Genomic DNA, 57,671 nt, shown 5'->3' with positions numbered 1-57,671 from the left:
GGGACTGGAGGTGTATAAGTCCCCCCAGGCCGATGTGGACGAAGGCTCCATTGGCGGCACTATAGTAGTGAAAACCCGTAAGCCGCTGGATTTGGACGCCAATTCGATATTTGGCTCGGCGATGGCGCAGCACAGCCAGGTATCGGGCGAGACTGATCCAGTGCTATCGGGTTTATATAGCTGGAAAAACACCGATGAGACTTTTGGTGTGTTGTTCTCTGTGATCCGGCAGCAGCGTAACTTGCAGCGCCACGGTATCGAAGCCTGGAGTTGGGATCACCGCGATATCACTCTGGAAGACGGCACGGTATATGAAAACCTGTATAGTTCCGGTGGCGGCGGTTCAGCACGCTTTAGTCAGGAGCGGATCAGAACCGGTCTGAACGCGGTGTTGCAATGGCGCCCGCAGGACAATCTGGAAACCAGCCTGAATATTCTGGACTCCACTTTGGAGGCGGATAACGAAAACCAGAACTTTCTGTGGTTGCCGGAGTATAACGGTTCAAAGTATCAGGATGTGACGATTGTCAGCCACGATGTGGTGGGTAACTTCCTGGCTGCCGGTACATTAGGCCTGGCACCCGAGGGGCAGGACAATATTCTGGATGAAACCAAGGTACGTAATTCCAAATTAAAGACCAAGGTGTATGACTTTACGCTTAAGCATGAGGGTGATGTCTGGGAAAGCCGTCTGCAGGCAGGTTATACCGAGGGCAGTGGTGGCTCACAGGCGGATCGAAGTGTCGGTTGGGGCGGTAACTATGTGCATAGTTATGACGCCTCCAAGGTCGAAAGCATTGAGACCCGCTATGATGCTGACCCAAAAGATGGCGAACAATGGGACCTGAGCTTTTTACGTTACGATAATAACCTGGCCGACGATGAGGAAACCTACCTGCAAACAGACTTTTCCCGGCCGTTGGAATTATCGGTTTTTGACAAGCTGAAATTTGGCGTTAAGTATCGCGACCATTCGCGTTTTAACACCAAAAACACCACCGATGCACGTACCGATCTGAACTGGCGTCTGGCTGATTACTCCCTGGAGATGCCCGGCGGCTTCCTGTCCGGGCAGGGCACAGCGGGCACCCTGCGCGACTATGCTATTACCGACTCAGATAAAGTGCGGGCTGAAGGGGATGCGCTTAACTGGGATTATAGGGTGCTTAAGGCCAGTACCTTTGAAGTAGAAGAGAAGATCCTGGCTGGCTACGTTATGGCCGATATTGACGTGGAGGGGATGCGCGGCAACCTTGGGGTGCGTGTGGTGCAAACCAGACAGACATCCAGTGCCTATGAAGGCGAAGTGTGGGTCAGCAAAGAAAAGGATTATCTGGATGTGCTGCCCAGTCTGAATCTGGCCATTGATTTGGATACAGATCTGATCATGCGATTTGGCGCGGCCAGGGTGATGTCCCGCCCCGACTATAATGCCATGACCGCGTCTACCTCTTATAACACCGAAACCCGCACTGGCACCGGCGGTAATCCCGATATCGACCCTTACTATGCTAACCAGTTTGACCTTAGCCTGGAATGGTATTTCAGTGAGGCGGGTATCTTCTCGGCGGCGTATTTTCATAAAGATGTGCAGTCTTTCCTCGACAGTGTGACGTCCTTTGAACGCTTTGAGGGCGAAGATATTCGTATCAGTCGCCCCAGCAATGGTAAAGGCGGCACTATTCAGGGGCTGGAGCTGGGATATCAGCAAGAGCTGTATCAAGGCTTGGGGCTGATGGCTAACTACACATACGTAGATGGTGAAGCCAAAGACGGGCAAGGGAACGATATCACGATTCCTGGTAATTCTGAGCATACCGTCAATGTTAGTGCTTACTATGAAAATGACGTGTTAAGCGGCAGGATTTCCTATAACTATCGTACCGGTTACGACTCGGGCTTTGACTGGCCGGGCTATATCGATGATTACGGTCAGTTGGATGCCAACGTTTCCTATAAGGTCAATGACAACCTGACCCTGGTACTGGAAGGCATCAACCTGACCGATGAACTGATTTTCAGCTACCAGGAAAAAGGTGTGGAAAATGCCCTGACCGGCTTATATCGCGACGGTCGCCGATATGTGGCAGGGGTTAGATTTAATTTTTAATGGGTTTTGACAACAACTAGGAGTGCCCTCTCATAGTGCTGTCGGCAAGGCCTCTTACCTTTTGGTTGGAGGCCTTTTTTGCTCGCTGCTAAGGGCAATCTGGTCTGTTGGGGCTATCCAGGCTTATTAAATTTTTATTTTGAATCAAGTATATAGCAGACAATGGCGATTATTTGAGTAAAATGGACCTTTGCGCAGATGCTAACGGACCATTAAAACGGGAAGCTATTGTTGAGATCAGTTCTGTTCGGCTTGTTCGCCTCGATAGCCATACTGTCTGTCAGTCTGGCGGCGAAGGCAGATCTGTTGACAGCCACCATTGCTTACCAGCAGCAACATTTCGAACAGGCCAGGCAGGAGTTTTTGCAACTGGCCAGGCTGGGAAATGTGGATGCCTTGTATAATCTTGGCGTCATGAATCTGCATGGCCAGGGGCAGGACAAAGACCATGCCAGAGCCTTTGCCTGGTTTTCCATTGCCGCCGATTTTGGCCTGTCTGAAGCGGCGTCAGCCGCCAGTCTGGTGTATCAACAGGTTGACGATAAAGACCCGCTCAGTGCATTAAAACAAAGTCTGGAACAGGACTTTGGCTATCAGCATTATCAACGCACCTTACAGCCGCATTTTGTCTCTAGTGTCAGCCAGGAGGAAGATCTGGCGCCACAGCGTAGCCACTTTCTTGAGCCTGTGTATCCTCCGGAAGCCTACAAGAAAGGTCTGGAAGGCTGGGTATGGCTGGAGTTTGATATCGACCCCAGTGGCGCTGTGAAAGATCTGGAAATAATCGACGCTTACCCGCCACAGGAATTTGAGCGGGCCATTTATAATGCCGTCAGCCGCTGGCGTTACCAGCCATTGCTAAAGGGACAAGAAGTGCAAACCTATCACAGCCGTTCGTTGCTCTATCATTTCAGTACCCACAAGGGGCGTCGTTACCGGGAGAGCTTTTCGCGGCAAAGCAATGCCTATCAACAACGTATCAGTGAATTGATTGAACGCGCCGAACAGGGCGATGCGCTGGTGCAGTATTATATTTCCAACTGGCTGATGACCGAACAAAGCAATGCTGCCATGTTGTTACGTCGCCATTATCAGCAGGAAAATGCCCAGGGGGAAGTACTGCTGGGCGCGGCCAAAAACGGTTATGCCCTGGCCCAGTATCGACTGGGCAGCAGTTTATTACGCGGACAACTGGCACAGTCAGACCGGCAAAAAGGCCTGAATTGGGTGTTACAGGCTGCCCAGTCTGGTTTGGCCGTGGCACAATATCGCCTGGCCAGGGAAATACTCGACAGCAGCGATATTCAACAAGACAAGGAAAAGGCCGCAAACTGGCTTAGTCAGGCGGCAAAGCAGGGACATTTTCGTGCCATTCGCGATCTGGCTGAATTGCATTTGCAACAGCAAAACTGGCAGGCAGTGACCGCACTTGTGGCGCAGGGGCTGCAGCAGGACGATGACCACCCACAGTTATTGTTTATTCAGGCCAGATTATTGGCCGGTCAAAATGAGTTTCAGGCCGCGCGTAAAAAGGCCAGCCAAGCCATAGACGAAGCGCAAAGCCGCGGTTGGTATCAACAGGATATACAGGCCTGGCTGGTGCAGCAGAGTAAAAACCAGCTATCCGACTAAGCACCAACCAGATTGATTTGCATAGCTGCATTCAACGTTGCCTGAGCATCAGGTTATTTTGCTGGGATTCCAGTAAGCTGATAACCAATTGCTGCTGCTCTGGATTGACTGCCAGACTAAGCGGCAGGCCACGATTGTCTGGGCAGCGATTCAGCTGATGCAGCAGTTGCACTTCACCGCTTTGTCTGTTCAGTACCAATATATCCAGTTGATTCAGGCCGGGCAGGGCAAAATACAGTTCAGTGGATGTCAGGGCCGGGCGCATATAATCGAAGGCCTGCTCAAGTCGCTCTTGGGAAACTTCGGGCAAAGCTTGTTGCATCATGGTCAGTATTTGCTCGCGATAGGTAGCAAAACTGGGATTCGGTATGGCCGGATTTTCCTTATCATCTATCAGGTCAATCTGTTGCTTGGTCAGGTCTAATCGCCCGCGGATCGCTTTATCCTGTTGCAAGGCACTGAAATACAGTTGTTGCTCATCATCCTGCCAGTAAAGGGTGGAAACCTCAGTAAAATCTGTCAGCAGTGGTTGATAACTGCGCGCGTAAAGGTTAAGCAGATACACGCGCTGACGTTTGTCCTGCAAGAGTAAAAATGTGCCCTGTGGCGACCAGCTCAGAAAATCGGGCTGAATATCTTCGGGCAGCGAGCTGATTAAAGTCGCGATAGGCTTGTGGCTATGTTTTACCCAGACTTCCTGATGAACCTGCTGATCCACATAGTCGAAATATTGTGAGATATAAGCAGTCTGCAAACCATCGGCAGAAATGGCCGGTAAATATTCCATATTGGGAGAGGAGGTCAGGGCTTGTAACTTTGCTGGCGATGACAATGCCAGCGTAAACAGGTTAGCCTGCAGGTTGCCGCTGGAAAGGAATAACTCGTCAACCTTATCGTTATGAATCTGTGCCACGTCCTGGATAAAACCTGGAGGCACCCGCAGAGATTGGACATTACTGTGTATATCTGCCAGCAGCAGCTGTTGACCGGTTAACCAAAAACGTTGTCCAGCTTCCTGCCATTTCAACGTGGCGACCGGCGGTATCACCCTGAGCAGTTCAGCTGTCTGTTGTTTGTCCTGCCAAAAATAACTCAGTCTGAGATGTTTATGGTGCTGGTTAAGCAGCAGCAGATGCTGGCCGCTGTTGTCCACGTCAAAGTCTCTAACCTGCTGCCAGCTTGTTTGTTCCGACATACTGTTGATGTCAAACCTGAGCAGACGAGAGGTGAGGGGATCCAGATAATACAAGCCGCCTTCAGTCCAGCGTAGTTTTTTATGTCCGCTATCGGGCTGACAATCTGTGGCGACTTTGTCTTTGGCTAAACGCCAGGTTTCCACCGGGCCGCTCAAATCCAGTATACGAATCTGGCAGCTAAAGGCGTTTTGGCGGATATACGCCAGGGCATTACCCTCTGGTGACCAGGCGGGAGACAGCTCGTCATAGCCACTTTGTCTGATGCCATGAATATTGCCACTTTGCCTGTCGTACACCATGATATCGCGCAGGCCGCTTTGTTCGTCCTGCTGGGTAAACAGCAGATAGCGATGGTTGTGAGAAAGAGTAAGAAAGGCCTCATCACCCGGACTGGCAGTCAGTTGCGCCTTATGTTGATAAGGTTTGGGGGGACGCGGCCACAGCGCCCAGGCCAAAAAAGCACACAATAAGATGCCTGACAGGGTGCTAAGCACGGCGTTTTGCAGGGATATCCGCAGCGGTTCGGTTTGCATGGCATCCAGATACTGGATATCTGCCACCAACTGATAACCTTTGCGTGGTACGGTGCGAATAAAGGTTGGACTGTCTTTGGGCTCCTGCAGTGACTTACGCAACTGGGTAATGGCCTGGCTGACCGAATTGTCGCTGACCACCACATCCGGCCAGATGGCATCCATAATTTGCTGGCGCGAGACGGCCTGCCCTGGGTGGTTTATCAGCAACCTGAGTAGTGCCAGTTGTCTGGCCTCAATATCGTACCAGATACCGTCAATCTGCAACTTCAGGGCGGCGAAATCCACCAGGACCTGGTTCAGTCGAATCCGGTTAATGCTACCCAGTTCTGTCAACGGCTTTTCAGCTTCCCTGTAAGTTTGTGAAAATATTGGTAAATCACTGCTGTGCAATGTTATTTTATGGTTCCAGACGCGCTAAGGCAACGGCCAATCCTGGCCTGAATGATAGATAATGGCGCACAGCAATGGATCTAGGCTGGTGGTATCAGCATCTTCGAGGGCAATATGTAATGCAACGGCAGCTATTGATTTTGACAGCGTTGTCAATGGTGGGCGCCACGGCAGCGGCCCAACAGAGTGATGATGCCCTGGAGCATATCAAAATCCGCGGCATACGCAGTAGTTTGCTTGAAGCCATTAACAGCAAAAAAGAAACCAGCAATTTCATTGATGCCATTTCGGCCGAAAATATTGGTAAATTTCCGGATAAGAATGTGGCTGAGTCGTTACAGCGTCTTACCGGTGTCTCTCTTTACCGGGTGATGGGCGAAGGCGAGCGCATTGGCGTGCGTGGTACTGCTCCCAGCCAAAACCTGACGCTGCTTAATGGCCAGAGCATCGCCTCTTCTGATTGGTGGATCTCATCCCAGCCGAGTCGCGGATTTAATTACACCATGATCCCCTCTGAGCTGGTGGAATCGCTGGAGGTGAATAAGTCACCCCAGGCTGATCTGGATGAAGGCTCGCTGGGCGGAGCCGTGGTACTGAATACGCCCAAGCCTTTGGATACCGAGCCAGGTAAAATGATGCTTAAGGCACAGTTACAGTATACGGATTTGGCTGATAAGTGGGCCCCACAGTTTTCTGCACTATATAACTGGCGGGATGATGGTGGCGATCTGGGCTTACTGATGGCGCTGGTGAAGCACAGACGTAATTTACGTCGCGACGGTCTGGAAGCCTGGGGTTGGGCGGAGCGCAACTTCAGCACCCAAGCGGATGGCAGTTTGCGCCAGGTAGAAGCTGAGAATGCAGATATTCAGGGCTTGTGGACGCCAGGGGGCGGTGGCTCGGCATTGTTTCAACAAGCCAGGGATTTAACCAGTTCACTGTTATCCGGCCAGTGGCGAGTGAGTAAAGACACGGAGTTAACGCTGAACCTGCTTTATTCTGTGCTGGATGCGGATAACTCCAACCAGAATTTTCTGTGGCTTCCCAGCAACAGCTATCAGGCCAATGGTTTAATCTCGGATGTGCAGATCCAGGACCAGAGTTTACTGGCTGCTACTTATCACGCCTTGCCGGATGCGGCGTTTAACACCTCAATGGAAGCCATATGGCGTAATTCCCGTATTGATCAGAAAAGTGCACAACTGTACCTCAAGCATTACTTTGGCTATTGGCGGGCGGACCTGCAGGCCGGTATTACCGCCAGCGGCGGTGACACCAGCGCGGATTCCACCGCGCAGTGGTCGGCCAATAGCAGTTACCGTGTGGACACCAGCGCTGAGCGGGATATCCGCGTCAGCTATGATCTGTCTCCTCTCAATGGCGATAACTGGTTTATCAGCGAAGTGCGTCAGGACGCCAGTTATTCTCAGGATCAAGAGCGTTATCTGCAAATGGATCTGGCTCGTTCTATGGATCACCCGATACTGGCGGAGCTGAGTTTTGGCCTGAAATACAAAGACCATGGCCGGGAATTGCAGCGATTGCGTACCCGCAATGGCGGTTATGATGGCCTGGCTGGCGATCTGGACTGGCGCATCAGCGACTTCAGTGGCCATTTTCCTTCGGGTTATCTTGGCGGCGTGGGGTCACAGCACAGCCTGAAAGCCTTCGCCTTTGTGGATATCGACGCGCTATCTGCCGCATATCGTGCATTGCCCTTTGTTATCAGCGAAGAGCAACAAAGCCGTTTTATGATTGATGAGCAGGTAACTGCCGGATACCTCAAGCTCAATTTAAAGGGGCGTGATTACCGTGGTGATCTGGGTATGCGTCTGGTGCATACCAATCAACGCTCGGCTGGCTATCAGCAGCAGACAGATGACATGTCAGACGCTGTCTGGATTAGCCGCGAACGCAGTTACACTGACATTCTTCCCAGTCTCAATCTGGCCATCGATTTGCATGAGGACCTGGTGTTAAGAGCCGCCGCCGCCAAGGTGATGGCCCGTCCTGACTATGAACATATTATGCCGTCGGTTAATTACAACAAAACCCAGGCGCAAGGGGTGGCCGGTAACCCACAGTTAGATCCGTTCCGGGCCACGCAGTTTGATCTGGGGTTGGAATGGTATTGGCAGGAAGCCTCACTGGCCTCCGTCGCACTTTTTTATAAGAACGTGCGCTCTTTTGTGGATATCTCCCGCTTTCTGGAAGTGCATGAAGGCATAGAGATGAGTATTGACCGGCCGCTGAATGGCCCTGGCGGTACAATTAAAGGGCTGGAACTGGGGCTGCAGCACGAGTTTATTTACGGGTTGGGCCTGATTGCCAATTACACCCTGGTGGATGGCGAACGTGATTCCGGCGCGCCAGGGCAGACGTTATCGGAGATCCCCGGTAATTCCCGTCACACCTTTAATGTGTCTGGCTATTACGAAGATGAATTGCTCAGTGCCAGGTTGTCTTATAACTATCGCACCCGCTATGCTACCGGTCTTGGCGAGGCACGTGCCGACAACACCGGACAGTTGGATATGAACCTGACCCTGCATATCAGTAAAAACTGGGATTTACTGTTGGAAGCCATCAATCTGACCGACGAAGTGTTATTTTCCTATGACAGAGTACGCACTGCACCGATTGGCATTTATAAAAACGGTCGGCGATTTTATGTTGGCGCCAGCTATAGGTTTTAACCAGCCCCTAAAGGGACTCAAAACAGAGGGTAAAGGCTATGTTAAACATACCAAAATGGCTACGAAGTGCAGTGATGGGCACCTTGCTTGTTGGTCATTTCAGTTATTTTCTGCCTGCTCAGGCAGCGCCGCTGGAGTCAAAAACCATATTGGCGGTATTTGCCCATCCGGATGATGAGTCTTTTGTTGGCCCCGTGCTGGCAAGGTATGCGCGGGAAGGGCATAAGGTGTATCTGGTGGTGGTCACTGACGGACAACTTGGGGTAACGGCACATGCCGGTATCGCTGCCGGTGAGCCGTTAAAGCAGGCTCGTTTAGCTGAAACGCAATGTGCTACTAAGGCACTGGGGATAGAAGCGCCAATCATGCTGGATTTTGTAGACGGTAGCCTGGCCCAGTCAAAGACAATGCAACCCGTTGCAGCGCAGCTCGGTCAATTGTTCAGTGAGCTCAAAGCGGATCTGGTAATTACCTGGGGGCCGGAAGGGGGCTATGGTCATCCTGATCATCGTATGGTCAGTAATCTGGTGGCTGAGGTTTTTCAAAAAGGTGGGGATAACTGGCCACAAGCTTTGTATTTTGCGGCGGCGGCCGATATCGACCTGCACAACTATAACGACTATTCAGCTAATTTTGGCCAGTATATTAAAGCGCGCTGGCACACCAGTGCACAGCAATGGCTGACCCATAAGATTGCCTTTAATCAATCTGACAAACAGCAGGCCGCCGCCGCAGTGGCCTGCCATCAGTCGCAATTTACCGCCGCTGATATAGCGGATATTAACGCGTTTGTTGGTGCCAAACCCTGGCATGTATATCTGCGTCAGGCCTATACCCAAACAGCGCTAAGACAAAGTTTATTTGAATAAGCAGACCGGCTGGCAAAATCCGCGTCATCACAGGAAGCTGCTGTCCACAAACTGCTGTAAATGGGCTTTTTGATCAGCAGACAGCGTCTGATAGTAATGCTGGAAACGCTCGCGGATATAGCTGATACGCACTACCCTGGTGTAACTGGCATCTTGTGTGGCGGTGCTTCGGACCATCACCCCCAGCAATCGGCCTTTTTCGTCAAATACACTGCCGCCGCTCATACCAGCCTGAGCGGGAAAGTTGGCGATAAACTCCACTTGCGCGTTATAAGGAATATTGCCCTCTTCATCACCCTGGGCTTTGAGGGCCAAAATCGCTTGCTCGGCAGCCTGGTCAGTTAAAATGCTGCCCACTGAAGCACGGCCATAAGGATAGCTGACGGTATCTTGCGGATAACCCAGGGCCAGGACCTTTATGCCGCTCTGCGCCTGTGTCCAGGTTGTGTTTGTGCTGAGTACCTGGTCTGGATCGTACAGAGAGACTGGCGTCTGGGTATTAATATCCTCGGGATATTGGGCCAGGTTACTGACCGGAATAGTTTGACTGTCCACCAGGCCCAGATAGAAATCTTCGGCTGGAACAATCGTGGTGTTTTGCGCATCTGCACTGATATCCGCATGGTAGAGTGGGAAATTGGCGGTATTCATATCCCATAAATTTATCTCGCCGCTGTGTGCCACTATGTGCGACGTGGCATAAATCCCCTGGCCATAAAAATCCTCAATATGGCCTTCGGCAAAATCCAACCAGCTTGACAGCCCAAAGACGTGATTGGCCGACGCATAAAAACCCAGACCAGTTTCGCTGTTAGTGCCAATAATGCTGATACTACCGCTTCTGAAGGTACCTACCCGCCCTCTGACCCGCTCCAATAGCTTGGCCAGGTTGCTGTCGTCTGCTTCCAGTATCTTTTCCACGCTTTCGCTGTAACTGTCAGCCTGGCTGAGGGTTAAGGCCTTAAGGCCATCATCTGTTGGAGGGGGATGGCCTGGCGAGGGCCCGGAAGAGCTGTTGCACGCGGATAAAAACAGCAACGCAGTAAGGGAGAGGGCTCTAAGTAACATCTTTACATCCTTAGTTGGTTAAATAAGAGCGTGTTGACCTTTTGAGTATGGATTTTGCAGCAGTTTGTGGGCCCTTTATACAAGGCAGCGCGAACGTGGTGTAGTGATTCTACATGAGTGAGTAATAACGCCGTAGAAAGGGCCCACAAGCGCTGCCCGAAGGGTTCAACCCAGCCCCTCCTGCCTCGGTGTTGTCGGCCTTTGACTTAGGCCCACTAGGCCTGCAGCCCGGCGTCGTGACCAGAAGGGGCTGGATTTGAACAAAATTTATACTCAAAAGGTCAACACGCTCTTACTAGCCTAGTGATTTCTGCCTGCACAGACTTCCCGAAAAATGGCATAGTTTGTTATTTTTTGTACCGGCTTATTGGCGGGCACGGAACAATACCTGACTAAACTATGTGGCTATATACTTTACTAAATTAGTCGGGTATGGCATGCTCTGAACCCTTAAAATCAAAGGGTTTTGGTATGAAATTAACTTCCAAAGGCCGTTATGCAGTAACGGCGATGCTGGATGTCGCACTGCATTCCCAACGTGGCCCGGTGCCGCTGGCGGATATTTCTGAACGGCAGGAAATTTCACTTTCTTATCTTGAACAGCTTTTCGCCCGCCTGCGACGTCATAAGTTGGTGTCCAGCGTGCGCGGTCCGGGTGGTGGTTATAAACTGGGTCGTGACGCCGGCAGTATCTCTGTCGGGGAAGTGATCCATGCCGTAGATGAATCGGTGGATGCTACCCGCTGCAGCGGCAAGTCTGATTGTCAGGGCGGCGAGCGTTGCCTGACGCATAGCCTGTGGAGCGATTTAAGTGACCGCATCGCCCTGTTCCTGGATGGCATCAGTCTAGGTGAGTTAATGGATAAGCACGATGTTCAGCAGATTGCCCTGCGCCAGGACAAGCATAAATCTCACCCTGATTTGAAGATTACCCTGCAAGTGTAAAGCGACCTTATGAGAATACCCCTGTATCTGGATTATGCCGCCACGACGCCAGTCGACTCGCGTGTGGCGGAAGTGATGATGAAGTTTCTGACCCTGGATGGTGTGTTTGGTAACCCGGCTTCGCGCTCGCATAAATATGGTTGGCAGGCCGAAGAAGCGGTGGATTTTGCCCGCAACCAGATAGCCGAGCTGGTTAATGCTGACGCCCGGGAAATCATTTTCACCTCTGGTGCCACAGAATCCGATAACTTAGCCATTAAAGGTGTGGCCAGACAGCACAGTGATAAAGGCCGGCATATCGTGACGCTGGCCACTGAACACAAGGCCGTACTGGATACCTGCGCCGATCTTGAAGCCCAGGGCTTTGAAGTGACCTATCTTAAGCCGGGTAGCGATGGCATTGTCACGCCTGAACAATTTGCTGCGGCGCTGCGCAGCGACACCATTTTAGCCTCGGTGATGCAGGTTAATAACGAAATCGGGGTGATTCAGGATATTCAGACCCTGGGTGATATCTGCCGCGATAGAGGCATTCTTTTTCATGTGGATGCCGCTCAAAGCGCGGGCAAAATCAGTATCGACCTGCAGCAACTGCCGGTGGATTTGATGTCCTTTTCCGCGCATAAATGTTATGGGCCCAAAGGCATTGGCGCCTTGTATGTGAGACGCAAGCCCAAGGTTCATTTACATGCATTGAATCATGGTGGCGGTCATGAGCGTGGCATGCGCTCCGGTACGCTGGCTACCCATCAGATTGCTGGCATGGGAGAAGCCTTCGCTATTGCCGGTCAGGAAATGGCCGCAGAAAGTGCCAGGTTAGCAACTCTGCGGGAAAAACTATGGCAGGGTATTAAAGATATTGACGGCATTCAGCTCAACGGGCATCCAAGCCAGCGTGTGGCGGGAAATCTGAATATCAGTTTTGCCGGTGTGGACGGCGAAGCCCTGCTGATGGCGTTAAAAGATTTGGCCGTGTCCTCCGGCTCTGCCTGTAACTCAACCAGTATTGAACCTTCCTACGTATTAAAGGCCATTGGTCTGAGTGACGCATTGGCACATAGCGCTATTCGCATATCGCTGGGCCGTTTCACGACCGCAGAGGATATCGACTTCGCTATCACGCATATTCACGAAAACCTGCAAAAGCTGCGTACTATGCCGGTGGGCTGGTAGGCAGCAAGATTACACTGGCTGGACTGGCGTGCCTTAAATTCGAGGTGCGCCTTACTGACGGGGTTGGCTGGCCAGGTTTCTGATGGTTCCCACAATCGCGCGTAAACCATTGCCGCGGGTGGGGGAGATATGCCGTTCCAAATCCAGGGCCTGAAAGTAGCCGTCGATGTCAAACGCCAGGATCTGAGCCGGGCTTTTGTCCTGATAGGCTGCCATTACCAGTGCCAGCAGGCCATTAACGATAATCGCGTCGCTCTCTACATCAAAATGTAAATGCTCGCCCTGCACCGTGCTTTTTAACCACACACTGCTTTGGCAGCCCCGTACCAGACGTTCTTCGGTTTTATCTTCTGGTGTCATCGGGGACAGGGATTTACCCAAATCGATAATGTATTGGTAACGCTGTTCCCAATCGTCAAAAAACGACAGGTCTTCAATAATTTCGTCGCTGCCTGGTAAGGTCATCTGCTTCTCACATCCCGTACATCTTAAAAAAACAGGCCGGCTTCCAACAGAGCTTCTTCGCTCATTCTTTCCCTGGACCAGGGGGGATCAAACACTAAATCCACTTTAACCTGCTTAACATTCGGCACCATAGCCACCCGGTATTCCACATCGCTGACCAACACTGGCCCCATACCGCAGCCAGGGGCGGTAAGTGTCATCTGGATCGTCACTACATGACTGTGTTGATCGACACTGACTTCGTAGATTAAACCCAGCGCCACCAGATTAATCGGGATTTCTGGATCGAAAATGGTTTCCAGTGCCTGCCAGACCTGTGCTTCGATGATCTTATCGTCTGGCGGGGTGTCAAATGCCAGTACTTGGGGCTTACGACCCAAGGCGTCGGCGTCAGTACCGTCAATACGCAGCATATTACCCTGCCAGGTGACGGTGTAGTTGCCGCCCAAATCCTGGGTCAGATTGACAAATTCCCCTTCCGGAATCACCTGAATTTGCCCCGATGGCACGCGTCTGGCTTTACAGTCACGTTGGGTGACCACCATTCTTTGTTGCATCAGCCTGAGTCCTTAGCTGACGCTGAAGCTTTCGCCGCAGCCACACTCGTTAACGACGTTAGGATTGTGGTATTTGATTACACCATTGATGCCTTCTTTGACGTAATCTATTTCGGTATTGCGCACCAGTTCGACAGCGTCTGCCGCTACCGCCAATGTCAGTTTGTTGCTGATTGGAAGCAGCAGGTCATCTTCTTTTCCTGCATCCACTAAATTCAGCACATAAGCATAACCCGTGCAGCCGCTCACCTTCGTCGACAAGCGCACCAGTTTACCGGGCTGACTGGCCAGGCTGGCTTCAAAGTGGCGTACGGCAGCATCGGTCAGAGTGACCACTGACGTACTGGGAACAAACGTCTCAACCGTCATAACTAAACTCCTATGCCAGCATGGATTGGGCTTTTTTCAATGCCTTAAACAAGACATCCACTTCATCCAGGCTGTTGTAGATGGAAAACGACGCTCTGGCTGTACCTGGTACATTCAGGCGGCGCATTAAAGGCTGTGCACAATGATCGCCGGTGCGAATGGCCACGCCTTGCCTGTCGAGAATAAAACCGACATCGGCCGGGTGGCTACCGTCCAGAACGAAACTCAGCACGCCTATTTTATCTTTGGCCGTGCCAATAATTTTCAAGCCCTCGAATGCCTGAGCCTGCTCGGTGGCACTGGCCAGTAAGGCTTTTTCATGGGCTTGCACGGCAGCGACATCCAATGACATAAACCAACTGATAGCAGCAGCCATACCTATGGCACCGGCAATATTTGGGGTACCGGCTTCCAATCTGTTGGGCAGCGTTCCCCAGGTGGCGCATTCATAGCTCACCTTAGCAATCATTTCGCCACCGGTTTGCCATACCGGCCAATCTTCCAGTATCGTCTGACGTCCCCACAGCACACCAATACCTGTGGGGCCAAATAGTTTGTGGCCGGAAAATGCGTAGAAGTCACAACCTATCGCCTGCACATCCACCTGGCCATGGGCAATGCCCTGAGCACCGTCGATAAGCACCAATGCACCTACTGCCTTGGCGCTTGCCGCGAGTGACTGAATCGGATTAACGGTTCCCAATGCGTTGGAAACATGGGGCAGGGCCACAAAGCGGGTTTGCGGGCTAAGTAAGGCGTTGAAAGCGTCTACATCCAACTCACCGCTGTCTAAAATGGGGGCGACCTTTAGCTGTGCACCACTGCGCAGGCAGGCTTGCTGCCAGGTCACCAGATTGGCATGGTGTTCCATTTCGGTGACCAGTACCTCATCACCGGGTTGAAGGCGCTGTGCCATGCCATTGGCCACAATATTAATCGCCTCCGTGGTGCCACTGGTCCAGATCACTTCCTGCCGACTGCCGGCCCGAATAAAATCGGCAACAACATCCCGGGCCTGTTCGTAACGGCGTGTCGCTTCATCTGACAAGGCATGAGCACCACGATGCACATTGGCGTTGCACTGAGTGTAAAAGTTGACCAGTGCGTCAATAACGGCCTGCGGTTTTTGCGTAGTGGCCGCGTTGTCCAGATAGACTAACGGCTTACCGTCAACTTGCCTGGACAGGATAGGAAATTGTGCCCTTAACCCATTAAGATCCAGGCTCATTTGACCTCCATCTGGCTGAACTTGTCCTTAAGTTGTTCCTGCAGCCAATCAGCCAGTGCTGCATTGGGCATGTCGTTAATCAATTCCTGGATAAACCCAAAGTTCAGCATAATCAGTGCCTGTGAGCGGGAAATCCCACGGGAAAGCAGGTAGTACAGGGCTTTTTCTTCAATCTCAGCAACCGTAGCGCCATGGGCGCATTTTACGTCGTCGGCATAAATTTCCAGTTCGGGTTTGGTATTAATCTGGCCACGACGTGATAGTAACAAATTGCGATTATTCAGCTCTGCCAGGGTTTTCTGAGCGTGGCGATGAATATGAATGCGACCATTAAATACCGCCTTGGCACGATCGCCGACTATACCTCTGGCATTTTCTTCGGTGGTGCCATTGGGCACGGCGTGTTCTATACAGCTGTGCAAGTCAAAGGTTTCGCCACTGCCCAACAGGTAAATGGCATTAAACTTGGCATGGGCATGCTCGCCGGCATGCTCAATATCCACATCCAGGCGTGACAGATCGCTACCATAGGCGACCAGCGTGCTGTTAAGTTGCGCCTTTTCCTGCAGGCGGAAATGATTACCTCCCACCTGAATGGCTTTGTGCGTATGCATTGCCAGGCGGTAATGTTCAAGATGCGCCTGTACACCTAGGCTGTACTCGGCAAAGGCCGTGTTCAGGCTGGGATCCTGGCCTTCACCCTGCTCAATCACGCACAACCTGGCATTGTCACCCAGCCTTACCAATAAGCGCAGATGGGATTCCTGGCCCTGACTGGATAAATTAATAATGCGTAGTGGCTTATCAATCTGTACGCCCGGGGCAACATCAACTACCAGACCCTGCTCGGCCACCAGATCGTTCACCAGACCAAACAGATGATGTGCAGGTTTGATTTTGCCAAACAGGTCATCGGCAACGGCCTGACCCTGGGCATCCAGTTGGCTGAGCGACTGGAGCATTAAACCTTCGGGCAGGACAAGATTGTTGAGTGATTGCTGCAGCACCCCGTCGATAAACAACAGATCCAGGCTGTCCAATCCGGTAATGTCGGATGGCTGCGGCTGACTATCTTTTTGTCCACCGAGTTCAAGCTGTTCGATAGGGCTGACAGAGGTGTAGCGCCAGGCTTCCGTTTTGCGATTGGGCCAGCGCTGCTGCTTCAATGCTGCCAATGCCTGCTGTTTGATAGCATTCAACTGGCTGTGGCTGGCGCGCTCAACAATTTGCTCAAGCCATTGGCTCATGCGCCGGCCTCCTGGGCTTCACCAAGCCAGGCATACCCTTCTTTTTCCACTTCCAGAGCCAAAGAGGCATCGCCACTTTTGACGATTTTGCCGTCGGCCAGAATATGCACAAAATCCGGCTTAATGTAGTCCAGCAGGCGCTGGTAGTGGGTCACGACAATAAAGCTACGCTCTGGGCTACGTTGGCTGTTTACGCCATCGGCCACCACTTGCAGGGCATCGATATCCAACCCGGAATCCGACTCATCGAGAATGCACAGAGTCGGTTCAAGCAAGATCATCTGCATGATTTCGTTGCGCTTTTTTTCGCCGCCGGAAAAGCCTTCATTGACGCCGCGCTTCAGAAAATCGAGGGGTAAATGCACCTGCTTACAGGCTTCCTTGGCTTTTTTCAGAAATTCAGCGGCGCTGAGTGGCTCCTGACCGCGGGCTTCACGCATAGCGTTAACCGATTCTTTCATAAATTCCATATTGCTGACGCCAGGAATTTCCACCGGATACTGGAATGCCAGGAACAGACCGGCGCGGGCGCGTTCTTCGGTTTCCTGTTCGAGCAGATCCTGGCCATTCAGTTCAACCTGGCCATCGGTCACTTCATAACCGTCACGACCTGACAACACATAGCCCAGCGTACTCTTACCTGCACCGTTCGGACCCATAATGGCATGGACTTCGCCTGGCTTGATATCCAGGCTCAGGCCCTTGAGAATGGTTTTATCTTCTACCTTGGCATGCAGGTTTTGAATTTTTAGCATGAAATACCCCAATAACTTGTGTTGCTGCGCCGCTGGTCGTCGACTCTCTCGTCGATAGCTTCCAGCCGGGCGCTCTAAATCAGTTTAATTAGCCGACGGAACCTTCCAGGCTGATCTCAAGAAGCTTGCCGGCTTCCACAGCAAACTCCATGGGCAGCTCTTTAAACACTTCTTTGCAGAAACCGTTGACTATCATGGATACCGCTTTTTCTGGGTCCAGGCCACGTTGCTGACACAGGAACATTTGCTCATCACTGACCTTGGATGTGGTGGCCTCGTGTTCCACAATCGCTGACGGGTTGCGGCTTTCTATGTAAGGAAAGGTATGGGCACCGCATTGATCGCCAATCAGCAGCGAATCGCACTGTGTGAAGTTACGTGCCCCTTCGGCGTTGGGACCCATCTGTACCAACCCGCGATAGGCGTTGTTGGCATCACCGGCGCTGATCCCTTTAGAGATAATGGTGGATTTGGTATTTTTGCCCAAATGAATCATCTTGGTGCCAGTGTCGGCCTGCTGTTTGCCCCGTGCCAGTGCCACCGAATAAAACTCGCCGACACTGTTGTCGCCTTTAAGAATACAGCTTGGATATTTCCAGGTGATGGCGGAACCGGTTTCAACCTGAGTCCAACTGATATGCGCGTTGGTATGACAAATGCCGCGTTTGGTCACGAAGTTGTAGATACCGCCTTTGCCGTTTTCATCGCCTGGATACCAGTTTTGTACGGTAGAGTATTTAATCTTGGCATTGTCCAGCGCCACCAGTTCCACGACGGCAGCATGCAGCTGGTTTTCATCACGCTGTGGCGCTGTACAACCTTCCAGATAGCTGACATAGCTGCCTTCGTCGGCCACAATCAGCGTTCGTTCAAACTGGCCGGTGTTTTGTTCATTGATACGGAAGTAGGTGGACAATTCCATGGGGCTACGCACCCCTTTTGGAATATACACAAAGGAACCGTCGGTAAAGACAGCACTGTTCAGTGCGGCAAAATAATTGTCTGAGCGCGGTACAACACTGCCCAGATATTTTTTAACCAGATCCGGGAAGCGGTGCACCGCCTCTGAAATTGAGCAGAAAATCACTCCGGCTTCTTCCAGTTTTTCACGGAATGTCGTGACAACCGACACTGAGTCGAACACCGCGTCCACTGCTACACCTGCCAGCATTTGCTGTTCGTACAAAGGGATGCCCAATTTTTCATAGGTGCGCAATAGCTCAGGGTCCACTTCATCAAGTGACTTGGGTTTGTCCTTCATGCTTTTGGGCGCGGAGTAATACGAGATGGCCTGATAATCTATTTTTGCATAATGAAGATGCGCCCACTCAGGCTCTTCCATCTTCTGCCAGGATTCAAAGGCTTTCAGGCGCCATTCCAACAACCACTGTGGCTCGTTTTTCATGGCTGATATTTTGCGGATCACTTCCTCGTCCAGGCCTGCCGCGAAGGTCTCTGACTCGACATTGGAGACAAAACCCGCCTCATATTTGCGCGCTAGCGCCTGTTCGATTTGTTCACTCATAGAATCTGGTCTCTATCACTGGTTCAGGGTCAGTCGCTTGACTTAACGGCATCACTAAGCCGTTATTAACTAAAGAGTGCATGTTGTACGTGGTACAACGCCTGGATTACCTATGGATTATTATTGTCAGTTTGCCTGGCGGTTAGAGATAAATCCTGGTCACACTGAAATTCAGCTCTGATATAGGGCGGCATTTTATATTACTTGAGCAATTTACTCAAGTATTGGCTATGTGCAGACAACCCGGGCGAATCAGGGCGCGCACTATAGCACCTTGTGCTGCATATTGGTATCAGGGGGAGTTGGGCAAATCCAGACAGATCAGGCCTTTGGCATCGTTGCTCGGCCTTGTGCAATCGTCCAACAGATACGACTCCCCAGCATGACGATATAAGGTCTGCAGACGTCCTTTAATAAGCCTTGCCATCGCTTTGTCCCATTGTTTGGCTAAGCGGCGACCCTTATCTGTGTGTTTGAACGCTGGGTATAGTTTCATCAGGGCAAATGGTTGCACCGTCATCTGCGCTTTTACATCAGGGTGATTCTGCAAATAGGCTTCTATGCCCCAAATATCGTCAAGCACATAATGGATTCTGCCTGCCAGTAAAATCTTTATGGCAACATCAAGGTCTGGCACTTCGTAGTATTGCATTTGCAGTTGTGGTAGATATTTTTCAAAGCCGTATTCGCTGATCCAGGAAACGGGTTGGCCTGTTAAGCTGCTGATGCCCTGCCACGGGGTTTCTTTTAGGTGTACCGCGGCAATCAAATCTGCGTCGTGGGCATGCTTTGGATACAGAGCCCATGGCTCTTCAGCTGTGTACGACACCAGCCACAAGTCGGCCTTACCTGCGGACACCAGATGTTTGGAGCGGGCATAGGTGGTATAGACATATTGCAACGCATAGTTAGGATAAATTTCCCTGAGAATTTGCTGGTAGATGCCATCTCCGGCTTCATTGACAAAATTGGGTGGCCACAGCGCACTGGCGACCACCAAGGGCTCTGGTGTTTTAGCCCAGCAGAACGGAGTCAACAGGAGGAATACCAGTACAACCGCCTTTTTTGTTACTACCATCAGGGGTCTTCGCTATATGTCATATATAACAATATTAGGCGAAAGCGCGCAGAACTTCGTTGCTAAAGGTTATGATAAGTTTTCTGTGTGGCTGAATGGTCAAGCGGTATTATTTTGCATATAATCCGCGCTCAAAATTTTATCCTCTTTAACTTTGGAGACTTTTAACATGGCTCTGGAACGTACTTTTTCCATTATTAAGCCTGATGCCGTTGCGAAAAACGTAGTTGGCGCAATCTACAACCGTTTCGAGTCTGCTGGCCTGCGTATCGTAGCGTCCAAAATGCTGCATATGAGCAAAGAGCAGGCTGAAGGTTTCTACGCTGAACACAAAGAACGTCCTTTCTTTGGTGCTTTGGTTGCGTTCATGACGTCCGGTCCTGTAATGGTTCAGGTTCTGGAAGGTGAAGATGCTGTGCGTAAGAACCGTGAAATCATGGGTGCCACCAACCCGAAAGAAGCACTGGCCGGCACTTTGCGTGCTGACTACGCCGTGTCCATTGATGAAAATGCTGTGCACGGCTCTGATGCCCCTGAATCAGCTGCACGTGAGATTGCTTACTTCTTTGCTGACGAAGAAATCTGCCCTCGAACTCGTTAATTCATAGCGGGTGAGAAAAAGGGAGCTCAGGCTCCCTTTTTTGCCAGAAAAATCTCGATACCCAGTAATTTGGGTAGCCAGTTTTAAATTGCGTTTAAAAAATGTACAATTCCGCCCCCCGAAGTTTGAGGTGACTATTCATGGCTAATGCTAAAACCAACTTGTTGGATCTGAACCGTCAGGGACTGCGCGACTTCTTTGCCAGTATTGGTGAAAAGCCTTTTCGCGCTGACCAACTGATGAAATGGATCTATCAGGCCGGTGTCGATGACTTCGAGCAGATGACCAACCTCAACAAAAGCCTGCGTGCTAAATTGGCTGAATCCTGCGTGATTGAAGCGCCGGAGATTTCCCGTCAACAGAATGCCAGTGATGGCACGATTAAGTTTGCCCTGATTTTAAAAGGGGGACAGGAAGTTGAAGCGGTGTGGATCCCGGAAACAGACCGTGCCACCTTGTGTGTGTCTTCGCAGGTAGGCTGTGCATTGGAATGTACATTTTGCTCCACGGCTCAACAAGGGTTCAACCGCAATCTGTCCGTGGCGGAAATCATTGGTCAGGTATGGCGGGTGGCGAAAACCATTGGTTTGTCCAAAGATACGGCCAAGCGCCCCATTACCAATGTGGTCATGATGGGCATGGGAGAACCACTGCTTAACCTGAAAAACGTGGTACCGGCCATGGACATCATGTTAGATGATTTTGGTTTCGGTTTGTCTAAACGTCGCGTTACCCTGAGTACATCTGGCGTGGTACCGGCTTTGGATTTGCTGGGTGATCAGATTGACGTTGCGCTTGCCGTATCATTACATGCGCCCACAGATGAACTGCGCAATGAAATTGTGCCGATCAATAAAAAGTATCCTATTGAAGAACTGTTGGCTGGGGTGCGTCGCTATCTGGCTAAATCCAATGCCAATCAGGGCCGGGTCACTATTGAATATGTAATGCTCAATGGTATCAATGACAGCATGGATCAGGCACACCAACTGGCCAGAGTGCTGAAAGACACGCCAAGCAAAATTAACCTAATCCCCTTTAATCCGTATCCTGGGTCGCCTTACACTTGTTCGAGTAATTCCCGTATTGATCGCTTTTCCAAGGTGCTGATGGAATATGGGCTCACGGTGGTGGTTCGTAAGACCAGAGGGGATGATATTGATGCAGCATGTGGTCAATTAGTAGGCGATGTAGTAGACCGTACTAAACGTATGCTAAAAAAACAGATGAAGGGTGAGTCAATTTCAGTAAAAATGGCCTGATTCACCATAAATTTTGGGTTCAGATGCGCAAGTTACTCTTTTGCATAATATTCTTTATCAGCGCCTGTGCCAGTCAATCGCAGATTGACGGTGCGGGCCCCGCGGCCGACTTTAATGCACAAGATGCCGCCAGAACCAGGATCTCTCTGGGTCTCACCTACCTGAAAAACGGCAACTATAGTCAGGCAAAATACAATCTGGATAAAGCGCTTGAATACGCACCCAATATGGCCGATGCCCACTACGGTCTGGCTTATTATTACCAGTTGGTAGAAGAAAACCGACATGCCGAGGATGCATATCGTCAGGCCATGAAGTTGGATAACAGTAACCCTGACATTGTTAACAGCTATGGTGCGTTTCTGTGTCAGTTGGGCCGTTACGACGATGCAAAAAAATATTTCCAGCAAGCGCTGGACAATCAAGCTTACATCCGCAGTGCTGAAACTTATGAGAATATGGCGCTGTGTGCACAGAGTCAGAATCAGTTGGACGACGCAATAGGTTATCTGCAAGGTGCACTGAATCATCAGCCTTCCAGAACAAAAAGCCTGATGCTGTTGACCGAAGTGCTGGTTCAGCAAAGTAACTGGGCAGAGGCTAAAGCAGCATTGGCGAAGCTGGAACGGTTAGGTCGGGTCTCTCCGCAGATGCTGCTGTTAGGTTATCGCATTGAAGCAGGGCAGGGAAACCTGCAAAGTGCTAAGGGATACGGTAATATGCTCAGTGAACTGTATCCTCAGCATCAGGCGACTCAGCATTATCTTGAGTTAGCGGCGAGTCAGCAGGCTGAGCAGAAAGAGCTTGTACGCCCTGAAACCTCCGATTGGCAGGTGCAGGAACCAGCTTCTGCAGAGCCGGCAGAGGACGACAACCGATCTGAGCCTGAGTATCATGTCGTGGCTGAAGGGGAAAACCTCTACCGGATATCACTCAAGTACAATATAAAAATGAAAACCCTGATGGAATGGAACCAATTACAGGATCCATCGTCCATTTATGTTGGTAAGAAACTCAGAATAGCCCCGCCACAATGAGCAGGGATCAACATTCACTCAAACAGAGTAACAGCAGTATTATGACAGACGAACAGGTTGCCGAGCAGACACAAGCCACAGGACCGGGTACGATGCTCAAGGAGGCGCGCGTGGCCCGGGGGCTAAGTATTGAAGAGGTGGCAACCAGGCTGAACCTGAAACCGGCTAATATCCAGAGCCTGGAGACTGAAGTCTTCGATCAGCGCATTTCCATTACCTTTATTCGTGGCTACTATAAAAACTACGCCAAGCTTCTGGATGTTGCTCCGCAGCAGGTGCTCGAAGCATTCGATGCATTGAATGCTGCCAAGCAGGAGCCGGCGAAACTGCAGAGTTTCTCGCGCAAAGTGGCTAAGCAAGCCAGCGATGATCGATTGATGCTGGTGTCTTACGTAATCCTGGCAATTATTATTGCTATGGTAGTGGTATGGTGGTTACAGCAAAGCAACAGCAGTGAGCCCATCAGTACCAGTGCCATCGTTACCGCAGAGCCGGCAACATCACAGCCTCAGCAGGAACAGTCAGCGCTGACTGCCGCGTCAGAACCCAACATTCCCGAGCAAGTGCCACAGGATGAGCCTGAACTACCAGCACAAGTTATCGAACAACCGCAACAATCGTCAGTGGATGTGCAACGTCAGGCAGAGCCTGGGGCAACAGAAGTCACTGATTCAAGCCCGGATGACACTGTAGTCGAGGATGTATTGGCAGCCGCTACCCAAGATATATTGCCGACCGAGGCAGAGCTGGTATTTCAGTTCAGTGCTGATTGCTGGGTGAATATTGTCGATGCAACCGGTGAAGCCATTGCGTATGGCGTCAAAGTGGCGGGGCGTACTATGCCCGTGTCTGGTGTGCCGCCTTTTGAGGTGACCTTGGGGGCGCCAGAAGCCGTGCAGATTAATTTTGATGGTGAAGCGGTGGATATGTCCCAGTTTCCCAAAGGGCGTTCTGCCAAATTCACATTGCCGCTGCAATAACCTATTAAGAATCTAGTTGGATTAAAGTTAACATGTTTGCCGAATCACCTATTACACGTCGTAAGTCCACCCGTATTTATGTGGGCAAGGTACCGATTGGTGACGGTGCGCCCATCGCCGTGCAGTCTATGACCAATACCCCTACAACCGATGTGGATGCGACGGTGGCGCAAATTAAGCGTATACAGGCCGTTGGTGGCGAAATCGTGCGGGTCTCTATTCCTACTATGGATGCTGCTGAAGCCTTTAAGCGTATTCGTGCTCAGGTGGATATCCCATTGGTGGCGGATATTCATTTCGATTATCGCATTGCCCTGAAGGTGGCCGAATACGGGGTGGATTGTTTGCGCATTAACCCGGGCAACATTGGCAGTGAAGAGCGCATTCGCGCGGTGGTGGATTGTGCCAGAGATAAAAATATTCCCATTCGTATTGGTGTAAATGGTGGCTCGCTGGAAAAAGACTTACAGGAAAAGTACGGTGAGCCGACCCCGGAAGCGCTGGTGGAGTCAGCCATGCGTCATGTGGATATTCTGGACAGACTCAATTTCCACCAGTTCAAGGTCAGTGTTAAAGCGTCGGACGTGTTTCTGGCTGTTGGGGCTTATCGTTTGCTGGCGCAGAAGATTGATCAGCCCCTGCATTTAGGGATTACCGAAGCGGGCGGACAGCGCGCTGGTGCAGTAAAAAGTGCGGTGGGGCTGGGCATGTTATTGGCTGAAGGTATAGGCGATACCATTCGCATTTCTTTGGCCGCCGATCCGGTGGAAGAAATCAAAGTTGGTTTTGATATTCTCAAATCTCTGCGCATTCGCTCCAGAGGTATCAATTTTATTGCCTGCCCCAGTTGCTCCCGTCAGGAGTTTGATGTGATTGGCACGGTCAATGCGCTGGAGCAACGCCTGGAAGACATTCTGACGCCAATGGATGTGTCTATCATCGGCTGCGTGGTCAATGGGCCTGGCGAAGCTGAGGTGTCAGACCTGGGATTGACCGGGGCACGCAATATGAGTGGCTTTTATCTGGATGGCGTAAGGCAGAAAGAGCGACTGGCAAACGACGATCTGATTGAACAACTTGAGAAACGGATCCGCGCCAAAGCAGCTGTTTTGGATGAGAAGAACCGCATTCAGGTGAAAAATGCCTGACCTTTGCGCAGCCAGGCCCTATAATCGCCGCCTTTAGGTTAAAACCCGCATGCATAATGGCATCGCAGTACGGAATCGAGACAGACACAGGTGAGTAAGCAAATTCAGGCCATTCGCGGAATGAATGACTGCCTGCCGGAACAATCCGGTCTATGGCAGTGGGTAGAGCAGAACATACGTGACACCGTTAAGAGTTACGGCTACCAGGAAATCCGCACCCCCATAGTGGAAAGCACCGATCTTTTTAAACGTTCTATCGGCGAAGTGACTGATATCGTAGAAAAAGAAATGTACACCTTTGAGGATCGCAACGGCGACAGCCTGACTTTGCGCCCTGAAGGAACGGCCAGTACAGTGCGAGCTGGCAATGAACACGGCCTGCTGTATAACCAACAGCAGCGCTTGTGGTATATGGGGCCGATGTTCCGCCATGAACGTCCGCAAAAGGGGCGTTATCGTCAATTTCACCAATTCGGTGTGGAAACCTTTGGTTTGCCAGGGCCTGACATTGACGTGGAAGTGATTCTGCTGACCGCCAGGTTATGGCAGAAATTTGGTCTTTCCGACAAAGTGCATCTGGAAATTAATTCGCTGGGCTCCAGCGAGTCCCGGGCAGAGTATCGTGATGCACTGGTGGCTTATCTTAAGCAACACGAAGACAAGCTGGATGAAGACAGCAAACGTCGCATGTCGACCAACCCGCTACGGGTGCTGGACAGCAAAAACCCAGAAGTGCAGGCGTTATTGCCAGATGCACCGGACTTACTGGACTACATCGACGACGAGTCTCGCCAGCATTTTGATTTATTGTGTGAACGTTTAGCCCAGGCTGGTATCCAATACCGGGTTAATTCGCGCCTGGTGCGTGGACTGGATTATTACAATCGCACTGTTTTTGAATGGGTAACCGATGCGCTCGGTGCTCAGGGCACAGTGTGTGCAGGCGGTCGCTACGATGGCCTGGTAGAGCAGTTAGGAGGCAAGGCGACGCCCGCTGTGGGATTTGCCATGGGTCTTGAGCGTTTGGTTTTGCTGCTGGAATCCCTGCAGTTGGTCGAGTTGCCCGCGGAGGTAGATGTTTACCTGAGCCTGTTGGGTGATAGAGCCGAAGCTTATGGATTAACGCTGGCTGAATCACTACGCGACGCCTTACCTGGGTTACGAGTGCAAACGCATTGTGGTGGCGGCAATCTGAAAAAGCAGATGAAGCGCGCGGATAAAAGTGGCGCTGCTATTGCCCTGGTCATTGGCGAAGAAGAGGTAAATCAGGCTGTGGTTGGGGTTAAGTACCTGCGTGAAGACAAACCACAGACACAAGTTAGTATTGAGCAGTTGCCATCGCTTCTGGGCGGGGCACTTTCACAGAATCTATAAAAGGGGAACGGGATGGAAATCTACAGTACCGAAGAACAACAAGTCGAAGCCATTAAAAAATTCTGGAAAGAAAACGGTACCGCCATCATCCTCGGTGCGGTAATCGGTTTGGGGGGCCTGTGGGGCTGGCGTTATTACAATGAGCAGCGTATTGCCGGTATGGACGAAGCGTCCAATCAATATCAGCAAGCCATGCAAGGCCTGGAAACCGATGAACAGGGATTCAGCAAGGCGCTGGAGTATGTTAAGGCCAACCCGGACAATAATTATGCGCTGCTGGCGGCGATGCAGCTTGCCCATCAGGCCGTGAGCCGTGACGATTTAAATGAAGCAGCCAAACAACTGGAGTTTGCCGCCTCTAAAGCCAAGGTGCCGGCCATTGCCGCTGTCGCTAAGTTACGTCTTGCCCGCGTGCAATTGCAGCTTGAGCAATACACCGAAGCAATGAGTGCTCTGGATGGTATTGCCGAGGATAGTTTCAAAGCCCAGGTGCAGGAGCTGAAAGGTGACATTCATCTGAAGCAGGGTAATCTTGACAAAGCCAGAGCAGCCTACAGCGCAGCCTTGGAAGTGAGCAGCAACAATTTGCTGAAGATGAAACTGGATAATCTGCCAGCCGTTGCCAGCGTATGAGGAGTATCGGGGTGAAAAAGCCAATTCAGGCGCTGTGTTTGCTTTCGGTGTTGGGACTGTCTGGGTGCTCCATAGTGCCGCAATGGATGGATCCAACAACCTGGTTCGCTGATGAGGAAGAGCTGAAAATCAAACAGCTCAAACCTATTGATGCGCAATTTGTTCCTACCACCCTGTGGCAACAAGACGTCGGTGGTGGCGTTGGTGGGCATTTTTCCCGCCTTAAACCTGCGGTTGCATACGACAAAGTTTTTGCTGCTGATCGCCATGGTGAAGTCATTGCTTTTGATCAGGCAAGCGGCAAACAGCTGTGGCAACGTGATTTTGCCCGTTTCAGTGATGACGGCTGGTTTTCCGGTATTGCCAGATTATGGCGCTCTGGTGAAGCGGCGCGAATCGCTGGTGGCATGGCTGCATCTTACGAGAAGGTATACTTTGGCACCGAAAACGGCGATGTGATCGCGCTGGATATCAATACCGGTGAAACCCTTTGGCAGGCCAAGGTTAAGGGGGAAGTGCTGGCCAAGCCTGCAGTGGCGGATGGCCTGGTAATCGTTAATACCGGCGCTGGCATTATGTTTGCGCTGGATGCAGAGTCCGGTGAACAGCAATGGCTATATGAATCGGAAGTACCGCCGCTGTCGTTACGCGGTATTTCAGCTCCCACTGCGTCAGCGGGCGGTGCCATGGTCGGTACGGCATCGGGTAAGCTGGCCGTGGTGATTATGGAAAACGGTCAGATTGCCTGGGAACAAGCCATTACTGCACCAACCGGTGCCACAGAGCTGGATCGCTTAGTTGACATTGATATCGAGCCGCTGATTTTGGGTGGAGTTATCTATGTGGTGTCTTTCGATGGCACCTTGGCCGCTGTAGAGCTGCGTAGTGGACGGGTGATCTGGAAGCGTGATTATCGGTCTTACCGTCGTATTACCATGGACGCTAACAACCTGTATGTGGTGGACGCAGACAGTGTGGTTTACGGTCTGGACCGCCGCAACGGTGTAGAGTTGTGGAGCCAGAACAGCTTGCGAGGTCGCCTGCTGACGGCGGCAGAGCCTGTGGGCGATTACCTGGTTGCCGGTGATAAATATGGCTTCCTGCATTGGTTTAATCAGTCTGATGGCAAGCTGGTCGCGCGTTTGGATGTGGGTGGTGACGACGAAGACGAAGGTATTTTTGCCGCCCCTGTGGTGGATGGAAAAGTACTCTATACTCTGACTCGCGACGGCCAGTTACGGGCAGTGCAAACACCCTGAAGCATCTGGCCTGAAACCTGATAGAATAGCGGCCCGATTAAGGGCCGTTTTTGTGTTTAATGATCTTTTGCGCCGCAATAGCGGCTCGTATCGCCATATACCGCCGGGCGGTTTGGCAAGTAGGAAATCATCTTTATGTTACCTGTTGTAGCTTTGGTGGGACGACCCAACGTCGGTAAGTCCACCCTGTTTAACCGATTAACCCGCAGCCGGGACGCCCTGGTGGCGGACTTTCCTGGACTGACCCGTGACCGTAAATACGGCCAGGCTAAGTGCGAGGGGCTGCAGTTTATTGTGGTAGATACCGGCGGGATCAGTGGCGATGAGCAAGGGATTGATGCAGAAATGGCGCAACAATCGCTGCTGGCAATTGAAGAAGCCGATGTGGTGATGTTTCTGCTGGATGCCCGGGCTGGTTTGACGGTGGCCGACGAAGCTATTGCCCGTCATCTGCGCATGCAGAATAAGCCAGTACACCTTGTTGCCAATAAAGTTGACGGCATTGATGGTGATAGTGAAGTGGCGGAGTTTTATCGTCTGGCACTGGGTGATGTGCATCAGATTGCCGCGGCTCACGGCCGTGGCGTCGGGCAATTGTTGGATAATTTGGTCAAACCCTTATCCGAACAGTTTCCTGATATGCTGATAGAAGAGCCAGATGTGGCCCAGGAAGAGCTGGATGCAGAAGCACAGCTTGAGAAACTGCAGAGCCTGCCAATTAAACTGGCCATTGTCGGTAAACCCAATGTGGGTAAATCGACACTGACCAACCGTATTCTGGGTGAAGAGCGGGTGGTGGTGTTCGATCAGCCCGGTACCACTAGAGACAGCATCTTTATTCCCATGCAGCGTGACGAGCGAGACTATGTGTTGATAGACACAGCCGGCGTGCGCAGGCGTAAAAAAGTCTCAGACATGGTGGAAAAGTTCTCCATCGTTAAAACGCTGCAAGCCATTGAAGAAGCCAACGTGGTACTGATGGTGATTGACGCCAGAGAAGGGATCACCGATCAGGATCTCAGCCTGCTGGGTTTTGTGCTTAATTCAGGTCGATCTTTGGTGCTGGCCGTGAATAAATGGGACGGCCTGGATGTGTCGGTAAAAGATGATATCAAGCGGGAGTTGGACAGACGTTTGGGTTTCATTGATTTTGCTCGTCTGCATTTTATTTCGGCGTTGCACGGCTCCGGGGTGGGCAACCTGTTTGAGTCGGTGCAGGAAGCCTATGATTCTGCCACCCGCAGAATTAACACCTCTATTTTGACCCGCATTATGGAAATGGCCCAGGCTGACCATCAACCGCCGTTGATTCGCGGTCGCCGGGTAAAAATGAAATACGCCCATGCGGGGGGATATAATCCACCGGTGATCGTTATCCACGGTAATCAGGTGCAGGATTTGCCCGATGCCTATAAGCGGTATCTGATGAACTATTTCAGAAAGTCTCTGAAGGTGATGGGCACGCCGATTCGCATTGAGTTTCGTGAAGGGGCTAACCCCTTTGAAGGTAAGAAAAATCAATTGACCCTGGCTCAGGAACGCAAACGCAAACGCCTGATGACTTTTCATAAGAAGAAGTCGTGATGCGCCTGGTCTTATTGCTATTGGTCGGCCTGTTACAGGTTGATGTTGCCCTGGCGAATGACTTCACTGTGTATTTAATTCGCCACGGCGAAAAACAACTGGAGCAGGGTAAGGATCCGGCACTGACTGTCGACGGATTACAACGTGCTGACAACCTGGCACAAATGCTGTCTGCGGTACCACTGACCGCTATCTACAGTACCGATTACCGCCGTACCCAGCAAACCGTTGCTGCCCTTGCCGGGCAAAAGGGAATCGAAGTGCAAAGCTACCCGCCGGGCCAGTTGGCGACATTGGCTGCCACCCTGAAACAACACAGACAGAACGCACTGGTAGTGGGGCACAGTAACACCACACCTGAGTTACTGGCACTGCTGGGTGGAGGTGACGTGCAGATGGATGAGTCCAATTACGGCGATCTTTACCAACTGGTTTTTGCTGATGACAAGGTGTTTGTGACTCACCTTAGAGTACCGTTACAACCATAGCCACTAACGCGATTCAGACGGAGCGTATTACTGTGCTTCAGGCCTGGATAACACAGGTCAGTGGCCGTTGGACTCCAGACCTTTGACCTCGCTGATAATAGTACCATCAGCCAGTTTAGTGGTTAACTGATCGCCTTGTTTAATGTCGCCAAGGGTTTTAACCACCTTATCGCCTATGAGGCTGATACTGTAACCCCTTGCGAGCGTGGCAAGGGGGCTCACCGTATCCAGTAAGTGGCCGTTTGCGGCCAGACGCTGACCCTTGCTTATCAGTAACTGTTGCATATTGCGGATCAGACTTTGCTGCAGATAATGCAGTTGCTGTGTTTGTCCGGTAAGCTGCTGAGCGGGTGAGTAGTGCATCAGACGACTTTCCAGTGTTTGTAATCTTTCCTGTGTTTTAGATAAGTGACGTTGTAAAAAGAAGGTCAGGGTATCCGCCAGTCTGTCCAGTTGTTGTGCTTGCTGGTGCAAACGGGCTTGCGGATGATGGCGGGCCAGGCGGCTTTCCAGCAACTGCTGGCTGTAGGCTTTTGTCTCCATTAAGGCCGTCAGACGCTGGCGTAACCGAATGGCCAACTGGTTAACGCGATTTTGCAGCTCGTCTTTGTCCTGACTGACCAGCTCAGCCGCTGCGGAGGGGGTAGGGGCACGCAGATCAGCAACAAAATCAGCAATGCTGACATCAACCTCATGGCCCACGGCACTGATAACCTGCAATCTGGAGGCATAAATACAGCGGGCCAGGCGCTCGTCGTTAAAACACCACAGGTCTTCCAACGAGCCACCACCGCGACCGACAATTAATATGTCCACTTCGGCGCGTAGATTAGCAAGCTCGATAGCGCGGATTAACTGCATTGGCGCTGCTTCACCTTGCACCTGACTGGGGTAAAGAACGACTTCAATGGCCGGGTTACGTCTTTTCAGCACCGTGAGTATGTCGTGCATGGCTGCGCCGGTTGGCGAGGTGATCACACCGACTTTAAGAATCGGCTGGGGCAGGGGGCGTTTATGACTCTGATCGAACAACCCTTCAGTCAACAGCTTGCGTTTAAGCTGTTCAAATTGCTGCTTTAATAAGCCCTCGCCCTCTGGCTCCATATGCTCGACAATTAACTGATAATCACCTCGTGGCTCATACAGACTGATACTGGCACGCACCAGCACCCTATCGCCTTCCCGTGGGCGCATGCTGACCCGCCGATTGGCGTTTTTAAACATGGCAGCACGTACCTGAGCACGCTCATCTTTAAGGGTGAAATACCAGTGCCCTGAGCTGGCCGCAACAAAATTGGATATCTCTGCCCGCACCCAGATAATCCCAATCTCACTTTCCAGTACTTGACGGGCAAAACGGTTCAGGTGGCTGACGGTGTAGATTTGTTGAGTACTTGATGACATAAAAAAACTTATCCGGCGGCAAGAAAACAAGTTTACCCTAAAGGGCAAAACAGCTACAATTGCGCCGCAACTAAATCCTCATTCTAAAGGTGTTGTTGCGATGCTCAGAATCGAAAAAGAAGCCCTGACTTTCGATGATGTTTTGTTAGTCCCAGGTCATTCTACCGTCCTTCCTCATACTGCCAGTTTAAAGACCCGCTTAACCCGTGGTGTTGAACTGAATATCCCGATGATTTCTGCCGCAATGGACACCGTCAGTGAGGCTCGTTTAGCTATTGCTTTGGCCCAGGAAGGTGGCATTGGTTTTATTCACAAGAATATGACCGCTGAAGATCAGGCCAGTCATGTGCGCCAGGTGAAAAAATACGAAAGTGGCGTGGTGTCTGATCCAATGACGGTGACACCGGATGCCACCATAGGGGAAATCAATGCGCTGAGCAAGCAGCATGGCTATTCGGGCTTTCCGGTTGTTGACAGAGACAATAATCTGGTGGGCATAGTGACAGGTCGCGACCTGCGTTTCGAGAACAATCTTAGCCTGCCGATTGCCAATGTCATGACCCCCAAAGAACGTCTGGTGACAGTTAAAGAAGGCGCAAGCTCCGAAGAAGTGCTGGGATTGATGCATGAACACCGCATTGAGAAAATTCTGGTGGTGGACAACGCCTTTAAACTTAAGGGCCTGATTACCGTAAAAGATTTCCAGAAAGCCGAAAGTAAGCCAAATGCCTGTAAAGATGCCCTTGGGCGGTTGCGCGTTGGGGCTGCCGTCAGCGTGGGTGCCGGCACCGATGAGCGCATCAAGTTGTTGGTAGAGGCCGGTGTGGATGTATTGCTGATTGATACCTCTCACGGTCATTCCCAGGGGGTAATTGATCGGGTTAAGAAAGTGCGCGCCGATTATCCTGAACTGCAAATTATTGCTGGTAATGTGGCGACGTCAGAAGGTGCCAAAGCCCTGGCCGACGCCGGTGTGGATGCGGTAAAAGTAGGGATTGGCCCTGGCTCTATCTGTACTACCCGTATCGTGACAGGTTGCGGCGTGCCGCAAATAACCGCTGTTTCAGATGCGGTCGAAGGGTTAAAAGGCACGGATATCCCGGTGATCGCCGACGGCGGTATTCGCTTTTCCGGTGATATCGCCAAAGCCCTGGCGGCCGGTGCCAGTTGTGTGATGGTAGGCAGTATGTTGGCCGGTACGGAAGAAGCACCGGGTGAAGTGGAACTGTATCAGGGCCGCTACTATAAGTCCTATCGCGGTATGGGCTCACTGGGGGCGATGAATCAAAGCCATGGTTCCTCTGACCGTTATTTCCAGGACAGCAAAAACGCTGAGAAGCTGGTACCTGAAGGTATCGAAGGTCGTGTGGCTTATAAAGGCCCGATTGCCACTATCGTTCACCAGCAGATGGGTGGACTGCGCAGCGCCATGGGCCTGACCGGCTGTGCCACCATTGAAGAGCTGCGTACCAAAGCCAAATTTGTGCGGGTGACGTCGGCAGGCATGGGCGAGTCGCATGTGCACGATGTGACTATTACCAAAGAAGCACCTAACTACCGCTTAGGCTAATTCACAGACAGATTAAACGGGGGAGCAGGGCAGCTCCCCTTGATTCTTCAGCGCGGCCTGGCCGCAGACACACTCAAATGGGAAATCCATGACTGTAAATATTCATGACCATCGCATATTGATCCTGGACTTTGGTTCTCAGTACACCCAGCTTATTGCCCGTCGTATCCGTGAAATCGGCGTATATTGTGAACTGTGGGCGTGGGATGTCACAGAAGCGCAAATCCGTGAATTCAATCCACAGGGGATTATCCTGTCTGGTGGCCCGGAGTCGGTCACCGAAGCGGGCTCACCACGTGCGCCTGATTATGTATTTAATGCCGGGGTACCGGTATTTGGTATCTGTTATGGTATGCAGACCATGGCCGAACAACTGGGCGGAAAGGTGCAGGGCTCTAATATCCGTGAGTTCGGCTATGCCCAGGTTGAAGTGCTTAAGTCTTCGCCCTTGTTGGACAAAATTGAGGACCATATCAGCACAGGCGGCAATGCACTGCTGGATGTTTGGATGAGCCACGGTGACAAAGTCAGCGCCATACCCGATGGTTTTGCTACCCTGGCCAGTACCGAGAGCTGCCCCTTTGCGGCCATGGCCAACGAGGAAAAGCGTTTCTATGGCGTGCAGTTCCACCCTGAAGTCACCCACACCCGTCAGGGCCAGCGTTTGCTGGAGCATTTTGTGCTGGATATCTGCGGCTGTGAGAAACTCTGGACACCGGCCTCTATTATCGAAGATGCGGTTGAGCGTATTCGTGCCCAGGTTGGGGACGATGAGGTGATTCTCGGCTTGTCCGGCGGTGTGGACTCGTCTGTTACCGCCATGCTGCTGCATCGCGCTATTGGTAAAAATCTAACCTGCGTATTTGTCGACAATGGCTTACTGCGTTTAAACGAAGGCCAGCAGGTGATGGATATGTTTGGCGATCATTTTGGCCTGAACATCGTCAAGGTGGATGCCGAACAACGTTTCCTTGGTGAGCTTGCCGGAGTCGAAGATCCAGAAGCCAAACGTAAAGTGATTGGACGTGTGTTTGTAGAAGTGTTTGACGAGCAAGCCTCCAAACGTGCCAATGCCAAATGGCTGGCGCAGGGCACCATTTACCCGGATGTGATCGAATCGGCAGGCTCTGCCACAGGTAAAGCGCATGTGATCAAGTCTCACCATAATGTCGGCGGTTTACCCGACGATATGGAGCTGGGACTGGTGGAACCATTGCGTGAACTGTTTAAAGACGAAGTGCGCAAGGTCGGCCTGGAGCTTGGCTTGCCTTACGATATGCTGTATCGCCACCCCTTCCCTGGACCAGGCTTAGGTGTACGTGTACTGGGCGAAGTGAAAAAAGAATATTGCGATCTGCTGCGCCGCGCCGACGCCATCTTTATCGAAGAGCTGCATAAAGCCGACTTGTACAACAAAGTCAGCCAGGCCTTTACCGTATTCCTGCCGGTGCGCTCGGTTGGGGTTATGGGCGATGCACGTAAATACGACTGGGTAGTCTCTCTGCGCGCGGTCGAAACCATCGACTTTATGACCGCCCACTGGGCGCATCTGCCGTATGATTTCCTCGGTAAGGTGTCTAACCGTATTATCAATGAAATCGATGGGATTTCCCGTGTGGTTTATGATATCTCCGGTAAGCCACCAGCCACTATTGAGTGGGAATGACAAAGGTTAGGTGAAGGCTTGCACAGGCCGTCAATAAATTGATAAAAAAGCCCATGTTTTTATGGGCTTTTTTATGTCTGTTTCAATTCCGCTAGTTGGGCAAGATGACTGTTCAGGTCCAGGCCTTCGTCACTGGCATTGACCGTCACAAAATAAGCATGCCAACCATTTGGCTATTTAAGGTTGTCGAACTGTCGTTTTAAATCGTAGTTATCATCAGTGACAATTTTTTCCAATGTCTGAATTCTTTCCCGTAAAGTAGTGACTTCCTGCTTAAGGTTGTTTAATTCATTCTCGTTAAGCTTCGGGGCCTTCTTATGTCTGGAATTCACCAGTTCAACCAATGCCCAGCAAACGATGGCGACAATGGCCACAGCAGTCAAATTCATAGTTAATCCTTACACTTGTTTGGGAAATATCCTAACTTGTTTTGCAAATAGTTAGCCAATCAAAAATGCTTTATAATTCATGTGATTAAAAAATAGTGCTGGATTTAATAGAAATAAAAGTGGCCGTTCAAACCAATTGATAGCCAGATTCACCAACCTGACGGATGTTTTTATAGTGACTGATGAGATGTGGATGTCCAGGGCCCTGGAACTGGCCAAGCAAGCCTGGCAGGAGAACGAGATCCCGGTCGGTGCCATTTTGGTCAGAAATGATCAGATAGTGGGGCAGGGCTGGAATCGGCCGATTGGCAGCCACGACCCTTCTGCCCATGCAGAAATGCTGGCGGTGCGCCAGGCCGGACAAGCCATTGGCAATTACCGATTGTTGGATACCACCCTATATGTGACGCTGGAACCTTGCCCAATGTGTGCCGGATTGCTGGTGCACAGCCGTATTCAGCGCCTGGTATTTGGTGCCGCCGACTTAAAAACCGGAGCTTGTGGTTCGGTGATGGATCTGGTGCGCCACCCGAGCTTGAATCATCAGCTTGAGGTGACCGGCGGCGTACTGGCCGAACCTTGTGGTGCGCTATTGTCTGATTTCTTTAAGTGGCGCCGTGCACAGAAAAAAGCGGAAAAACAGCAAAAATCGACGAGAGAGGATTAGCAGGCTTGTGCCATATCCACGGGCATATCAGCGGATTGAAAGGTCTGGCGGCGCAGTTGCACTTTCTTTAATACTTTTTTCAACACCTGGCGGCGGCGCTGACCTGAGCTCACCGGCTTTCTGGCTTTAAATACACTTCTTTTACGCATAATACCTCCATATCACTTCTTCATCTTACTGTCGCATACCTATATGACAGCTTTGTTAAAGCGTAGACAGCATATGATGGCGATTAATTCCAAATCAATCGGTAGATTGTAACTTTTCGTCGATGGAATCAGATTCAGGCAGGCTTTGCGGCTGTTGTTTTTCGCGCTGTTCTTCCAGCCACACCAGCGTATCGTAGTAACGGCGGATGTTGGAAACGTAGGTGACCGCTTCGTCACCTCGGGCATAGCCATAACGGGTGGTTTTATAGTGTTTTTTCTGGCGTAGCAGTGGCAGGCGTAGTTTCACGTCCACCCACAGATCCGGATTGGCGCCCTGACGCTCGGTGAGGATTCTGGCGTCTTCAAGGTGGCCCATACCAACGTTATAAGCAGCCAAGGCAAACCAGATGCGATCCGGGTGGCGAATACGATCCGGAATACGCCGGATAAGTTCCTGCAAATATTGGGAGCCACCACGAATACTCTGCTCTGCATCCAGCCTGGATGTTACGCCAAGATCTTTGGCGGTAGGTAGGGTCAGCATCATCATACCGCGCACTCCGGTTGGCGACTTGGCCTTGGGATCCCAATGGCTTTCCTGATAACTCATGGCGGCCAGCAATTGCCAGTCCAGACTGCCTGCATGTTCTTCAAACCACTTTCTGTACTTGGGCAGAACATTATCCACGGCTTGAATAAACAGGCGGGTATCCACATAATTAAATTGCCGTACATGGCCGAAATATTTATCTTCCAGTGCCGCCAATCGGCCGGATTGCTGCAAATTACCAAAATAGTCCAGCATGGCGGAAAACAATGAGTCGTCCTGCTTCTTACTCATGGCCCAGGCTACCCGCTGCGGTTCCTGCAGGGTAAAGCCAATAGCCAACTCTGGATGACGACGGCGCATCAGTGCCAGGATATTCGAATCCGTGACCGTGTAGTCATATTGCCCGGCGATAACCGCTTCCATCAACTCTTCAGAGTCCATATCGCTGCTTTCCTGCCAGGTCAAAGCAGGATATTGCTGTTTTAGGCTGTTTAACGTATCTGTGTGACTGCTGTCTGCCACCACAATCAGGCTTCCGCTGAGATCGCTGACATCCCGCGGACGCTGCTGGCCTTGCTTAAACACCAGCTTCTGACTGACTTGCTGATAGGGGGGGCCGAAGCGAAAATGCTCAGCGCGTTGCCTGGTGACGGTCAATTCCGCCGCCAGTAAATCCAGATTCTGTTGCTCAAGGTGATAAAAAGACTGACTCAGGCTGTAGTAGGGAAAAATTTCCAGTTTCACCCCCAGATAGTCAGCAAAACCCTTGGCCAATTCGTATTCAAAACCTTCTGGGCCGCCCGGACCTGTATAGTAGGTGGTGAGTCCATACAATGTGCCTACTTTCAGCACCCCACGTTCCAGCACCAGACCCAAACTACTTTGTGATGGGGCGCGGTCGCAGGAAAGCAGCAACAAAGCACCTAGCACTAAAGTCAGGTGTTTAAGATTACTGATAAGGTTACTTCTTTTTGCGACTGCCATGAACTACAGGTAGAAAATACATAAGCCGCCATTGTGACCAAAAAGTGCATTGGGTGCCAGCCTTTAAGCGCAACTAACCATGTAGCCAAGCCCGAATAATGTAAGGGATTTTTGCGCCTATGCCGGTATGAAGGGCTGATAACAGCAAAGCTTATCAGACGGGCGATTTTCTACTATAATCCGCCGCGCAAATTCCTGACGACCGAGCCATCTGCCCATATTAAGCGTAGATGAGTCCTAAACATTGAACTTTGGGTGACTAAAACATGCTGATCCTCCGCGGTGCGCCAGCCCTTTCCGACTTCCGAATCCAAAAGCTGCTGACTCAGTTGGCCGAACAACAGCTGGATGTAACCGACCTGCACGCAGAGTATGTGCACTTTGCCCAGGTAACACAGGCGCTGACCAGCGAGGAAGCCGAAGTGCTGAACAGCTTGCTGGTGTATGGACCCAAAGTCGCAGAGCATGCAGCAGACGGCGAACTGGTGTTGGTGGTGCCACGCCCTGGTACTATTTCTCCCTGGTCCTCCAAAGCTACCGATATTGCCCACAACTGCGGTCTGAATAAGGTCAAACGCTTAGAGCGCGGTATTGCCTATTATGTAAAAGGGGTGGCAACGGGCAAATTAGCCGATGTGGCTGCCATGCTGCATGACAGAATGACAGAATCTACATTTGCTGATCTGCAACAAGCCCAGCAGCTATTTATTGAGCAGCAACCTGCTGCCATGACCAGTGTGGATATTCTCGGCCATGGTCGTGGTGCGCTTGAGACAGCCAACGTTGAAATGGGACTGGCCCTGGCAGAAGATGAAATTGACTATCTGGTCAGCAGCTTTGAACGCCTGGGACGTAACCCCAATGACGTCGAACTCTATATGTTTGCCCAGGCCAACTCTGAGCATTGTCGACATAAGATATTTAATGCCGACTGGACCATTGATGGGGCTGCCCAGCCCAAGTCCTTGTTCAAAATGATCAAAAACACCTTTGAACATTGCCCTGACTACGTGCATTCGGCCTACAAAGATAACGCCGCGGTAATGGAAGGATCGATAGCAGGACGTTTTTTCCCCGATCCTGCCAGTGGCCAGTATCAGTATCATCAGGAAAGTATCGATATTCTGATGAAAGTGGAAACCCACAACCACCCAACGGCTATTTCGCCATTCCCTGGTGCTGCGACCGGCTCCGGTGGTGAAATTCGGGATGAAGGTGCCACAGGTCGTGGTGCAAAACCTAAAGCCGGTCTGGTGGGTTTTTCCGTATCTAACCTGCGTTTGCCTGGCAATGAACAGCCTTGGGAGCAGGACTTTGGCAAGCCCGGTCATATTGCCAGTGCCCTGGATATTATGATTGAAGGCCCGCTTGGCGGCGCCGCATTTAACAATGAATTTGGCCGACCCAATATTCTTGGCTATTTCCGTACCTACGAGCAGCAGGTTAACAGCTTCAACGGCGAAGAGATTCGCGGTTATCACAAACCTATTATGCTGGCCGGTGGTCTGGGTAATATTCGTGCCCAGCATACGCAAAAAGCCGAGATCCCGGTGGGGGCCAAGCTGATTGTGTTAGGTGGTCCGGCCATGAATATCGGGTTGGGTGGTGGTGCGGCCTCATCTATGGCGGCCGGCCAGTCCAACCAGGATCTGGATTTTGCCTCAGTACAGCGCGACAACCCGGAAATTGAACGCCGTTGTCAGGAAGTAATAGATCGCTGCTGGCAGCTTGGGGAAGACAACCCTATTCAGTTTATTCACGATGTGGGCGCCGGCGGTATTTCCAATGCTTTCCCTGAGCTGGTCAATGACGGCGGCCGCGGCGGACGTTTTGAGCTGCGTAATGTGCCTAATGACGAACCCGGTATGTCACCTCTGCAGGTTTGGTGTAATGAATCCCAGGAACGTTATGTTCTGGCGGTCGCACCACATAACCTGGCACGTTTTGAGGCTATTTGTGAACGTGAACGTGCGCCTTTCGCAGTCGTGGGTGAAGCGACTGCCGAGCCGCATCTGACCCTGACCGACAGTCATTTTGATAACAAGCCGGTGGATCTGCCTTTGGATGTATTGTTGGGTAAACCACCCAAGATGCATCGCGATGTGCAATCCAGCAAGGCCGCAGGGACAGAATTTGACACCGCAACGATAAAGTTGGATGAAGCGGCTGAGCGCTTGTTGCAATTGCCGACTATTGCTGAAAAAACCTTCCTGATCACCATAGGCGATCGCAGTGTGACGGGTTTGGTTAATCGTGATCAGATGGTTGGCCCCTGGCAGATCCCGGTGGCGGATGTGGCGGTGACTGCTGCCGGTTATGACACCTATCACGGCGAAGCCATGGCCATGGGTGAACGGACTCCTGTGGCGCTGCTGAGCCATGGTGCCTCGGCGCGTATGGCGGTGGCGGAAGCGATTACCAATATTGCTGCGGCGGATATCGGCGAACTGAAACGCATCAAGTTATCGGCCAACTGGATGGCCGCTGCCGGTCACCCAGGCGAGGATGCCGGTTTGTATGAAGCGGTTAAAGCGGTGGGTGAAGAGCTTTGTCCGGCCCTGGACTTAACCATTCCGGTGGGCAAAGACAGTATGTCGATGAAGATGCGTTGGCAGGACAATGGCCAGGACAAGGCGGTGACAGCCCCTCTGTCGCTGGTGATTTCCGCCTTTGCCCGGGTAGAAGATGTGCGTCGTACCTTAACCCCGCAGTTGCTTCTGGATAAGGGCGCTTCACAGCTAATTCTGATTGATCTGGGTGGCGGTAAAAACCGTCTGGGCGCGTCTTGTCTGGCCCAGGTATACGGTCAGCTTGGCAATAGCGCACCGGATCTGGATAACCCCGAATTGCTGCGTGGCTTCTTTAATGCCGTGCAAAGTCTGAACCGCCAGGGCCTGATTTGGGCCTACCATGACAGGTCCGACGGCGGTCTGTTTACCACCTTGGCAGAAATGGCTTTTGCTGGGCATTGTGGTGTGGACGTTAAGCTGGACGGTTTGGGGGACGCCCTGTCAGCTCTGTATAACGAAGAACTGGGCGCCGTGTTGCAGGTGCCGGCGGATAAACTGGACGCGGTGATGCAAGTCTTTGCCGCCAATGGTTTGACTGAGCTGGTGCATAACATCGGTCAGGCAATCGATGGCGATAAGCTGCAATTCAGCCTTGCCGGTGAGATTGTGTTGTCCAATAGCCGCAGCCATTACCGCAGATTGTGGGCACAAACTACTCACCAGATGCAGTCTATGCGTGACAATCCAGATTGTGCAGCGCAGGAACTGGCGATTAAAACCGATAACGCAGACCCAGGCCTGCATGCCAGTCTGAGTTTCGATCTGAACGAAGATGTGGCCGCGCCCTATATTGCTAAAGGTATTCAGCCTAAGGTGGCTATTCTGCGTGAGCAGGGCGTCAACTCCCATGTGGAAATGGCAGCAGCCTTCAGCCGCGCCGGGTTTAATGCCATTGATGTGCATATGAGTGACATCCTGGCTGGCCGTATCACCCTGGAGCAGTTCCAGGGGCTGGTCGCCTGTGGTGGTTTCTCATACGGTGATGTGCTGGGCGCCGGTGAAGGCTGGGCCAAGTCCATTCTGTTTAATGATATGGCCCGTGAGCAGTTTCAGCGCTTCTTCCACCGCAACGAGACCTTCTCGCTGGGGGTGTGTAACGGCTGTCAGATGATGTCCAATCTTAAGAGCCTGATCCCAGGTGCTGACTTATGGCCGCATTTTGTTACCAACCGCAGTGAACGTTTTGAAGCACGCTTCTCTATGGTCGAGGTGATGCAGTCGGAATCCGTGTTGCTGCAGGGCATGGCTGGCTCCAGAATGCCGGTGGCCGTGTCGCATGGTGAGGGCCGTGCCGAGTTTGCCAATCAGACAGGTTTGCAATCTGTAGTGGACAATCACACCGCAGTGCTACGTTATGTGGATAACTACGGCAAGGTGACAGAGCAGTATCCCGCCAACCCCAATGGTTCACCACAGGGGATCACCGGCCTGACCAGCAAGGACGGCCGCGCAACCATCATGATGCCACACCCGGAGCGCGTGTTCCGAACCGTGGCCAATTCCTGGCATCCGGATGACTGGCAGGAAGACAGCCCATGGATGCGCATATTCCGCAATGCCAGGGTATTTGCAGGATAAATGAATAAACGGACCTTCGGGTCCGTTTTTGCTTTGATCTTGCAGAAAATTTTACCGAAATGATGCGTTTGAGCTAGGTTGGGCGCAAAAATCCCGACTTTTTCCCGATTTATTCATATTTTTTTACTTAAGCTGTTGTTAAATAAAAAAACTGTGTTTAGTATTTGTACCGTTTCGTAACTAAGTGTAATCCGCGATTACCCGAATGCGAAATAAGAGTCAGCTGTTAGCTAGTTTTGGTGGAAAAGGAAGTACCGCGATAGACGCTGAGTCGAGCAAGGATTTGTAGACAGAAAAAATAATAACAGAGACAGTTTATGAATCGCTCATCGAGAGGTTTTGGCCTGGCAGGCGTGTTGTTTGCGGTGATCATTATGGTCGTCACCGCATTCTTTGGTGCCAGGGCCGATGCGGCACCTGCAATGGTGCAGATTAGCGTTTCTGGTGACGTTCACGGTTAACCAGGCGCTGTTGTTCGCTTTTTTTCAGTAGCACGTAGGTGGCTGCCAGGCCGCCGTGGTATTTTTGCGCTGTATGAAAGGCCAATACTTCCGGAATTTGCCTCAACCACTGATTCACATAGCTTTTCAATAAGGCCGGGAAAGGTTTGCTGTGTAGTCCCAGGCCGTGCTGGATAAGCAGAGTACGTAAGCCTCTACGGTGTGCCTGCATCAGGGTTTCAAACAAATTGTGCCGGGCTGACTCAATGCGCTGCATTTGCAGGTTCAGTACTTCATCAATCTGGTATTGGCCGAGACGCAGTTTCTTGTGCACGCCTTCCTGCACTCCGTCTTTTTTGTAATCGAGAAAATCGTAAGGATCCAGGGGCTCGACCTTCTCGACACTCAGGTAGTTGCCATCCTGCTGCAATTGTTTTTCCAGTGCCTGGCGTTTCAGAGACTGCGCCAGCGTAGCTGAAGAGGGACCAATATGGGTCACTTTGTCATCGTGTTTTATCGGCACGACATCGGCCATCGCCTGCAAAAAATTGGTGGGTTGCTGCTGGTCAGACATTGCTCTTTCCCCATTGATTAAACAGTCCGAAGGCGATTGTATCAAAGCTGTTGGAGAATGTGTTGCGCCAACTTTTCCAATAGCCCATGCATTTGTGCAACAGCATGAGGGTATCCGTCGGCCTCTAAGGGGGCACTGGCAAAGAAGTCTTGCTGGTCTTTTACTTGTCCATTGCCGTCTAGGTGCCAGTAGCGCGCCTGCAGCACAACCCCCTGTTGCTGATCGATGAGCAAATGACGAATCTGTATTCTCAACTCATCTTCGGTCATCTTTACCTGTGGCTCTGCACTGGTGATAAATCTGGTTTTGCCTTTAGCGTTCAATGCATCAGCCAGTGTCATGGGCATGCTGCGTTGTAAACTTTGCGCCCACAGATGTTGACGGGACACCTGTAATTGTCCGGTTGTGGTGCGCATTACCAGGCCGTCTTGCTGTAAATAGTCTGGCAGTGGTAACAAGCTTAAACGCATGGTTTTTGATTGATTATCCGATTGTATAGTTGGTGCCGCGGGGGGTGCCAGCAAGTAATACTGAATAGCAGGTGGCGCGCTGCTGCAGGCCGATATCAATAAGACGATGCTCAAACTTAAAAATCGCATTAATTGGCTCCTGTCGCCCTGGGCTGTGACTCGTCACCCTGGCCTGAAAATATCAGACTGTTGGGGGTTTGGTTCAACTGTTGCAATAGTGGCTGGCTTTGCTGCAGGGTGCGCTGAATTTGTTGTAAGGTACGTTGCAATTCCCCCTGGCTGGTGGAACCATCGGCAAAATCAGCCGCGAGTTGTTCCAAGCTGGCTAACGTGGCCCTTAGCTGTTCAACCAGTTGCTTGTCTTGTAATTCCGCCAGTAATCCCTGCATCGCCTGTAAACTAGTGCGTATCTCCACCATGGTCTGGGCACTGGTGCCCAGCATATCACTGGCGTTTTCAGCCAGTTCCTGCAGGGGCAAATGGTTAAACTTATCCAGCAGCGCTGAGAACTTCTCGGTCAGTTGTGATAGTTCACCGGAAACACTGGGGATAACCCGATAATTCTGTAAACTGACCAGGTCATTATGGCGTGCCGACGATGGTGCGTAAGTCAGTTCGATAAGCTGTTTGCCGGTTAACAAATTGCCATTGCCAAGTGAAGCGTGCAGTCCATCCTGTATCCACAGGTCCATTTTTTCATCCAGTTTTTGTTTGCCCACAAGGTTGTCACTTAAGCCTATCTGACCTGGATAAAGGGAAATCAGTACTGGGATCTGGTACTGAGGTTCAAGGTAAGCGGGTTGTTGCTCAAGGGGCAAATTGACCGCCAGCACTTTACCTATATTCAGTCCACGGTAGGTGACAGGGGCGCCGGGGAATAACCCTTTGACCGAATCTTCCAGCAACAGTAGGTATTCCTGGCTGTACTGGAAATCAGGCGCAGTGGCCTGCTCGTAATCCGGGTAAACTTTAAAGTAGGTGCGTTCGGTAATCACTTCGCCCTGCGGTAAATGAGCCGGTACACCAAAGGTGACGCCGTTAGTCAGCAGTGTTTGTAAATTTCCGGCCTGAATACTGAGCCCTTCTGCGCTAAGGTCCATTTTAACCCCACTGGCGTTCCAGAACCTGCTGTTGCTGGTCACCAGTTTATTATAAGGCGCCTGGATAAAGGCATTGTAATACACGGTGCGCTCGGCCACATTGAAGTGCACATGATCGATTTTCCCCACTTCCAGCCCTTTATAAATAATCGGGTCGCCAGCCGCATAGGCAAAATCCTGTCCGCTGGACAGAGTCAGGTGTAAGCCCGGGGCGCCTGCCGGGGTTAGCGGCGGTGTATCCAGCCCTTTGAACCTGACACTACGCTGGGGGCTGTTGCCCGGTTCCAATTTGATGTAGGCGCCGGACAATAGCGTCGACAAGCCTGAAATGCCGCTCAGGCTGACTTTTGGTGTAACCACCCAGAAGTTAGCGTCCTGGGTTAGCAGCGGATCGGCATCAGCGGTCATTCTGGCGGTGACAATCACACTGGATAGATCTTTTGCCAGGGTGATCTCCTTGACCAGACCGACTTCGACATCACGGGCGCGAATTTTGGTTTTTCCCGGCTCCAGGCCTTCGGCTGAACGAAACTCTATCTGTACCACAGGGCCTTGCTGGCTGAGTTGCTGATAAACCATCCACACACCAACCCCCAGCGCTATCAGGGGGATAAGCCAGACCTTAGACCAACTGGTTACCGGCTCTACGCGGGCTTGGGTCGCTATATTGTTATCTGTCATCTTGTTGATGGTTCCATATCAATCTTGCATCGAAACTATTGGCCGCCAGCATGGTGAGCAATACTACGCCTGAAAAAGCCATTGCTGCAGGGCCTGGGTACACTGCCATGGTATTACCCAGTTGTACCAGGCTGACCAGTATGGCCACCACGAATACATCGATCATCGACCAGCGGCCGATAAAGTCGGTAATACGGTATAACCTGGTGCGCCAGGTACGTAAACCAGGACTGTTACGCTGGATACTGTAGTTGAGCCAGGCCAGGACAATCAGTTTGGCGATGGGGATCAGCAGGCTGGCGACAAAGATGATCACGGCAATGGGATAAGAGCCACCCCGCCATAAGGTAACAACACCACCCAATATGGTGTTGGGATCCTCTTTGCCCAGCAGCATAGTGGTCATAATAGGGAATAGGTTGGCAGGAATGTATAAGATCACCGATGCCGCCAGCAATGCCCAGGTGCGCTGTACCGTCTTATGCCTGCAAGGGGGGATGCGTCTGGCCGATTGCCAGCGATTTTCACCCAACAGCCGAAGTTGCCTGGTGAGCTGAAATTCATCCAAATACAGCAACACCGTGACCAGACAAAGGGTAAAGAGTAAATAGGCGTAGAACGACATGCCGAGTTCAATATCGGCAATGGATTGCATCTTTACCAGACTAATCAGCGCGCCGATAAAGAATATCTCCGCCATGCTCCAGGGCAGCAGGGTAAATATCAGTTTTTTGACCCAGGCTCCTCTGGGTGGATATTGCTCTGCCCGGATAAATACCGCCAGATAACACAGACCGAGTAAAATACAGCCGGGGACGACATAAATGGCCAGGATCTGCAGCACCGCTAACAGCATATACTCCTGATCAACCAAAGTACTGATGCTAAGTGGAATGCTCATGGCCTGAAACTGGCCACGTAAATCGAAAATCATAAAATCAAACGGCAGCGACGCCAGCAGAAAACACAGTCCCGCCAAGCTAAATGCCAGTATTTTATCTGTAGCCAGATGCCGATACTGGCTCAGCATGTAACCGCAGCGCGGGCAGATGGCTCGCTGCCGATGCGCCAGGGCAGGGATATGCACCTTAAGGTCGCATTCCGGGCAGCGGCTGGATATGGATGCTGGCATAGGGAAGATAAGCCCAATGGGTCGTGTTGCCAGTGTAATCATCCTCGGTCTGGGTGTGCAAGTGCTTGAATTTTCTGATGGCTAAGCATAAAGCCGAGGCATTAGAGCCTGTTGACCTTTTAAGTATAGATTTTGTGCAAATCCAGCCTCTTCTACTCACTCATGTAGAATCACTACTCCGCGTTCGCGCTGCCTTGTATAAAGGGCTCACAAACTGCTGCAAAATCATACTCAGTAGGTCAACACGCTCTTAGCTACCGGGCGCGAAATCTGCAGCCTTGAACCTGTCGGGGCTTGTTCACCCGGACAATTATTTTTATGGTAAGTAACAAAGCAACCTGTGAGATTCAAATATGATAAAAACAACCAGCCTGCTGCTAGCGACCATGCTGATGGCCAGTCAGTCTATGGCGCAAAACAACAAATTCAGTGCCGAGGATATTTTCGAACTGGAGTATGCCAGTGATGTGCAGATAAGCCACGATGGCGGACATATTGCCTATGTACGCAGTGGTTATGACATTATGACCGACGGCCATCGCAGCAGTGTATGGTTATTTGACCTCGATAAGCAAAGCAATGTGCCCCTGCTGGCAGATGGTCACCAATACAGCCAACCTCGCTGGTCACCGGATGGAAAAAAACTGGCCTATGTGTCAGATGCCAGTGGCAGCAGACAATTACACCTTTATTGGCTGGATGAAGATAAAAGTGCGGTACTGACTCAGTTGCAAAAAGGTGTCAGTGATATTAGCTGGTCTCCTGATGGTAAATGGCTGGCGTTTACCATGGATGTACCTCAGGGCAAGTCTGATTATGCCAAATCAGTGAAGCGAATCAGCAAGCCCAAGGGAGCCAAATGGTCTGAAGAGCCTATTATTGTTGACAAGGTCCGCTATCAGGCCGATGGACGTGGCTTACTGGAGCCGGCTTTTAAACAGGTTTTTGTTATTCCGGCCAGTGGTGGCACCCCCAGACAACTGACGCAGGGGGAATTTCAGCATTATGGTCCGCTGGCCTGGCGTCCGGACGGCCAGGCCCTGTTGTTTTCCGCTAATTTTAACCCCGATTGGGAGTACCAGACCGGCGAAGCCGACATTCATCAGGTAGATTTACAGTCGGGTAATATCACCGCTGTCACTCAGCAGCCTGGCAGTGAGCGCCAGCCGATGTTCAGTGCCGACGGTAAGTATCTGACTTATTTGCAAGAAGGGAATGAACCTGTTCCTTATAACACCAGCCGGGTTGCATTGCTGAAATGGGGAGAGGACTCGCCGAAGATCTTGACCGATAAACTGGACCGGTCTGTGGACGATGTACAGTGGCAGGGCAGCCGTAATCTGGTGATACAGTATGACGATAACGGCAAGCGTAAACTGGCCGAGTTGAGTTTGGCGGGTAAACTCAAGGAACTGACTGACGAGTTATCAGGTACCAGCTTGGGAAGGCCTTACATCAGCGGGCGTTTCAGTCTGGCGGACAATGGTGCCATTGCCTTTACCCTCGGCACCGCCCAGCGTCCTGCCGATTTAGGGTATCTGTATAAGGGCAAACAACGCCAGTTAACCGCGTTGAACGATGATCTGCTCAGCCACAAGGAACTTGGTCAGGTCCACGAGATTGAATATGCCTCGTCCTTTGACGGCGAAAAAATCCAGGGCTGGTACATTACCCCGCCGGGGTTTGACCCGGCCCAGCAATACCCGTTGTTACTGGAAATTCATGGTGGCCCACATCTGGCTTATGGACCGCACTTTGCAGCAGAGTTGCAGCGCTATGCGGCAGAGGGTTATGTGGTGTTTTATGCCAACCACAGAGGCAGTACGTCTTACGGTGAACGTTTTGCCATGCTGCTGGATGGAAAATACAGCTCCAAAGAAGACTTTGCCGACCATAATTCCGGCGTCGATGCCCTGCTGGCCAAAGGGTTTATTGATAAAAACAACCTGTTTATTGCCGGTGGTTCTGCCGGGGGAATCGCCACGGCCTATGCGATTGGCCTGACCGACAGATTTAACGCCGCTGCCATTACCAAACCGGTTATCAATTGGGTCAGCAAGGTACTGACTGCCGACAGCTATCTTGGTCAGATTCGCAATCAATTCCCTGGTATGCCCTGGGACAATCTTGAGCACTACTGGCAGCGTTCGCCATTGTCGCTGGTGGGCAATGTGAAAACTCCATCGCTGATTATGACCGGTGAAGCGGACAGGCGTACGCCCATTTCTGAGTCAGAGCAGTTTTATCAGGCGTTGAAGCTACAAAAGGTGGATACCGTTCTGGTCAGAGTGCCAGGTGCGCCGCATGGTATAGCCGGTAAACCTTCAAGAATGATTGCCAAAATTGAACATACCCTGGCCTGGTTTGAGCGCTACAAAAAATAGAACGCCTTTAGGTACCACACTGGGGTCACAGATAGGTGATCCCAGCGCAGCAGAACGACGCATTACTGCGTTGCTGGCGCAGGGCACCTGGGGGTGCCCTTGTCAAATACAACGCGCCAGTGGCCGTCTTCTTCCAGTCGCCAAACCGAATTAAAAGTGGCAAAGCGTTCACCCTGTTGGTTGTAAACCGGTCCGCTACTATAAGCAAGTGTACCTGAGGCCAGCACCGTAACCTGTTCAGGTGCCCAGGAAAAAGGGGCCTCGGGCCCTTGAAAGTAGCCTTGCCACTGGCTGACAATTTCCTCGCGCCCCGTCGACGCGTTGTTGCCGTTAAAAAATACCGCTTCAGCAGCAATAAACCGGGCAAATGCTTGCAGATCTCTGTTTGCCATACTTTGCGCAAAGGCGGTTTCGGCCTGCCAGACCTGCTGTTGTGGCGATGGGTTTTCATCTGTCCGGGCGTTTAGCGTGACAGTATTCAGTAAAAAAGCAGTGCCCAGTAAAAAGGCGGCGGCATGGACCTGCATAGGGTTCTCCTGTCTAAAATGACTAATTATTTATAATTTATGTACACAGAAACACCTAAGCCATCCCGATAAGATACGGGCTGGTAAGCCAAATCTCAGCTCGTGCTAGTTTGCTACAAACAACAAAGCTTGCTTGGTGGTCAGTTCGGCTAATTGCGGCAGGCGGGCAGCATAGGGCTGATGCATATCCAAGGCACTGTGTAAGGGCAGGGTGGCTACACCACTTAAGGCAATGTCCTGCACATTGGGGGTTTTGAGAATACGGGGTACATCGCGTTCACCGTATTGGGATATGGATGGGATCAGCGGACGTAACCTGGCAATCAGCAGATCCAGCAGCTCTGGCGTGATATCACCGCCAAAAATAATGGTTTGGGTGTTGAGCACTGACTCCAGCATATGAATAGCTATGCGCATAGGTTCGGCAGCTTGTTCCAGCCATTTGTCTACCAACTGCGGCTGACTGTCCAGCAAAGCCGCCATGCCAACCAAATCCATATGCGGTTGACGGGCCTGGCTGCGTAACGCGTCCAGCGAAGCAAAATCGTTAAGGCGGCCCAGTTCTCCATCTTTGTCACTGGTTTCCGGTGTGACAAAAATTTCGCCCATGGCGCCGGTGAGCTGATTGTGACCCAGCATAATCTGGCGACCAAATACCACCGCCGATTCCACCTGCAAACCCAGGTGTATATATACAAAGCTGTTCAGGCCTCTGGCTTCGCCATGCAACATATGGCAGGCGGCGCAGGCGGCGGCAGTGGTTTCCAGCACCACTGGTTGATTGAGTTTGTCAGCAAGCAGTTGAGTAAAATCCTGTCTGGCCTGATGGTTGGGATATTGATGGTCAAACTGATCAACAAAACTCAGGCCAATACCCAGCAAGTCACCGGGTTCTACAGCATAGTCGGCCAGCAGTGCCTGCATAGCCAGTTCCAACCCATGTTCCAGCGACGCGCCACGTTCAATCTGACATTGCCCGAGCTTTTCGTTGGTCAGGTTATACATGGCCAACTGACAGTGCTGGGCAAATACACGGATGCCCAGGCTGTAGGTGCCTTTGCCTGACAAGGCCAGCATTTTGGATGGCTTACCAACGGTTCCTTCTTTTTTGATGCCTAACTCGGCGACCAGATCAGCGGCCAGCAGTTCATCCACCATATTGGTAATGGTTTGTTTGGTCAGGCCGGTAATCTTGGCAATCTCTGCCCTGGATATAGGGCTAAGGGTGGCGATATGTGACAGCACCAGCCGTAGATTCAACGCTTTGTTTTGTTTGGAGTTTGATGCCTGCAACTATCACGTCTCTGGATTCAAAGTGGCCGGAACATTGTACGTATTATGCTGATCGCTGCCAGCACTATTTGTTGCATTTTTATTTAAGTAAAAATGATTGACATATGAAACGGTCACCCTACACTAGCCTTAGATGTAAAGTTAACGTAATAGGGTTGTGAATGCTAAAGCTGTTTTTACCGCTGGCCTGTGGCCTGATGTTATTGGGGCCACCTGCTGGTGCCAAGGATGAGCCTGACTTTGTTGCTGCGCTGGCCAATGCCGCTAAAGCAGACAAAATCGTAATTGATGCCGAGCAGGCTCATCGTCTTAAAAATAAACAATTAACGGCGGCCATGGCCTGGCACGGTGCCAGCCCGTGGATCAGCGCGGTCAATCGCGGCGCCACAGACACCTTCGAGCGTTATGGAGTAAAGGTACTGGTGACCACAGATGCCCAGTATGATCCGGCCAAGCAGGTGGCTGATATAGAAAATATTCAAGCCCTTAACCCGGACATGCTGTTGTCACTGGTGATTGATGGTATCAGCGCCAAGGTGGGGCTACAAAAAACCGTGGACAGCGGCACCAAACTGGTATTGCTGAGTAACCCAATTCCGGGGTTTGTTCATGGTCAGGATTACGCCGGGATCGTTTCTGATGATATGCAGGGCATGGGGCAAAAAGCGGCCGAGGCCGTTAACCGTCACCTGCAGGGCAAGGGCAAGGGCAAAGTAGGAGTGATATTCCACGATGTAAATTACTTTGTGACCAACACCAGAGATCAGGCATTCCTGAAGGCACTTGAAGGTTACCCGGGTATTGAAATTACCGCTAAAAAGGGGTTTGTTAAAGAGCAGGATACCAGTGCTATCGCCTCTGCCATGATGCTCAGAAATCCAGATATCGATGTGATTTATGTGGCCTGGGATTCTGCCGCCGAAGGGGTGGTGGAAGCGCTGCGCGGCGATGGCTTTTCTAAAGTAAAAGTTGTGTCTCACGATCTGGGGGTCAACAACCTGCTGGATATGGCCCAGCGTGGCAATATGCTGGCCTCCGTGGCGGATCGTCCCTACGAGATTGGCGCCACCATGGCCAGAGTGGCCCTGCTGGCCGAGCTGGGCGAATCTGCTCCATTATTTACCCTGGTACCTTTTGACCTGGTGACCCGCGACAATATCCGCGATGTCTGGCAACAAGCTTATCAGGCCGATGTACCACGAATTATCAACCTTGCCCTTGGAGACTAACATGTCCACCACTTCACCTGCGCTGGCGCGCCAGGACTGGGCTACCAAGCTACTGAAGCGCCAGTATTTTATTTACTACATGTTTATTCTGGTGTTGGCTGGTTTTGCCATCTTCCTGAATGACACCGGCTTTTTAAGCCTGAGTAACTTTATGAATATTATCCGCCAGACCGCGCCTATTACTATTATGGCGGTGGGCCTGAGTTTTGCGCTGGCGGTGGGGCACATTGACCTGTCCATTGGTTCAGTGGTGGCACTCAGTGCCATTGTGGGGGCCATTTTACTGCAATATGTAGGTATGCCAATGGCTGTGGCCGGGGCATTGCTGACCGGTATGTTAGTGGGTCTGATCAATGGTTTGTTGATTGAACGGCTCAGAGTCTCGTCACTGCTGATAACGCTGGGCACCATGGGCGTGATCACTGGTATTACCCGCCAGGTCAGCAATCTTGAGTCTATCCCGGTGATCGACCCCATGTTCCGAGCCTTATTTGGTAATGGCGAGTTTCTGGGCGTGCCCGGATTGCTGTGGTGGACCCTGATCTTTGCCCTGATTGGTTATGTGGTGCTGAATAAACTGGTGTTTGGTCGCCACCTACTGGCGGTGGGCGGCAGCCCCGAGTCAGCGCGTGCCATGGGGATTCGTATCGAAAATGTGCGTATCAAGGCACTGATCGTATGCTCACTCTGTGCAGCCATTGCCGGTTTGCTGTATGCCGGTCGCTTGGCGGGCGCCCGTTATACCCTGGGAGAAGCGGACCTGCTCACCGTGATTGCTGCGGTGGCCATTGGCGGCGCCAGTTTGTTTGGTGGACGGGTCAGTATTATTGGTGCGGTTATCGGTTCCTGGCTGATGGGCATGATCAACAACGGTTTAATTCTGTCGGGCTTTTCCACCGACGAACAAATGATTACCCGTGGGCTGATTTTGATTACCGCTGTCGCCATCGGCGCAAGGGAGGCAAGAAATGGTTAGAAATGCATTGAGCCAGACCATTCTGGAAGTCAAAGGGATCACCAAACGTTTTGGTGGGGTGGAAGCCCTGCGTGGGGTGAGCTTTAAGGTTAACAAAGGGGAAGTGGTGGGGCTGCTGGGCGACAACGGTGCCGGTAAGTCAACCCTGGTCAGATGTATCTCTGGTATTCATCCACCGGATGAAGGCGAGATCCTGATTGCCGATAAGCCGGTAAAACTCAATTCGCCCATGGATGCCCGGGATGCCGGTATCGAAACGGTGTTTCAGGATCTGGCCATCGTGCCTGAATTTGACGTGGTACAGAATCTGTATCTGAACCGGGAAATCCGCTCGTCCAATCCGCTACTACGTTGGTTGGGTTGGCTGGATACCAAAGCCATGACCAAGCGTAGTCAGAAATCCCTGAATCGCCTCAACAGCCGTATTCCCAGTCTGAATGAAAAGATTGTGAATCTTTCTGGTGGTCAGCGTCAGGCGGTTGCCATTGCCCGCGCTGTTAGCTGGGGGGCTGAAGTGGTGATTATGGATGAGCCCACCGCCGCCCTTGGGGTGGAACAAAGTGCCCAGGTAAATGAGCTGATTAAACTGATTAGTTCGCAGGGCGTGGCTGTGGTCTTGATCAGCCATAATATGCAGCACGTCATGGATACCTGCGATCGCGCTGTGGTGTTGTATCAGGGCCGTTGCAGTGCCGATGTGGCCATTGCCGATGTGGATAAGAACGATCTGGTGTCGCTGATCACTGGTGCGTCAGGTCTGCAATTCGCCGAGTCTGCGTAGGAGAGAATGGATGCAGAAGAATATCAGGCAATTATTGGATGCCATGAGTCTGGAAGAAAAGGTTGGGCAATTATTTGTGCTGGCCTTTGCCGGACGGGATTTGGATTACGCCAGCTATCTGGTACGTGAGCGCCATATTGGTGGCTTCTACCTGACCGATGATAATGCGGCCACCCCTGAGCAGGCTAAGCAGCTGGCAACCCAGTTACAACATCAGGCCAGCCTGCGTCCTTGTGATGCTCCATTACTGTTGGCGGTGGACCAGGAAGGGGCCTGGGGTATCTTAACCAAATATTTGGATCTGGGGCCGGGTAACCTGGCGCTGGGTAAGGCAGACGATGAAAAGCTGACGTCAGAGGTATATCAGATGTTTGCCCGGCAAATCGGCGCTCTGGGTTATAACTGTATTCTTGGCCCGTGTGCCGATGTAAATACCAACCCGGACAATCCGATTATCGGCCAGCGCAGTTTTGGTGAACAGCCGCAAGCGGTAGCCAGACAGGTTTGCGCCGCGGTAGAGGGGCTGCATCAGGGCGGATTACTGGCCTGTGCCAAACATTTCCCCGGTCATGGTGACACCGCCGAAGACAGTCATCAAACCCTGCCGGTGGTGGATAAATCCGAGGCTGAACTGCTGGAGCAGGATCTGATGCCGTTCCAGGCCGCCGTTAACGCGGGAGTGGATCTGGTGATGACCAGCCATATTCGCTTTCCGCAACTGGACAGTGACTTACCCGCGACCTTATCCAAACCCATTCTGACTGAACTACTAAAGCAGCAAATGGGGTTTGGCGGCATTATTATCACCGACAGTATGAATATGTGGGCGATGCGGCGTCAGTATGACCCCGTTGGGGCTGCTTTAATGGCCCTGGAGGCCGGCGCGCATCTGGTGATGCTGTCGGAAGAACATTATGAAAATCAAAGCACCGACTACAAGGCTATTCAAAAAGCCACGCTGGACGGAGTGATTGATGCGGTGCGACAAGGCAGAGTGAGTGAGACTTTGCTGGATAGCCGGCTGGGTGAGGTACTCACTATGCGTTATCAGAAGCTGCAACGACCATCCAGTCCCCTGATTCAAACCCAGGATGGGAAACTGTCGGTGCAGGCAGCACGACAAGCGATACGGCGCCTCAGGGAGAATAAGCCCATGCCCGATTTAACCACGCCCTGTTATTTTATCCCGTTGGCAGACCCTGCCAATCAGGAGCGCCTGGTTAACAGTCGCGGTATTGGTCCCAATGATCCCAGGGCTGCCAGCAGCGAGCTGCTCAAGTCGTTGCACGGCAAGCTACCTGAACTTATTGCGGTGGAATTTCCCCAGTTGCAGGCCTTCTTAACCGCACCTGATCAGCGTTTTGCCGATAAACCCATTCTTGCCGTGTGGGAGGATTACCCTTTGCCAGGGGAAGACTTCGACCCCGCGCAAGGACAAAGGCTGACGCAGCTGTTACAGCAATATCCGGATAATCTGCATTTGCTGCTGCTCGGACCTGACTACCCGCTTCAGCATTTTTCAAACGTGCAAAGCTGTATCTGCACCTACTCCAGCCGCTGGGTGTCAGCCCAGGCCCTGGCTGAGTTTTTACTAACCCGTAATTAACTTTTTTAACAAACAGTTGACATTAGTCTAAATGATGGATAAATAATAAGTAAAACCAAAAGACATATTGTCATTTACACCAGATAGCAATTAAAACGAGAGGATAGGGAATATGAACAGATCACTTAGCCGCCTGACACTAGCCATCCTGGCCGGTTGCTGTGCTTTACCCGTTACCGCCCAGGAAAGCGCCGCCACTGGCGCCGAGGCGGCTGACAACACCGAAGTTATCCAGGTTCGTGGCATTCGTGGCAGCCTGACCCAGGCGCTGAACACTAAACGTTTTTCCAACTCAGTTTTGGATTCGGTAAGTGCTGAGGACATTGGTGATTTCCCTGATAAAAATATTGGTGATGCATTGCAACGCATACCTGGTGTCACTGTAAGCCGGAGCTACGGTGAAGTCGATGGTGTCAATATACGTGGAACGTCCCCACAACAGAGCATGGTATTGTTGAATGGTCAGAACGTTGCGTCAGTTGGTTGGTTCGACTTAGGTGGCTTTAAGCGAAGCTTTAACTTTGAGCTGATGTCAGCGGAGCAGATTTCTCAGATGGATGTTTATAAATCTGCCAAAGCTGATATTAACGAAGGTGCAATGGGCGGTACGATTAACCTGAAAACCAGAAAGCCTTTGGATTTGGATGCATTTACCGTTGCAGCATCAGTAGAGAGCAGCAAAAACTCCAATGCTGATGGTTGGGAGTCCGGTGTATCTGGTTTGTTTAGCTGGAAAGATGAAGATGAAAAACTTGGTGTCCTAGTTGCACACTCGATTCAGAATCAATCGATTAATCGGCAAACAACAAGCTCATTCCTACCGCCAAGTGATGGTTGGGCGAAAATTGGTGATCCTTCTCTTGATGTCGCTGTGCCAATTGGGTTTGGCTCAATTTTATTTGATGAAGAACGGAAACGTGAGAGCTCTCAGGTATCACTTCAATATCAGGCATCAGAAAACCTATTGTTCTCATTAGATTACAATAATTTTGTATTAGAGAACCCGCACGTAAATACAGCACTGTTTGGATATTTTCATCTGAATTCTAAATTAGTACCAGAATCAATTGTTGAAAAAAATGGTGTTGCAGTGGCGGGTACAGTTGTGCCTGTTACTGACGAAGGCTACCACGTTCCTTTGTTTATAAACCCAGTAATTCGTGACCCCAAGATGGAATCGGATGTGATCAATTTAACTGCAAACTATCGCAGGGATAATTGGGAGCTGGACCTGGTTTTGGGTAAGTCAGATGCGAAATCAAGAGGGCTTCAATCAAGTACATGGTTTGGAAACTTTAATGATAAAAGTAAAACTGAGTACGACTATGACATTACAGGTACCCATATATTTAAGCCAAAATATATGGATAGTATTATGGATCACTCTCAACAATCTCTGTACCAAGAGTTTTCTTACCTGAATAATTTTAGGGACCACAATGTAGAGTATTATCAGGCGGATTATAAACTTGAACTTGATAGTGATTTTATCAGCAGCGTTAAAGTAGGAGTGAAATATCAAGAGCAAATGTTTGTTGGTGGGCAGGAAAGATATACTTATATTAAAAATGATACCTATCCTGAAGGAAGTATACATAACGGCATTCTAGATAAGGCTATGGCAGATGGCCTCGCAATGGATGACTTCAACGGTGGCATAGCGAGTGGTCTACATGGGGAAAATGCACGGCCTGGAACAGCAACGCAGTTCCCTTTGATCAATACATCAATATTAGATTATGCCGAGAAAAATAAAACCGACACATATTATGATAGTAAGTTCTCTACTGAGGAAGACATTACTTCATTGTATGTAATGGCAGACATACGTTTTGGAAATTGGCGTGGAGATGTTGGTCTGCGTTATGTGCAAACCGATGTGTTGTCTAAAACATATGACTCCTTTAATCCAAACCAAGTGGATGAAAGGGGAACAAAAAAATATAACAATCTGTTACCTAGCCTGAATTTAGTTAACGAGTTAGCGGACGATTTACTGTTGCGTGTTGCAGCAGGCTCAACGGTATCTAGACCCGACTATGACCAAATTCAGATGTCTACTCCAATTCTTGAGCATAGAAAAGAAGCTAAGGTAGGGACACCAGATCTGGAACCCTATACTTCTGACCAAGTTGACCTGGGTATTGAATGGTATTTCAATGAATCATCTTTACTAAGTGCAACCACTTTTTACAAAGATATAAAAGACTATATTGAACAGACTACAGAGCTAGAATCAATAGATGGCTGTAATGAGTGCTTGATCACAAGATTCAGAAATGCTGGGGATGCTAGTGTGCTTGGGCTGGAGTTGCAGTACCTGCAAGATTTCGGCAATGGATTTGGTCTCACAGCCAATTATACATGGACAGATAGTGAGCTAGAAAAGTTCAATGGCGAAAAGATAAGCATGTATGGTGTTTCCGATAACTCACTGAATGTATCTGGCTATTATGAGGGCGAAGTTTTCACCGCACGGATAGCTTATAACTACAGAGATGAATATACGTTTAACTATAATAGTGCTGACGCAACTGCAAAACCTTTTGATCAAGTTGATGCATCACTTATTTGGCATGTTACAGAGCAAATTGATATCTCATTGGAAGCTGTAAATATATTCAATGAGACGCGCATTGGTACACTTCCTGATTTTGGTAATATTTATCACTCTGTAGACGAATTTGGTGCTCGTTATTTTGTTGGTGCGAGTTTTAAAATGTAGTAAGGCAAGCGCAGCCGTTAA

General features: G+C 51.1%; 47 protein-coding genes (1 of these 47 cut by a window edge). 27 read left to right on the top strand and 20 right to left on the bottom strand.

Going from position 1 to position 57,671, the window contains the following annotated elements:
- Both ABD028_RS17685 and ABD028_RS17680 read left to right on the top strand, forming a co-directional pair.
- Positions 1–2,110 carry the 3' portion of a TonB-dependent receptor gene (locus ABD028_RS17685; RefSeq protein WP_343846649.1) on the top strand. The gene continues 443 nt to the left of window position 1, outside the view, so 2,110 of the gene's 2,553 nt are visible here — the last part of the coding sequence; the start codon falls outside the window, past its left edge; its stop codon occupies positions 2,108–2,110.
- Positions 2,111–2,341: 231 nt separating this feature from the next.
- The gene (locus ABD028_RS17680) at positions 2,342–3,742 is read left to right on the top strand and encodes a TonB family protein (RefSeq protein ID WP_343846647.1); all 1,401 of its coding nucleotides are present in this window, start codon (positions 2,342–2,344) and stop codon (positions 3,740–3,742) included.
- Between the two features lie 31 nt (positions 3,743–3,773).
- Here the strand turns inward: ABD028_RS17680 and ABD028_RS17675 are convergent, their stop codons facing one another.
- The gene (locus ABD028_RS17675; RefSeq protein ID WP_343846645.1) at positions 3,774–5,807 is read right to left on the bottom strand and encodes a winged helix-turn-helix domain-containing protein; all 2,034 of its coding nucleotides are present in this window, start codon (positions 5,805–5,807) and stop codon (positions 3,774–3,776) included.
- A gap of 131 nt (positions 5,808–5,938) precedes the next feature.
- Between ABD028_RS17675 and ABD028_RS17670 the strand changes: the two genes are divergently transcribed.
- Together ABD028_RS17670 and ABD028_RS17665 are read left to right on the top strand one after the other, a co-directional pair.
- Positions 5,939–8,560 (top strand): TonB-dependent receptor, encoded by a 2,622-nt coding sequence (locus ABD028_RS17670; RefSeq protein ID WP_343846643.1) that lies wholly within the window; start codon positions 5,939–5,941, stop codon positions 8,558–8,560.
- A 38-nt stretch (positions 8,561–8,598) separates the two neighbouring features.
- Positions 8,599–9,429, top strand: a complete 831-nt coding sequence (locus ABD028_RS17665) for a PIG-L deacetylase family protein (protein WP_343846641.1) — start codon at positions 8,599–8,601, stop codon at positions 9,427–9,429.
- A gap of 27 nt (positions 9,430–9,456) precedes the next feature.
- Here the strand turns inward: ABD028_RS17665 and ABD028_RS17660 are convergent, their stop codons facing one another.
- Entirely contained in the window at positions 9,457–10,497 is a 1,041-nt protein-coding gene (locus ABD028_RS17660; protein ID WP_343846639.1) for a hypothetical protein, read from the bottom strand.
- Between the two features lie 471 nt (positions 10,498–10,968).
- Between ABD028_RS17660 and iscR the strand changes: the two genes are divergently transcribed.
- Together iscR and ABD028_RS17650 are read left to right on the top strand one after the other, a co-directional pair.
- Entirely contained in the window at positions 10,969–11,442 is a 474-nt protein-coding gene (gene iscR / locus ABD028_RS17655) for a Fe-S cluster assembly transcriptional regulator IscR (RefSeq protein ID WP_343846637.1), read from the top strand.
- Positions 11,443–11,451: 9 nt separating this feature from the next.
- Positions 11,452–12,615, top strand: a complete 1,164-nt coding sequence (locus tag ABD028_RS17650) for an IscS subfamily cysteine desulfurase (RefSeq protein WP_425542131.1) — start codon at positions 11,452–11,454, stop codon at positions 12,613–12,615.
- Between the two features lie 51 nt (positions 12,616–12,666).
- On the opposite strand, the gene ABD028_RS17645 is transcribed toward ABD028_RS17650, so the two are convergent.
- The 8 genes from ABD028_RS17645 to ABD028_RS17610 all read right to left on the bottom strand — a co-directional run bounded on the left by ABD028_RS17645 (position 12,667) and on the right by ABD028_RS17610 (position 19,839).
- Positions 12,667–13,080 (bottom strand): SufE family protein, encoded by a 414-nt coding sequence (locus ABD028_RS17645; RefSeq protein ID WP_102795817.1) that lies wholly within the window; start codon positions 13,078–13,080, stop codon positions 12,667–12,669.
- A 23-nt stretch (positions 13,081–13,103) separates the two neighbouring features.
- Positions 13,104–13,637: a putative Fe-S cluster assembly protein SufT gene (sufT, locus tag ABD028_RS17640; RefSeq protein WP_102795816.1), complete on the bottom strand. Its 534-nt coding sequence runs from the start codon at positions 13,635–13,637 to the stop codon at positions 13,104–13,106.
- Between the two features lie 12 nt (positions 13,638–13,649).
- Entirely contained in the window at positions 13,650–14,006 is a 357-nt protein-coding gene (locus ABD028_RS17635; RefSeq protein ID WP_343846635.1) for a HesB/IscA family protein, read from the bottom strand.
- A 10-nt stretch (positions 14,007–14,016) separates the two neighbouring features.
- Positions 14,017–15,234 (bottom strand): aminotransferase class V-fold PLP-dependent enzyme, encoded by a 1,218-nt coding sequence (locus ABD028_RS17630; RefSeq protein WP_343846634.1) that lies wholly within the window; start codon positions 15,232–15,234, stop codon positions 14,017–14,019.
- Positions 15,231–16,481 carry a Fe-S cluster assembly protein SufD gene (gene sufD / locus ABD028_RS17625; protein ID WP_343846633.1) on the bottom strand — a complete coding sequence of 417 codons (1,251 nt, stop codon included), beginning with the start codon at positions 16,479–16,481 and terminating at the stop codon, positions 15,231–15,233. Before sufD ends, ABD028_RS17630 begins: the two co-directional genes overlap by 4 nt.
- Positions 16,478–17,248: a Fe-S cluster assembly ATPase SufC gene (gene sufC, locus ABD028_RS17620; RefSeq protein ID WP_425427684.1), complete on the bottom strand. Its 771-nt coding sequence runs from the start codon at positions 17,246–17,248 to the stop codon at positions 16,478–16,480. Before sufC ends, sufD begins: the two co-directional genes overlap by 4 nt.
- A gap of 76 nt (positions 17,249–17,324) precedes the next feature.
- A complete protein-coding gene (sufB, locus tag ABD028_RS17615) occupies positions 17,325–18,761 on the bottom strand; it encodes a Fe-S cluster assembly protein SufB (RefSeq protein ID WP_102795811.1) in 1,437 nt (478 codons plus the stop codon).
- Between the two features lie 292 nt (positions 18,762–19,053).
- Positions 19,054–19,839, bottom strand: coding sequence for a substrate-binding periplasmic protein (locus ABD028_RS17610; protein ID WP_343846632.1), 786 nt, complete (start codon positions 19,837–19,839; stop codon positions 19,054–19,056).
- A gap of 169 nt (positions 19,840–20,008) precedes the next feature.
- Between ABD028_RS17610 and ndk the strand changes: the two genes are divergently transcribed.
- The 10 genes from ndk to ABD028_RS17560 all read left to right on the top strand — a co-directional run bounded on the left by ndk (position 20,009) and on the right by ABD028_RS17560 (position 30,205).
- Positions 20,009–20,440, top strand: a complete 432-nt coding sequence (ndk, locus tag ABD028_RS17605) for a nucleoside-diphosphate kinase (RefSeq protein ID WP_102795809.1) — start codon at positions 20,009–20,011, stop codon at positions 20,438–20,440.
- A 140-nt stretch (positions 20,441–20,580) separates the two neighbouring features.
- Complete coding sequence (gene rlmN / locus ABD028_RS17600; RefSeq protein WP_102795808.1) at positions 20,581–21,702, top strand: dual-specificity RNA methyltransferase RlmN; 1,122 nt, start codon at positions 20,581–20,583, stop codon at positions 21,700–21,702.
- Positions 21,703–21,725: 23 nt separating this feature from the next.
- A complete protein-coding gene (pilW, locus tag ABD028_RS17595) occupies positions 21,726–22,739 on the top strand; it encodes a type IV pilus biogenesis/stability protein PilW (RefSeq protein WP_343846631.1) in 1,014 nt (337 codons plus the stop codon).
- 41 nt (positions 22,740–22,780) lie between these two features.
- Positions 22,781–23,719 carry a RodZ domain-containing protein gene (locus ABD028_RS17590; RefSeq protein WP_343846630.1) on the top strand — a complete coding sequence of 313 codons (939 nt, stop codon included), beginning with the start codon at positions 22,781–22,783 and terminating at the stop codon, positions 23,717–23,719.
- 32 nt (positions 23,720–23,751) lie between these two features.
- Positions 23,752–24,867: a flavodoxin-dependent (E)-4-hydroxy-3-methylbut-2-enyl-diphosphate synthase gene (gene ispG / locus ABD028_RS17585; protein ID WP_102795805.1), complete on the top strand. Its 1,116-nt coding sequence runs from the start codon at positions 23,752–23,754 to the stop codon at positions 24,865–24,867.
- A 90-nt stretch (positions 24,868–24,957) separates the two neighbouring features.
- On the top strand, positions 24,958–26,241 hold the full coding sequence (hisS, locus tag ABD028_RS17580) for a histidine--tRNA ligase (RefSeq protein ID WP_343846629.1): 1,284 nt from the start codon (positions 24,958–24,960) through the stop codon (positions 26,239–26,241).
- Positions 26,242–26,253: 12 nt separating this feature from the next.
- The gene (locus tag ABD028_RS17575) at positions 26,254–26,874 is read left to right on the top strand and encodes a YfgM family protein (protein WP_102795803.1); all 621 of its coding nucleotides are present in this window, start codon (positions 26,254–26,256) and stop codon (positions 26,872–26,874) included.
- Positions 26,875–26,885: 11 nt separating this feature from the next.
- On the top strand, positions 26,886–28,133 hold the full coding sequence (bamB, locus tag ABD028_RS17570; protein WP_425542130.1) for an outer membrane protein assembly factor BamB: 1,248 nt from the start codon (positions 26,886–26,888) through the stop codon (positions 28,131–28,133).
- Between the two features lie 135 nt (positions 28,134–28,268).
- Complete coding sequence (gene der, locus ABD028_RS17565) at positions 28,269–29,717, top strand: ribosome biogenesis GTPase Der (protein WP_102795802.1); 1,449 nt, start codon at positions 28,269–28,271, stop codon at positions 29,715–29,717.
- Positions 29,717–30,205, top strand: a complete 489-nt coding sequence (locus ABD028_RS17560; protein ID WP_343846624.1) for a histidine phosphatase family protein — start codon at positions 29,717–29,719, stop codon at positions 30,203–30,205. Before der ends, ABD028_RS17560 begins: the two co-directional genes overlap by 1 nt.
- 57 nt (positions 30,206–30,262) lie before the next feature.
- Here the strand turns inward: ABD028_RS17560 and xseA are convergent, their stop codons facing one another.
- Entirely contained in the window at positions 30,263–31,609 is a 1,347-nt protein-coding gene (gene xseA / locus ABD028_RS17555) for an exodeoxyribonuclease VII large subunit (RefSeq protein WP_343846622.1), read from the bottom strand.
- Positions 31,610–31,709: 100 nt separating this feature from the next.
- Here xseA and guaB point away from each other — a divergent pair, with 100 nt between their 5' ends.
- Positions 31,710–33,179: an IMP dehydrogenase gene (gene guaB, locus ABD028_RS17550; protein ID WP_343846620.1), complete on the top strand. Its 1,470-nt coding sequence runs from the start codon at positions 31,710–31,712 to the stop codon at positions 33,177–33,179.
- A gap of 88 nt (positions 33,180–33,267) precedes the next feature.
- On the top strand, positions 33,268–34,845 hold the full coding sequence (guaA, locus tag ABD028_RS17545) for a glutamine-hydrolyzing GMP synthase (protein WP_343846618.1): 1,578 nt from the start codon (positions 33,268–33,270) through the stop codon (positions 34,843–34,845).
- Between the two features lie 173 nt (positions 34,846–35,018).
- On the opposite strand, the gene ABD028_RS17540 is transcribed toward guaA, so the two are convergent.
- Positions 35,019–35,234 carry a hypothetical protein gene (locus ABD028_RS17540; RefSeq protein ID WP_343846617.1) on the bottom strand — a complete coding sequence of 72 codons (216 nt, stop codon included), beginning with the start codon at positions 35,232–35,234 and terminating at the stop codon, positions 35,019–35,021.
- A 187-nt stretch (positions 35,235–35,421) separates the two neighbouring features.
- Here ABD028_RS17540 and tadA point away from each other — a divergent pair, with 187 nt between their 5' ends.
- On the top strand, positions 35,422–35,901 hold the full coding sequence (gene tadA, locus ABD028_RS17535) for a tRNA adenosine(34) deaminase TadA (protein ID WP_343846673.1): 480 nt from the start codon (positions 35,422–35,424) through the stop codon (positions 35,899–35,901).
- On the opposite strand, the gene ABD028_RS17530 is transcribed toward tadA, so the two are convergent.
- Positions 35,898–36,050 carry a hypothetical protein gene (locus ABD028_RS17530; protein WP_172449284.1) on the bottom strand — a complete coding sequence of 51 codons (153 nt, stop codon included), beginning with the start codon at positions 36,048–36,050 and terminating at the stop codon, positions 35,898–35,900. The genes tadA and ABD028_RS17530 overlap by 4 nt on opposite strands.
- Positions 36,051–36,144: 94 nt before the next feature.
- Entirely contained in the window at positions 36,145–37,584 is a 1,440-nt protein-coding gene (mltF, locus tag ABD028_RS17525; protein ID WP_343846616.1) for a membrane-bound lytic murein transglycosylase MltF, read from the bottom strand.
- A 266-nt stretch (positions 37,585–37,850) separates the two neighbouring features.
- On the opposite strand from mltF, the gene purL reads away from it, so the two are divergent.
- Both purL and ABD028_RS17515 read left to right on the top strand, forming a co-directional pair.
- Complete coding sequence (gene purL / locus ABD028_RS17520) at positions 37,851–41,732, top strand: phosphoribosylformylglycinamidine synthase (protein ID WP_343846614.1); 3,882 nt, start codon at positions 37,851–37,853, stop codon at positions 41,730–41,732.
- Between the two features lie 317 nt (positions 41,733–42,049).
- The gene (locus tag ABD028_RS17515; protein ID WP_172449283.1) at positions 42,050–42,193 is read left to right on the top strand and encodes a hypothetical protein; all 144 of its coding nucleotides are present in this window, start codon (positions 42,050–42,052) and stop codon (positions 42,191–42,193) included.
- On the opposite strand, the gene smrA is transcribed toward ABD028_RS17515, so the two are convergent.
- Genes smrA through ABD028_RS17495 form a run of 4 tightly spaced genes read right to left on the bottom strand, consistent with a single transcriptional unit; the run spans position 42,165 to position 46,129 of the window.
- A complete protein-coding gene (gene smrA, locus ABD028_RS17510; protein ID WP_343846613.1) occupies positions 42,165–42,746 on the bottom strand; it encodes a DNA endonuclease SmrA in 582 nt (193 codons plus the stop codon). The genes ABD028_RS17515 and smrA overlap by 29 nt on opposite strands.
- Positions 42,747–42,787: 41 nt before the next feature.
- Complete coding sequence (locus tag ABD028_RS17505) at positions 42,788–43,345, bottom strand: PqiC family protein (RefSeq protein ID WP_343846611.1); 558 nt, start codon at positions 43,343–43,345, stop codon at positions 42,788–42,790.
- Positions 43,345–44,997 (bottom strand): intermembrane transport protein PqiB, encoded by a 1,653-nt coding sequence (gene pqiB / locus ABD028_RS17500; protein ID WP_343846609.1) that lies wholly within the window; start codon positions 44,995–44,997, stop codon positions 43,345–43,347. The genes ABD028_RS17505 and pqiB overlap by 1 nt, the downstream gene beginning before the upstream one ends.
- A complete protein-coding gene (locus ABD028_RS17495) occupies positions 44,987–46,129 on the bottom strand; it encodes a paraquat-inducible protein A (protein WP_102795786.1) in 1,143 nt (380 codons plus the stop codon). Before ABD028_RS17495 ends, pqiB begins: the two co-directional genes overlap by 11 nt.
- 353 nt (positions 46,130–46,482) lie before the next feature.
- On the opposite strand from ABD028_RS17495, the gene ABD028_RS17490 reads away from it, so the two are divergent.
- Positions 46,483–48,513, top strand: a complete 2,031-nt coding sequence (locus ABD028_RS17490; protein ID WP_343846607.1) for a S9 family peptidase — start codon at positions 46,483–46,485, stop codon at positions 48,511–48,513.
- Between the two features lie 62 nt (positions 48,514–48,575).
- On the opposite strand, the gene ABD028_RS17485 is transcribed toward ABD028_RS17490, so the two are convergent.
- Complete coding sequence (locus ABD028_RS17485) at positions 48,576–49,040, bottom strand: YybH family protein (protein WP_343846606.1); 465 nt, start codon at positions 49,038–49,040, stop codon at positions 48,576–48,578.
- A gap of 105 nt (positions 49,041–49,145) precedes the next feature.
- A complete protein-coding gene (locus tag ABD028_RS17480) occupies positions 49,146–50,333 on the bottom strand; it encodes an ROK family transcriptional regulator (RefSeq protein ID WP_343846605.1) in 1,188 nt (395 codons plus the stop codon).
- A gap of 161 nt (positions 50,334–50,494) precedes the next feature.
- Here ABD028_RS17480 and ABD028_RS17475 point away from each other — a divergent pair, with 161 nt between their 5' ends.
- The 5 genes from ABD028_RS17475 (at position 50,495) to ABD028_RS17455 (ending at position 57,650) form a co-directional block, all read left to right on the top strand.
- The gene (locus ABD028_RS17475; protein ID WP_343846603.1) at positions 50,495–51,562 is read left to right on the top strand and encodes a substrate-binding domain-containing protein; all 1,068 of its coding nucleotides are present in this window, start codon (positions 50,495–50,497) and stop codon (positions 51,560–51,562) included.
- A 1-nt stretch (position 51,563) separates the two neighbouring features.
- Positions 51,564–52,538 (top strand): ABC transporter permease, encoded by a 975-nt coding sequence (locus tag ABD028_RS17470; RefSeq protein WP_343846602.1) that lies wholly within the window; start codon positions 51,564–51,566, stop codon positions 52,536–52,538.
- A complete protein-coding gene (locus tag ABD028_RS17465; protein WP_102795780.1) occupies positions 52,531–53,319 on the top strand; it encodes an ATP-binding cassette domain-containing protein in 789 nt (262 codons plus the stop codon). The genes ABD028_RS17470 and ABD028_RS17465 overlap by 8 nt, the downstream gene beginning before the upstream one ends.
- Positions 53,320–53,329: 10 nt before the next feature.
- The gene (locus tag ABD028_RS17460) at positions 53,330–54,925 is read left to right on the top strand and encodes a glycoside hydrolase family 3 protein (protein ID WP_343846600.1); all 1,596 of its coding nucleotides are present in this window, start codon (positions 53,330–53,332) and stop codon (positions 54,923–54,925) included.
- Positions 54,926–55,037: 112 nt separating this feature from the next.
- Positions 55,038–57,650 (top strand): TonB-dependent receptor, encoded by a 2,613-nt coding sequence (locus tag ABD028_RS17455; protein ID WP_343846598.1) that lies wholly within the window; start codon positions 55,038–55,040, stop codon positions 57,648–57,650.
- Positions 57,651–57,671: the final 21 nt, after the last annotated feature.

Origin of the sequence: Bowmanella denitrificans (assembly GCF_039522935.1) — a bacterium.
Lineage (GTDB): Bacteria > Pseudomonadota > Gammaproteobacteria > Enterobacterales > Alteromonadaceae > Bowmanella > Bowmanella denitrificans.
This window is presented reverse-complemented; position numbering and strand designations above follow the sequence as displayed.

What these genes read in the sequence shown, in the direction of transcription:
- guaA (WP_343846618.1), top strand. Translation starts at nt 33,268, where the DNA reads ATGACTGTAAATATTCATGACCATCGCATATTGATCCTGGACTTTGGT.
- ABD028_RS17465 (WP_102795780.1), top strand. Translation starts at nt 52,531, where the DNA reads ATGGTTAGAAATGCATTGAGCCAGACCATTCTGGAAGTCAAAGGGATC.
- ABD028_RS17455 (WP_343846598.1), top strand. Translation starts at nt 55,038, where the DNA reads ATGAACAGATCACTTAGCCGCCTGACACTAGCCATCCTGGCCGGTTGC.
- ABD028_RS17485 (WP_343846606.1), bottom strand. Translation starts at nt 49,040, where the DNA reads ATGCAGGTCCATGCCGCCGCCTTTTTACTGGGCACTGCTTTTTTACTG.
- ABD028_RS17560 (WP_343846624.1), top strand. Translation starts at nt 29,717, where the DNA reads ATGCGCCTGGTCTTATTGCTATTGGTCGGCCTGTTACAGGTTGATGTT.
- xseA (WP_343846622.1), bottom strand. Translation starts at nt 31,609, where the DNA reads ATGTCATCAAGTACTCAACAAATCTACACCGTCAGCCACCTGAACCGT.
- ABD028_RS17665 (WP_343846641.1), top strand. Translation starts at nt 8,599, where the DNA reads ATGTTAAACATACCAAAATGGCTACGAAGTGCAGTGATGGGCACCTTG.
- ABD028_RS17660 (WP_343846639.1), bottom strand. Translation starts at nt 10,497, where the DNA reads ATGTTACTTAGAGCCCTCTCCCTTACTGCGTTGCTGTTTTTATCCGCG.
- rlmN (WP_102795808.1), top strand. Translation starts at nt 20,581, where the DNA reads ATGGCTAATGCTAAAACCAACTTGTTGGATCTGAACCGTCAGGGACTG.
- guaB (WP_343846620.1), top strand. Translation starts at nt 31,710, where the DNA reads ATGCTCAGAATCGAAAAAGAAGCCCTGACTTTCGATGATGTTTTGTTA.
- sufB (WP_102795811.1), bottom strand. Translation starts at nt 18,761, where the DNA reads ATGAGTGAACAAATCGAACAGGCGCTAGCGCGCAAATATGAGGCGGGT.
- ABD028_RS17635 (WP_343846635.1), bottom strand. Translation starts at nt 14,006, where the DNA reads ATGACGGTTGAGACGTTTGTTCCCAGTACGTCAGTGGTCACTCTGACC.
- ABD028_RS17540 (WP_343846617.1), bottom strand. Translation starts at nt 35,234, where the DNA reads ATGAATTTGACTGCTGTGGCCATTGTCGCCATCGTTTGCTGGGCATTG.
- ndk (WP_102795809.1), top strand. Translation starts at nt 20,009, where the DNA reads ATGGCTCTGGAACGTACTTTTTCCATTATTAAGCCTGATGCCGTTGCG.
- ABD028_RS17670 (WP_343846643.1), top strand. Translation starts at nt 5,939, where the DNA reads ATGGATCTAGGCTGGTGGTATCAGCATCTTCGAGGGCAATATGTAATG.
- ispG (WP_102795805.1), top strand. Translation starts at nt 23,752, where the DNA reads ATGTTTGCCGAATCACCTATTACACGTCGTAAGTCCACCCGTATTTAT.
- ABD028_RS17460 (WP_343846600.1), top strand. Translation starts at nt 53,330, where the DNA reads ATGCAGAAGAATATCAGGCAATTATTGGATGCCATGAGTCTGGAAGAA.
- smrA (WP_343846613.1), bottom strand. Translation starts at nt 42,746, where the DNA reads ATGTCTGACCAGCAGCAACCCACCAATTTTTTGCAGGCGATGGCCGAT.
- ABD028_RS17630 (WP_343846634.1), bottom strand. Translation starts at nt 15,234, where the DNA reads ATGAGCCTGGATCTTAATGGGTTAAGGGCACAATTTCCTATCCTGTCC.
- pilW (WP_343846631.1), top strand. Translation starts at nt 21,726, where the DNA reads ATGCGCAAGTTACTCTTTTGCATAATATTCTTTATCAGCGCCTGTGCC.
- ABD028_RS17590 (WP_343846630.1), top strand. Translation starts at nt 22,781, where the DNA reads ATGACAGACGAACAGGTTGCCGAGCAGACACAAGCCACAGGACCGGGT.
- iscR (WP_343846637.1), top strand. Translation starts at nt 10,969, where the DNA reads ATGAAATTAACTTCCAAAGGCCGTTATGCAGTAACGGCGATGCTGGAT.
- tadA (WP_343846673.1), top strand. Translation starts at nt 35,422, where the DNA reads ATGTGGATGTCCAGGGCCCTGGAACTGGCCAAGCAAGCCTGGCAGGAG.
- purL (WP_343846614.1), top strand. Translation starts at nt 37,851, where the DNA reads ATGCTGATCCTCCGCGGTGCGCCAGCCCTTTCCGACTTCCGAATCCAA.
- mltF (WP_343846616.1), bottom strand. Translation starts at nt 37,584, where the DNA reads ATGGCAGTCGCAAAAAGAAGTAACCTTATCAGTAATCTTAAACACCTG.
- pqiB (WP_343846609.1), bottom strand. Translation starts at nt 44,997, where the DNA reads ATGACAGATAACAATATAGCGACCCAAGCCCGCGTAGAGCCGGTAACC.
- sufD (WP_343846633.1), bottom strand. Translation starts at nt 16,481, where the DNA reads ATGAGCCAATGGCTTGAGCAAATTGTTGAGCGCGCCAGCCACAGCCAG.
- ABD028_RS17515 (WP_172449283.1), top strand. Translation starts at nt 42,050, where the DNA reads ATGAATCGCTCATCGAGAGGTTTTGGCCTGGCAGGCGTGTTGTTTGCG.
- ABD028_RS17610 (WP_343846632.1), bottom strand. Translation starts at nt 19,839, where the DNA reads ATGGTAGTAACAAAAAAGGCGGTTGTACTGGTATTCCTCCTGTTGACT.
- ABD028_RS17470 (WP_343846602.1), top strand. Translation starts at nt 51,564, where the DNA reads ATGTCCACCACTTCACCTGCGCTGGCGCGCCAGGACTGGGCTACCAAG.
- ABD028_RS17490 (WP_343846607.1), top strand. Translation starts at nt 46,483, where the DNA reads ATGATAAAAACAACCAGCCTGCTGCTAGCGACCATGCTGATGGCCAGT.
- ABD028_RS17530 (WP_172449284.1), bottom strand. Translation starts at nt 36,050, where the DNA reads ATGCGTAAAAGAAGTGTATTTAAAGCCAGAAAGCCGGTGAGCTCAGGT.
- ABD028_RS17650 (WP_425542131.1), top strand. Translation starts at nt 11,452, where the DNA reads ATGAGAATACCCCTGTATCTGGATTATGCCGCCACGACGCCAGTCGAC.
- ABD028_RS17575 (WP_102795803.1), top strand. Translation starts at nt 26,254, where the DNA reads ATGGAAATCTACAGTACCGAAGAACAACAAGTCGAAGCCATTAAAAAA.
- sufT (WP_102795816.1), bottom strand. Translation starts at nt 13,637, where the DNA reads ATGCAACAAAGAATGGTGGTCACCCAACGTGACTGTAAAGCCAGACGC.
- ABD028_RS17505 (WP_343846611.1), bottom strand. Translation starts at nt 43,345, where the DNA reads ATGCGATTTTTAAGTTTGAGCATCGTCTTATTGATATCGGCCTGCAGC.
- der (WP_102795802.1), top strand. Translation starts at nt 28,269, where the DNA reads ATGTTACCTGTTGTAGCTTTGGTGGGACGACCCAACGTCGGTAAGTCC.
- ABD028_RS17475 (WP_343846603.1), top strand. Translation starts at nt 50,495, where the DNA reads ATGCTAAAGCTGTTTTTACCGCTGGCCTGTGGCCTGATGTTATTGGGG.
- ABD028_RS17645 (WP_102795817.1), bottom strand. Translation starts at nt 13,080, where the DNA reads ATGACCTTACCAGGCAGCGACGAAATTATTGAAGACCTGTCGTTTTTT.
- ABD028_RS17495 (WP_102795786.1), bottom strand. Translation starts at nt 46,129, where the DNA reads ATGCCAGCATCCATATCCAGCCGCTGCCCGGAATGCGACCTTAAGGTG.